Origin of the sequence: Mesorhizobium sp. B2-4-19 (assembly GCF_006441315.1) — a bacterium.
Taxonomy (GTDB): Bacteria; Pseudomonadota; Alphaproteobacteria; order Rhizobiales; family Rhizobiaceae; genus Mesorhizobium.
The window spans coordinates 1-56,235 of the sequence record NZ_VFUV01000019.1 but is presented as its reverse complement, the minus strand read 5'-3'; the positions used below and the strand labels follow the sequence as shown (position 1 = coordinate 56,235).

Here is a 56,235-nt window from a genome sequence, read left to right as displayed (position 1 = left end):
CTTCAAGGCGGCCTTCGGCGACGACGTGTTCGACCACGCGAGCGATGCCTTCGACGCCGCCGCCGAGGCGCTCGGCACGTTCGAGCAGGGCGCTGCCGACTTCTATCCCTATTCCAGCCGCTACGACGCCTTCCTCGCCGGCAAGGCGCAATTGACGGCTCAGGAACTGCGCGGCCGCGCGCTGTTCGAGGACGAGACCAAGGGCAATTGCGCCAGCTGCCACCTCAGCGAACCGGCCAATGACGGCGAGCCGCCGCAATTCACCGACTTCGGCCTGATCGCCATCGCCGTGCCGCGCAATGCGGCGCTTCCCGCCAATGCCGACCCCGCCTATGCCGATCTTGGCCTGTGCGGCCCGCTGCGCAACGACTTCAAGGCGCGGACCGAATATTGCGGCCTGTTCAGGACGCCGACGCTGCGCAACGTCGCGCTGCGCAAGAGTTTCTTCCACAATGGCGCCTTGCACACGCTGCGCGACGCGGTCGCCTTCTACGCCAGCCGTGACACCGATCCCGGCCATTGGTACCCTAGGAATGCCGACGGCACGATCAGAAAATATGACGATCTGCCAAAGGCTTACTGGCCAAACTTGAATCAGGATCCGCCCTTCGACGGCAAAAAGCCCGGCGACAGACCGGCGCTGACGGATGCCGAGATCGACGACATCGTCGCCTTCATGGGCACGCTCACCGACGCCGACCAGCAGGCGGCGCCAGCGAACTGAACCGCCTTGCCCGGTTTGGCCTGTTCGCCGGTGGATGGTGCCTCGATCTTGCCGGATTGGATGCGCCGCAACGCCTGGGACCGGTAAAGAAAGACATATCCCATTAGCGCTTCCTAAACTGCCTTGCGGTATTCCTCGTCACTCGATGGTGGGACGCAGATGAACGCATTCAGGCGAGCGGCCGGGTTTGTTGTGATCCTGTTGACCGGCGCGGCGACGCTGGCGGCGTTGCATATCGATGCCCAGCGAAACTTCGCGCTGGCCAAGGAGCGCTATGTCGAGAACTCCCAGGCAGCTTCCAGGGCGACGGCCAAGACCGTCGAAGACGCCTTGCGGGCCGTCTATGAGAATGTGCGGACCTTGACCTATCTGCCCAGCGTGCGGAACCTCGACCGGCACGGCACAAATCTGGGCGACGAAGGCCGCGCGACAATCCAGCAGATCTACAACAACCTCGCCAACAATGTCTCGATTTCCGAGGTCTACTTCCTGCCGCTGGATTTCAACCCGGACCGCTTCGATGCCGCGACCAGCAAGCTGGAGGAGCCGATCCTCCAGTTCGACCAGTTGATCGTGAATGCCAAGGCGAGATCGCAGGCCGCTGCCGACGCGAAGCGCGGAAAGTTGGACCAAAATGCCCTGATCCGCCCTCCGGAGGAGATCGAGACCTATGAATACCGCGAGCTGGGCAAACAGCTCGCCTGGCTGAAGGCGAACTATCCGAATTCGAGCGCCATTGACGGGCTCAACGTGCCGATCATCGGCACCAAGGAGCTCATCACCTGCGACAACACCGATTTCATCCAGACCGGCAATGATGCCGACCGCTCAGGCTTCATCCTTTCGGTCCCGGTCTTCGGCCAGGATGGCAGCCTGCGCGGCTCCGTCTCGGCGATCATGCTCACCTCGGCGCTGCGCAAACTGTTGCCGGGCAGTGACTATGTCATCGTCAATTCAGCCTACGGCTTTGAATCCGACCAGCACAAGATGTCGACGGCCCTGGCGGTGGATTCCCGTGCCTTCACGGCGGCCGACCCCAAGCTGATCTATTCCGAAGTCATTCCGCTCTCGCTCAACGATCCCAGAAGCGCATGGCGTCTGTGGGCCGGGTTCCCCAACAGCCGGTTCGACAACAACCTGGACGTCCAGTCCGTGCGTGAATTCGAGCTGGCCGGTTATGCGGCGGTCGCGATGGTCACGCTGCTGGCGCTGGCCTGCTGGTACGCGATCGGGCGCACGATGTCGATGCAGGTCGAGGCCGCCGAGACCCTTGAGCGTCGGGTCGAGCAACGCACCGCCCAGATTCAGCACCTCGCCACGCACGATATTCTCACCGGCCTGCCCAACCGAGGTCTCCTGGCCGACACGATGGACGAGGCATTGCGAAGCCTCAGGGACGACGAGAAGCTGGCCGTCCATTGCGTCGATCTCGACCGTTTCAAGCCGGTCAACGACACGCTCGGCCATCCGATCGGCGACGAGCTGCTCGGGGCGGTGGCGAAGCGGTTGAAACATCATGCCGGCGAAACCGCCATGGTGGCCAGAATTGGCGGAGACGAGTTCGTCATCCTTCAGCTCCTGCTCGACGGCAACGACGAGGCCGGCGTGCTGGCAACCCGCGTCATTCATGCCCTGTCCGACGAATTCTCCATCCAGGGCCACAAGATCAACATTGGCGGCAGCATCGGCATCGCCGTCTTCCCCGACGACGGGCAAAATTCGGAAACCCTTATCCGCAATGCCGACCTTGCCTTGTACAAAGCCAAGATGGAAGGCCGCGGCACCTGCAGGTCGTTCGAGCCGGGAATGGACGCAAGACTGCAGGAGCGGCGCCAACTCGAATCCGAACTGTCGCTCGGCGTGAAGAAGGAACAGTTCGTTCTGCATTATCAACCGCTGCACGACGCAAAGACCTCGCAGCTCACCGGCTTCGAAGCGCTGGTGCGATGGAACCATCCGCGCCTCGGCCTGCTGGCGCCGTCGGAGTTCATCCAATTGGCCGAGGAGACAAGCGCCATCGACGCGCTTGGCGAGTGGATCTTGCGGCGTGCCTGCGCCGACGCCGCGAAATGGCCCCAGCCCGTCAAGGTTGCGGTCAATCTTTCGCCGGCCCAGTTCAAACAGCAGGGGCTGTCGCTTCAGGTTGCCGCGGCGCTCGCGGCCTCAGGCCTGCTGCCGTCGCGACTCGAGCTGGAGATCACCGAGTCGGTGCTGCTGGCGAACAACGAAAATACGGTGAGAACGCTACACAGCCTCCGCGACCTTGGCATCTCCATAGCCATGGACGATTTCGGCACCGGCTATTCCTCACTGAGCTATCTCAGGTCGTTCCCGTTCAACCGCATCAAGATCGACCGCAGCTTCGTCAGCCTGATGTGCGAGAGCAGCGAAAGCCGGGCGATCGTCAAGGCCGTCGCCGAACTCGGCACCACGCTCGGCATGACGACGACCGCCGAAGGCGTCGAAACCGAGGACCAGTACAGGCTGGTCAAGGAGAATGGCTGCACGGATGTCCAGGGCTGGTATTTTGGCCGCCCTATGCCGGTCTCCGAGCTTCATGCGCTTTTCGACCAGCCGGAAGCCCTGACCGCGTAATCTGCCAGAGGGCACGATGGCGAAATCGGCAGCGGCGCTAGCGCCGCCAGGCCGCCAGCTCGGTCAGGATGCGCGCCTTCAGCACCGGGTCGGCATAGCTCGACTGCACCGATGTCGCGGCGAGCTGGCGGATGGTTTCGTCGTCCCAGGCGAAAGCCTCGGCGCAGGCCGCGTAGGAGGTTTCGAGCGTGGTGGCGAGCAGCGACGGGTCGTCGGTGTTGATAGAAACCGGAACACCGGCCTTGCGCAAGGCATCGATCGGATGTTGCGCAAGCGAAGGATAGACGCCGAGCGCCAGATTGGAGACCGGACAGATGCCCAGGGGAATCTGCCTCTGCGCCAGCAAGTCGACGAGCTCCGGGTCCTCGATCGCCCGCACCCCATGGTCGATGCGGTCGGCGCCCAGCAGGTCGATGGCGTCGCGAACACCTTCCGGGCCGCTCGACTCGCCGGCATGGACGGTGCGCCGCAAACCCGCCGCGCCGGCCCGGCGAAACGCCTCGGCAAAGCGCGGGCCGGTGCGGCCGGCAGCCGCTTCGTTGCCGTCGATCGACAGGGCGACGACGCGCCTGTGCCTGATCCCGCTCAGCAGATCCACCAGCTCGATCGCCTCCGCCGCCGACTGGGTGCGAAGCAGGCTGACGCAAAGCCCGACCGGCGGGTGCCCATCCTGTTCGGCGGCCGCAAAACCGGCGTCGAACGCGTCGACCATCCCCGCAATGTCCTTGTGCCAGTGCGGCCAGTGCGTCGGATTGACGATGACGTCGGCGTAGCGCACGCCGCTTCGGCCCATGCGCTGCGCGAACTTGTAAGCCGTGGTGGCGAGTTGCTCGCGCGTACGAAAGGTCCCGCACAACCAATCGAGCATCTCGAGGAAGTTCTTGAGGTCATGGGCTTCGAAAAGCCTGTCGCGCGGCGCGCGCAGCGGAATGCCGGCTCGCTGGCAGTTGCTGATCACATCGTCGGCCTCGAAACAGCCCTCGATGTGGATGTGCACTTCGGCTTTCGGCAGTCCGATGAAATCGGTCAATGACGCCCCCTTCTTGGCTGGAATCATCAAACCATGAAACGGCTGGTGCCGGCTTCAAGAAATGATTGAAAGAATTGCGTATCGGCCGCGAGAGTGGCAGCGCCTCCCCGGTTCCTCGCCCCCGCTTGCGGCTCGGCGAAGCCGAGACGGAGCGGGGGACTGGCGCGACCGTGGCCTGAGCTTTCTGAGCAGCGTCTTTGCCTTACGAAGGCCCCCTCTCCGGCCGCTGCGCGGCCCCCTTCCGTGGGGGCGAGGAACCCAAGCCCGGTCGACGCCTCACAGCGCCCGGATAACACCGCCATCGACGCGGATGTTCTGGCCGGTGATATAGCCCGCCCCCTCCGACGCCAGGAACGCAATCGTCGCGGCGACCTCCTCCATCGTGCCGTAGCGCTGCATCGGCACGTTGTCGCGGCGCTCTTCGACGGTCGGCAGGCTGTCGATCCAGCCGGGCAGCACATTGTTCATGCGCACATTGTCTGATGCATAAGTGTTGGCGAAGATCTTGGTGTAGGCGGTCACTCCGGCGCGGAACACGGCCGAAGTCGGGAACATCGCGTTCGGCTCGGCCACCCAGGCCGTCGAGATGTTGATGATGGCGCCGCCCTTCTGCTTGACCATTTGCGGCGCCACGATGCGCACCGGCCGGATGACGTTCATCAGATAGACGTCCATGCCGGTGCGCCACTGCTCGTCCGTGATCTCCAGGATCGGCGCGCGCGGCCCGTGGCCGCCGCTGTTGACCAGCACGTCGATGCGGCCAAAACGCTCCAGCGTCAGGTCGGCGAGGCGCTGCAGGTCTTCATTCGACTGGTTGGAGCCGGTGACGCCGAGCCCGCCCAACGCGTTGGCCAGCGCCTCGCCCTTGCCCGAGGAGGACAGGATCGCGACCTTGAACCCATCCGCCGCCAGGCGCTTGGCCGCCGCCGCCCCCATGCCGCTGCCACCGGCCACGACAACAGCCACTTTTTCTACACTCATCGGATTTTCCTCTCAGGGTTGGCGAGCACCGCAACCGGTGTTTTCGGGATTTGAACGGTGATATAGCTGGTTCTGCCGCCCGGTTCGAACCAGAATGCCTGAAATCAACCAGTAGAAAATCTCCTGCATGCCCGAAGCCTTCCTGAGCCTGCCGCCGCTGAATGCGTTGCGCGCCTTCGAGGCATCGGCGCGCCATCTCAACTTCCGCGTCGCCGCCGAGGAGCTGAACGTGACCCAGGGCGCGGTGGCCCAGCACATTCGCGGCCTGGAAACCCATCTCGGCACGAAACTGTTTGAGCGGCTGCCGCGCGGCCTGGCGCTGACCGATCAAGGCCGCGCCTATGTGCCCAACATCCGCCGCGCCTTCGACCTGATCTCGGAGGCAACCTTGCTGCTGCGTCCCGAGCCGGCACGCCTCACGATCAGCGTGACGCCGAGTTTCGCCACCAAATGGCTGATCCCAAGGCTGCAGGATTTCATGGCCGACAATCCGCTGGTCGACCTGCGCGTGCTGGCCAGCGAGAGCCTGTCGAGTTTCCAGGCCGACGGCGTCGACATCGCGGTGCGGCAAGGCCGCCCGCCCTTCGGCGCGGGCTTGATCGTCGACCTGTTGTTTCCCCAGCAGATCGTCGCAATCTGCAGCCCGGCCCTGCTGCCGGCCGGCGCAACCGAAATCGCCGCGAGCGAAATCCAGCATCACGTGCTGCTGCACGACGCGCACAATCTGTGGCCCGAATTCATGGAAAAGGCAGTCGGCCTGAAGATGACGGCCGAGCTCAAACGCATGCGCTTCAACCAGACCAGCCTCGCCATCGACGCGGCCATCGCCGGCCAGGGCATAGCGCTGGCCAGCCGCTTCCTCGTCGCCGCCGACCTCGCCGCCGGCCGCCTGGTCCAGCCGGTCAGCGGCGAAATGCGCGGCACGCAGGATTTTCATGTCGTGATGCCGAGAAAGCAGCGCCACCCCGAACCGACACAGGCCGTGCGGCAATGGCTGCTGGACGCCGGGGAAAGGCCGCCGGTCTAGGGCGCGTACTCACTAAGCGGCTTGCCGACCCTGTGTCCGCCCATCCCCAAGCCGCGGAAGAGCGGACGTTGCCCGAGGTCGCGGAGGGGTCAACAGCAGAGTTCCTTGCTACGTTTGATGGAGAGCCCGTTCGTGCTATTGGAATGCACCACCTCTTCGCTTCCATTCAGTCCGGGGCGGACCATCCATGACGCGCGTTGCACGAGTCGATTTGCCGCAACATTCCGCGCTTAGGCCGCTCTATGCCGAGGCAGGCTTCGCTGACGCATTCGCGATCGATCTGCCGAGCCATGCGACGGGCGACGCCGAACGCCTCGCCGCCCATATGCTTATGGGTCAGGCGCGGTGGGTTGGCTGGCTGATAGCTCTCAGCGACACCTTGGTTGCGGGTTTTGGTCTTAAGACATCGTCTGAGTTGCGCGATGACGCTGCGACCGACAGGATCGATTTCTTTCGGGTCTACGATCGGCGGCGTCATGAGATTATTCTTGGCGAGGACGATCGCCATCTCGACTTCCGTTTGTCCGTCTTGGTTGAAGAGTCCGCGTTGTGCCGCCGGCTTGTCGCCACAACGGTCGTGACCTTCAATCATTTGGGAGGGCGGGCCTATATCGCGGGAATTGCGCCTTTCCATCGCCTGGTCGTAAAATCGTCTTTGCGTCGAGCCGAGCGATCGGGCTGGCCAGCTGAGCTGTGAGGTCGCGCGCCGCAGGCCGGACCAGATTCGCTACGTCCGCTTTCGGGCGTATGGCGTCCAGGCTACGGCTCGGCGCTAATAAGTCCACGTCCTAGTCGATTGATTCCAACGTTTGGTGCCCACGCCTGACGGCGGCGATGATTTCGTCTGGATCGGCGCGCCAGACGAAGGGACCTTTCACGCCCGCAGAATGCGCCAACTACTTTATTTACTCGCGCGATACGGTTCAGCGATCCATGTCATCTTCTCTGGTTGAAGTTCGTTTCGTGGGTACTAGGAAATCTTTAAAGACTAGCTGATAGCTATACACTCTATTAGATCGTTACGGACCTAGACCTCGGCATATGCCGCCGCATTTGCAGTCCAGTCAGGTCTTGGAGAACTGCATGCGGCGCGCTCCCTTACCGATGCATTTCAAGGTCTTGCCGGACGTTTCAGCATTCGTTGCGTTGCTTGCAATCCCGGGCACGGTCACCACCTGGCGTCTGGTCCATCATTGGAAGGACTGCCCATGATGGACGAACCGGCCGGACCAGAAAGGCGACAATGGGCCAGGCGGAGCATCAGTCTCGCGGTCCGGATGGTCTTCCCGACACATGGGCTAAAGGAGGTGATGGAAGCGACTTTCGATTTGCGCGATGTTTCCGAGGGCGGGGCGTCCCTCCTTGTGGGCAGTATCGCCACGCCGGATTTTTTTTACCTTCAGTTGGGACGAGATGCGGCGGAACTAATCGGTTGTTACACCGTGCATCGTACAGCGGACACTGTCAGCTGTCGCTTCAATCGGCTTCTCGACGCGCGGGAAATCGAACGCTTGATCGAGGAGAGCCGCATGGTTCGTGAAACGCTTGATACACTGTTCGATACGCAGGCGTCGGACGAGCTCGATTCGCTGTTCGAGCAGTCGGGTGAACTCTTCTCGTGAGATCGCCGATCCGAACGCGGATGGGCAAGCTTGCGCACTGCATGCTGCTGGCGGTTCAGAAGAATCTGAGCTTCTCCGGGCCGTAGGTGACCGGCAGGTTCTTGGTCTGCTGATAGTGATCAAGCATCGTGTTTTGCGTAGCGCGACCGACGCACGACTGCTTGTAGCCGTCCTCGGAATGCCTAATCCTGGGACCCCGCCCAGGAGCTTGCCGTGAAATGGCGAGCAGCCACCATCGCTGACGCGCGCATGCGGTTTCCCAACGCGACGGTCGACACGTGGTTCTCGGCTACTATATAGGCCCGGATGCCTGCGGACCGGGCAAGCCGATCCATGGTGGCGATCTGATCAAGCTCCATGTGGGTTGCGTGGTCGAGTTCTGTTTTCAGCTATCGAAGAGGCGCAGCGGGGCTCGAGAGGCAATTCGGATCGGCGCGGAGTTTCCGTCAAATCCACTAGGCGGCAATGCGCTCCATGCAAAGCTCGGACTTCGACACATATCGCGTGGCTTATTTCGGTCACGGTTTTGGATCGGATTTGTTTGGTAGAAGAGTGGCCCTTCTTAGACAGCGGAGAAACCGAGGTATCGAACCCGGAATGGTTCTGGCGGCCGAAGTGCCTTGGTATGTTCGCGGCCTTGGCGCCGTGATTATTGAAACCCGGATAGGGTAACCTGCAATAGCGTTACCTCTTCGCGGACCTTGCTATCGTCTTGGGTGGAAGTTTTTCGAACTTTCCGGATCGCGCCCCAACCGCAACTGCGGTTTGCAATAACCGGGAAAAAGATTCTGACATTGGCTTCTACATGGATGCGTCCGTGGTCCCGACGGTGACTGGCTAACAACCAGTCATCCGAGAGCCTTCACCGACAATTAGTAGATCTCAACTAGGTTGTAATTTGTTTGACTCGTTCTCGGCCAATTTTACTTGCCCAATAGGCCGAACCGGAGGAACTCTGTTGGCCCCGAAATCATCCAAGCGCACTGCCGAGGCGGCGGACCAAGCCCTCACCGTGCTGTCGAAACTGGCGGTCGTCTCGTATGAGAATCTGGTGAGCGAGCTTCGCGCCGCCAATGCGGCACTAGAAGCGCAATCGTGGCGCTTCGAGACGGCGCTCGACAACATCTCGCAAGGCATCTGTTTCTTCGATGTCGACGAACGGCTGATCCTGTGCAATGGCCGCTACGCGGAAATCTATCGACTCCCGCCCGAGAAACTGCATGCGGGTGTGATGCTCAGCGAGATCGTCAAACTGAAGCTCGCCGCCGAGACTTTGTCAAGGACCGGCGAGGCCTATCTCGCTTTCGCGCGCTCGATCAATGCTGGCAGCGGTTCGACGACATGGACCGCCGAACTCAAGGACGGCCGCACGATTCAGGTGTGCCATCAGCCGATGCCCGACGGCGGCTGGGTGGCGACGCACGAGGATATCACCGAACTCGCCACCAGCCGCCTGGTCGCCAATGAACGCGTTTCACTGCAGGCGCTGATTGACTGGGTTCCTGACTATCTGTGGGTCAAGGATACCGAAAGCCGCTTCGTTGTGGTCAACCGGGCACTTGCCGCCGACAGCGGCCGGCGGACGGGCGAAATGATCGGCCTGACCGATTTCGACCTGCATGCGCCTGAACTCGCCCGGCAGTTTCGCGCCTGCGAGCAGGACCTTTTGCGTCGCGGTCAGCCGATGGTTGACGAGGAAGAATTCATTGTCGATGCCTCTGGCACCGGCAAGTGGCTGTCGTCGACCAAGGTGCCGTTGCGCAACGCCCTGAACGAGATTTTCGGCTTGGTCGGCATTGCCCGCGACATCACACAGCGCAAGCAAGCAGACGACCTGCGGAACGGTCAGGCGCAGATTCTGGAAATGATCGCTGCAAGTGCCCCGCTCGAGGACGTGCTCGATCGCCTCGTTCGCCTCATAGAGTCCCAGTTGAATGGGATATTCGGCTCCGTTCTGCTGCTCGACAAGGATGGCAGTCACTTGCGGCATGGCGCGGCACCCAGCCTGGCAAAGGACTACACGAGCGCCATCGACGGCGTCCAGATTGGTCCCAAGGCCGGGTCCTGCGGCACCGCCGCCTTCCGCCGCGAGCCGGTAATCGTGGCCGATTTGATGATAGATCCCCTCTGGGATGACTATCGCGGCATCGCCGAGCCGTATGGCTATCGCTCGTGCTGGTCGACGCCGATCCTGTCGCATACCGGCGCGGTGCTGGGCGTCTTTGCCATGTATTCGACGACGGTGCGCGAGCCGGTCGAGGCCGAGATCAGCCTCATCGACTTCACCACGCGTATCGCCGGCATTGCCATCGAGCGCAAGCTTGCCGAAGACCGCATTCATTTCATGGCCAACCACGATACGCTGACTGGGCTTCCCAATCGCGCCTTGCTTGCGGACCGGCTTTCGCAGGCGATCCTTTATGCGCAGCGCTATCACCGCTGGGTGAGCGTGGTGTTCATCGATGTCGACAACTTCAAGCTCGTCAATGACACGCTCGGGCATAATGCCGGAGACGTTCTGCTGAAGACCGTTGCCGGTCGGATGGTCGAATGCGTACGGGCGACCGACACCGTCGTGAGGCTCGGTGGCGATGAATTCGTCGTCGTGCTTTTCGATCAGGATCCGGATGCCGACCTTGTTGCCGCGACCGTGCAGAAAATCCGTGCGGCGATCGCGGAGCCGGTTCAACTGGGCGAACATCATCTCAGGACGACAGCCAGCATGGGCGTGGCGAACTACCCCACGGACGGAGCCAATGCCGACGCGCTGCTGGCCAATGCCGATGTGGCCATGTACCGGGCCAAGGAGCTTGGCCGCGACAATTTCCAATTCTACGCGCCCGAATTCAACGCCACCAGCCATGAAAAATTCCTGCTGCAGGAGGAATTGCGCAACGCGCTGTTGCGTGCTGAATTCACGCTTCTGTATCAGCCGCAAGTCGATCTTCGCTCCGGCCGTGTCTTCGCGGTCGAGGCTCTGATCCGCTGGCAGCATCCGACGCTGGGCCTGATCTCGCCGATGAAATTCATCCCGATGGCCGAGGAGACGGGCCTGATCGTTCCGATCGGCGACTGGGTGCTGCACGAGGCCTGCCGGCAGAACAAGGCCTGGCAGGACGCGGGCCTGCAGCCGATGGTAATCTGCGTCAATGTGTCGGCGCGACAATTCAAGGAAAGCAATCTGATCAATCGTGTCGTCGCGGCACTGGAGGATAGCGGACTAGAACCGAAATATCTCGAGCTAGAAGTGACCGAAAGCCTGATCATGCAGAATACCGAGATGGCAGTCGCGACGATGAACGCGCTGCAAAGCCTAGGTGTCCAGATATCGATCGACGATTTCGGAACGGGATATTCGAGCCTCAGCGCACTCAAGACCTTCCCCGTGGCGCGGTTGAAGATCGACAAGTCCTTCATCAACGATCTCGCCTCCGACGCGAACGATCAGGCCGTGACCAGCGCCGTGATCTCGCTCGGCCAGAAACTGAACCTCAGGGTCATTGCCGAGGGCGTCGAAACGGACGAACAGATCGCGTTCCTGCGCAACAACAACTGCGACGAAATGCAGGGATATCATTTCAGCAAGCCAGTCTCTGCAGCCGAGATTGTCCACCTGCTCAACGAAAACCATGCCAGCCACGAGCTTTGATCGCTTGCGTTGCTGAACGCTGAAGGTATGTTCCGCTGGCCTAATATCAATTTCCAGGACTCACTTGCTTGTGTTGCAAGCGCGTCCTCGGAGTCGAAGCGCGGCTACTCTGGAGATAGTGCACCAACTGAGCGCCCACCGACGCGCGAACGGCAAGATTTCAGAGTTAGATCTTCGCACCCGCCAAACGTGCTTTTGCGACGAACCGCGCCGCGACGAGCGCCTCAAGCCGGGCCCTATCCGATGCTGTGACGACGATGCTGATACCGGTACGCATCTCGCATCGTCGCACAGGCACGCAACATCGGGAATCCCCAATCGGACTCGTCTGTCCCGATCAATCCACTAGATCGGCAGCAATGCGTCCGGCTTCACATTGGCGATCGAGGCGTAGGTATGCGTCTCCCTGACGCCGGGCAGCGGCAGGATCACCCGCTGCAGGAAATCCTGGAACATCGCCATGTCGGCGATGCGCGCCTTGACCAGATAATCGAAGCCGCCGACCACCATGTGGCATTCGATGATCTCGGGCGCCCGCACAACCGCCTCGGCGAAGCGGTCGAAGACATGCGGCGCCGTATGATCGAGCCGCACCTCGATGAAGACGAGTTGCGCCTGCCCGATCCGGGCCGGGTCGAGAACGGCCCGCACCGCCCGGATGAAGCCTTCGGCGAACAGCCGCTTGATGCGTTGCGCCGCCCCGGTCGGCGACAGGCCGACGCGGCGGGCCAGATCGAGCGTCGTGCGACGGCCATCCTCCTGCAGCAAGCGCAACAACGAGCGGTCGATGCGGTCGAGATCGTCCATTTTGAATTCACACTTTCCGAACACAGATAGCGCGATTATCACGCAAAAATCGCGAAAACAGCATATTTCATCACGCTGTCGAGTGGCAATACCGTTGGCGGGCAACGCAACCCGACCAAGGCAAATCCCATGACATCGACCATACGGACCTCCCGCAATGCCCTTACCAAGGGCGACACGGCCGTGCTCATGCTGAGCGAAGCCGAGGTGAGAACATGCATCGACCTGCGCCAGCTTCTCGATGCGTTGGCGGAGGGCTTCAAGGCATTGTCCCGCGGCGAGATCGTCAATCCGGCACGGCCGCAGCTCGACATTCCGCGGGCCGGCTATTCGCTGGCGATGCCGGCCTGGATGGCGGGCATGCATCTGACGGTGAAGATCGTCAACGTCTTCGAAGGCAACATCGCCCGGGCGATCCCCAGCCATCTCGCCACGATCCATCTGTTCGACCCGGAAACTGGCATGCCGGTCTGTGTCATGGACGGCACCTATATTACCGCCGTGCGCACCTCCGGCTCGGCTGTGCTCTCGGTGCGGGAACTGGCCCGCCGCGACGCCAGGGTCGCGACGGTGGTCGGCGCCGGCGTGCAGGCCGGCCAGCACTTGCACCTTCTGCCGCTGGTGCGGGACTTCACTGAGATTCGCGTCGCCTCGAAGGAGTTCGCGGACGCGCGGGCGCTGGCAGCGCTGCATCCGGGCGTCGTCGCCGTCAGCGATCTCGAGGCCGCGGTGCGCTCGTCGGATGTCGTGTGCCTGGCAACGCATTCCTACCAGCCGGTGATCTCGGCCGAATGGCTGCGCCCCGGCACGCATGTCTCGTCGGTGGGCGTAGCACCCCCCGGCGGCGAGCTGCCGGTCGAGCTTGTCGGCCGGGCCAGCCTGTTCGTCGAGACCAGGGACGCCTTCGCGCCTACTCCGGTCGGCTCTTGCGAACTCGATGGCATCGATCCGCAGACCGGAACCGAGCTTGGCGAGATGCTGCTTGGGCTGCGGCCGGGAAGGATCAGCGCCGACCAGATCACCGTCTACAAGGCAATGGGTGTTGCCATGGAGGATCTGGTGGCGGCGGATCTCGCTTATCGCGAGGCGGTTCGGCGAGGACTGGGGCGGGCTGTGACCTTGTAGAGGAGGGCTGCCGATCGTCGGAGCCGGCGCTGCCCTCATTGCCCCGCCTGCGATTTCTCCCCGTAGAGCGGGCAGAAATGGCTGCGCGAACGACCGGGGGGAAGATCGCGTTTGACTGGATACGAAATCATTTTTACGACTGATGGATGCAGTCGAATCCTCCCGGAAAGATCGTCGTCATCGGTGGTGGCATTGCCGGCCTGTCGCTTGCGGCGGCCGTGCGGGATTGGGCCTCCGTCACTGTCCTCGAGCGCGAGCCGCATCTTGGCTACCACGCCAGCGGCCGCTCCGCCGCTTTGTTCACCGAGACCTACGGCAACCGGCTGGTGCGCGCGCTGACGCTGGCCAGCCGGCAGCAAATCGTCGAGGGCGGCTTCGTCGCCCATCGGCGCGGCGCGCTGCATGTCGGCTGGAAAGGCGACGGCGCCGCGATCGACAAGCTGGCCGATGAATTGCAGGCGCTGGTGCCCAGCGTGCGCCGGCTTTCGGCGGCCGAGCTCCACGCGCTGGTTCCCGCCATCGCCACTGAAGCCACTAGCGGCGGCGTCTATGAGCCGGACGCCGTGGATATCGACACCGGCAAGATGCTTGCGGCCTGCGCCTCGGCGCTGAAGGCCGGCGGCGGCACGATCCGCACCGGCGAGGAGGTGCGCGCCATTTCGCAAGACGGCGGCGGCCTGCGCGTGCAGACAAGCGCCGGCGTCTATCCAGCCGACATCGTCGTCAACGCCGCCGGCGCCTGGGTCGATGTCGTCGCTGGCTTGGCCGGGCTCTCCGGCCTCGGCTTCCAGCCCAAGCGACGGACCGCCTTCCTGTTCGATGCGCCCGCCGGCACCGACATCGCCAGCTGGCCGCTGGTGGTCGACCTGCACGAACAATTCTACTTCAAGCCCGATGCCGGCAGGCTGATCGGCTCGCTCGCCGACGAGACCGATTCCGAGCCTTGCGACGCCTGGCCGGAAGACATCGACGTCGCCATCGCCGTCGACCGCATCGAGCAGGCGACGTCGATGCGCATCGGCCGTCCGTCGACGCCATGGGCGGGCCTGCGCACCTTCGCGCCGGACCGCACGCCGGTCGCCGGTTTCGACCCCCGCCTGCCCGGCTTCTTCTGGCTCGGCGGCCAGGGCGGCTATGGTTTTCAGGTGTCGCTGACCTTGGCCAGGCTGGGCGCGGCGCTGATGCGCGGCGAGCCCCTGCCGGAGGACGTCACGGCACGCGGCGTCACCGCCGCGGCGCTGGCGCCCGACCGTTTCCTCTTCCCGGCGACGACGCCATGAAGCCTACGCTGCCGCTGCTGCTGAGCCTCAATGGCGGCTATGTCGACACAGCCGGCTTCCTGGCGTTGCAAGGCCTGTTCACCGCGCATGTGACCGGGAATTTCGTCACCCTCGGCGCCTCGCTGGTGCTCGGCATTTCGGGCGTGCTGGCAAAGCTGCTGGCGCTGCCGGTGTTCTGCATCGTCGTCATCTTGACCCGGCTGGCCGGCGAGCATTTGCGCCGGCGCGGACATCAGGCGCTCGGAGTGCTGCTGGCGACCAAACTGGCGCTGCTTGTCATCGGCGCGGCGCTAGCGATCCGCTTTGGCCCCTTCGCCAGCGGCGACAGCGCGGCCGCCATCGTCACCGGCATGGTGCTGGTCGCCGCCATGGCGATCCAGAACGCGGTGCACCGGGTCCATCTGGCGGCAGCCCCGCCTTCGACGCTGATGACCGGCACCACCACCCAGATCATGATCGACCTAGCCGATCTCATCGGCGGCACGGCCCCGGAAGCCCGCCCGGCGCTCATTGCCCGCCTGCGGCGCATGGCTGCGGCGGTCGCCGTCTTCGCCGCCGGCTGCGCGGCAGCCGCCCTCGGCTTTGCCTATGCCAATGTCTGGTGCTTCATCGTCCCGCCGGTGATCGCGCTGCTCGCCCTGTTGCTGCGGCTTTCCGCGCCGGACGGCGAAGCCAAATAGGCAGCCCTCAACCTTCGTCCGTCCAGATCAGGCGCAGCAGGCGCAGCAGCGTCGCCCGCTCCTTCTTCGTCAGCCTTTGCAGAAACCTGTCCTCGTGCCGGCGAACCTGTCGCCGCCAGCCTGGCATCGCCTGTCTGGCCGCCGGCGTCAGGGTCAGCATCCGCACGCGCCTGTCCTCGGCATGGTCGTCGCGCTCGACCAGCCCGCGCTCTTCCAGTTCCGCCAGCAGCGGCGCCATATTGGCGCTTTTCATGCCCAGGAGACGGCACAGTTCCGCGGCGCGGATGCCTGGCCGCTCATCGATCAGCGCCAGCATGCCATAGGTCACCGGGCGCAGGCCCGCATCGGTCAGTTCGACCGCGAAATCATTGAGCGCGAAAGCCGAGGCGCGCTTGAGATTGTAGCCGATCTGCGCATCGAGCGCGTCGTCGGACATCATTTCTGGCCCGGTGTGAGGCTGGGTTTCGTCCATGCCAACCGATCGCCGCGATGCCGGCTCTTGTCAAGCGAAAAAGACTATGCGACATAGCAATCAAGGTAGCTATGCCCCATAGCAATTTTCCATAGCAGTGGTGGAACGAGAGGAGACCGACCATGACCGATGAGACCGTTGCCTTCGACGTCGAGAACGGCATCGCCTGGGTGCGCTTCAACCGGCCGGACAAGCGCAATTGCATGAACCCGACGCTCAACCGGCGCATGATGGAGGTTCTCGACGAACTCGAATACCGCGCCGATGTCGGCGTGCTCGTGCTGTCGGGCGAAGGCAGCGCCTGGTCGGCGGGCATGGACCTCAAGGAGTATTTCCGCGAGACCGAAGCCAAGGGGCTTGGCGCCGTCCGCAAGGCGCAATCCGAAGCCTATGGCTGGTGGCGGCGCCTGCGCTGGTACGGCAAGCCGACCATCGCCATGGTTAATGGCTGGTGTTTCGGCGGCGGCTATGGCCCGCTCTTCGCCTGCGACCTCGCCTTTGCCGCCGATGAGGCGCAGTTCGCCCTGTCCGAGATCAACTGGGGCATCCTGCCCGGCGGCGGCGCCACCAAGGTGGTGGTCGACCTGCTGTCGATGCGTGACGCCATGTATCACGCACTAACCGGCGAACTGATCGACGGCAGGAAGGCCGCCGCCTGGAAGCTGATCAATGAAAGCCTGCCGCTGGCGGACCTGAAGACACGGGTCACCGAGGTCGCCAACATCCTTCTGAAGAAGAACCCGATCGCGCTGAAGGCGACCAAGGACGCCATCCGCCGCGTGAGCGACATGACCTACGACAATGCCGAGGACTATCTGGTCCGCGCCCAGGAGGCGGCAAATTCCCACGACAATGAAGGCCGCAAGGAAGGCATCCGCCAGTTCATCGACGAAAAGAGCTACAAGCCGGGCCTCGGCGCTTACGACAAGGCCAGATGACGCGATAAGCCAACGACGCAATCTGGGAGGAGATGCGCATGCCGGCCTTGACGATTTCTGACCCGGTGGCCCTGCATGCCGGCGCGCAGCCGGCCCGTGTTGCCTGCGTCGACCTGGCCTCCGGCCAGCGCTGGACCTATGCCGCGCTTGACGAGGCCATCCAGCGAGCCATCGGCGTTCTCGAAACCGGCTACGGCGTCAAGCCCGGGCAACGGATCGCCACGCTTGCCCGCAACAGCGCCGATCTCCTGATCCTGCAGCAGGCCGCAATGCGGCTCGGCGCCATCTTCGTGCCGGTCAACTGGCGGCTTGCCAGTGCCGAACAGCAGGCGATCCTTGCCGATTGCGATCCGGCGCTGCTGTTGCATGACGCCGTCCTGCAGGCGGCATTGCCCGGGCGCTGCATCCCCGTCGATGTCGCCGCCTTCGCGGCGGCGGTCGAGGCAGAGACGCCGGCGCCGCGCCGTCCCCTGCCCGCCGACGATGCGCCCTCGGTCATCCTCTACACATCGGGCACGTCGGGCCGGCCGAAGGGCGTCATCGTCACCGAGCGCAATGCTTTCGCCACGGCGGTCAATTTCGGCGTGCTGGGCCGCGTCGGCAATGCCAGCATCTTCCTCTGCGATGCGCCGATGTTCCATGTCATCGGCCTCATCACCAGCCTGCGTCCGACGCTGCTTCAGGGTGGCACCGTGCTTATCTCGCCCGGCTTCGATGCCGGCGCCACCAATCGCCGCCTCGCCGATCCGGCTCTTGGCGTCACCCATTATTTCTGCGTGCCGCAGATGGCCGGGATGCTGCGCGACCACCCCGACTTCACGCCGTCGCGCTGGACCGCGCTCACCGCAATCTTCACCGGCGGCGCGCCCAACCCGGCCACGGATATCAGATGGTGGCTGGCCCAGGGCGTGCGCATGGCCGACGGCTTCGGCATGACCGAGGCCGGCACGGTGCTTGGCATGCCCGTCGAGGCCGACCGCATCGCCGGCAAGGCAGGCTCGGCCGGCCTGCCGGCGCCGACGATCGGGCTGCGCCTCGTCGACGACGATGGCCGCGATGTCGCGGCAGGCGAGCCCGGCGAGATATGGCTGTCCGGCCCCTCCATCACGCCAGGTTACTGGAACCGGCCGGAAGAGACGGAGCGCGCCTTCACCGCCGATGGCTGGTTCCGCACCGGCGATATCGCGCGGCGCGACCAGGAAGGCTTCATCACTCTCGTCGACCGTCGCAAGGACATGTTCATTTCCGGCGGCGAGAACGTCTATCCCGTTGAAATCGAAACCGTGTTGCTCGACCATCCAGGCATCGCCGAAGCCGCCGTGATCGGCGTCCCCGACGCGCGCTGGGGCGAAGTCGGGCGCGCCTTCGTCGTGGTCAAAGCCGGATGCGTGGTTGATCCGGCCGATCTGGCCAGTCATTGCGGCGCCCGCATCGCCCGCTTCAAGGTGCCGAAAGAGTTCCTGCTCACCGATACGCTGCCGCGCACCGCATCCGGCAAGATCCAGAAACACATTTTGCGCGCGTGGACGGCACCGGTCCGCAAGCAGGGCTGAGGCAGACCGCAGGTCAGCCGGCGGACGCGGAGCGGAAAACCGCCACTGCGGCCGCGACGATTTCCGCATTGTCCTTCGCCACGGTTCCATCGGCCAGCGTCTTGCCGTCTTCCAGCCCGACCCGCGTCGACCACCGCTTTTGGCGCGCCAGCTCGACGAACGGCCAGACGGTGGCGTCGACGCCATGCAGCAGGATCGGCCGCCGCACTTCGGCGTGCTCGAGCACGGCGGCGATACCGTTTGCCTCGGCGAGTGCTAAGGCAAGGTCCGGTATGTCGATCTCGATCAGGATGCGCAGCACCCGGTCATGGTCGGCGAGCGCCACGAACCGCTCGGCGTCTTCTGTCGTGGCGAGCCCGGCCTCGATGCCGACGCCGCGCTGGCGCAGCAGCTCCATCACGGCGGGCGCGTCGGCCTCGGAGAGATTGACCGAGGCATAGTCGGGCAGCTCGCGCCAGCCGGCGATCGCCGCGCGGGTGCGCGCGACATCGTTCTCGATCCAGGCGCCGGTCGACACGCCGACCAGCGTGCCCGGGCAGGCCCGGCGCGCGGCCAGCACCGTCGCATCGACGGCGGCCAGGCTTTCGTGCCCGTCGGCGCCGCGCGGATGGATGTGCAGTTCGCCGGCACCGGCCGCGACGCAGGCCGCCGCATCGCCGGCCATGGCCTGCGCCGTAAGCGGCAGCTTCGGGTGAAAGTCGCGCGGACGCGCGCCGTTGATGCAGGCCTGGACGATCATCAATGTCACCTCGGACAAGGGAGGTGGCAGTCTAGTCGCCCGACAAGGCAGGGCCAAGCGTCGCGCGCTGCCTCTCCTGACAGCGCGGCCAAGATCCATCGGCATTTGAATAAAAACCGCCTGTGGATATTTACCCCACATTCCGCCGGGCCGGCCAAGATAAATCAGGGCGGGATCATGGAGGGAACCATTGAGCAGCGATTTTTCAGCCGCCCGCATCCATCTCGAACGCGCCTATCATTATCTGCGCGGCAATGACGAGACGAGCCGCTCGGCATGCGAGGCCCTCGACCTCCTGATCGAGACGGTGGCGGAAGCCCAGCACAGGCGACCCGAGACCGCTGTGCTGGAATTTCCGCAAGCGATGATGCGGCAACTCTGATTAGGACGCCTTGCGGGCCGGTGCCGCGCTTGCCGGCCCGATGGCGCGCGCGACGATCTGCTCCAGCGGCTCGGGCCGGTGCAGCAGGAAACCCTGGCCGAAATCGACGCCCATCGCCTGCAGGATGACGAGCGTCTCGGCTTGCTCGATCTTCTCGGCCACGACGGCGCAGCCGACGCTGCGGGCAATGCCTGATATGGCCGAGACGATCTCGCGGTCGAAGCGGCTCTCGGCCATGTGCTCGATGAAGGAGCCATCGATCTTGATGGCATCGACCGGAAAGCGCCTGAGATATTCGAACGAGCTCATGCCGGCGCCGAAATCGTCGAGGCTGACCTTGCAGCACCGCTCGCGCGCCTTGCGCACGAACGTCTCGGCGGCGTCGAAATTGGTGACGGCGGCGGTTTCGGTGATCTCGAAGCCGATGCCGGAATGCGGCGCCCCGGTCTCCTCGATGATGCTGTCGACGAAGTCCCACAGTCCGGGATCGCTCAGCGTCTGCGCCGACAGGTTGAAGCCGAGCGTGATCGCGCCGGACTTCATCGCCGCGCCATGCCGCGACAGCGCGGTGCGGATAATCCAGCGATCGAGCCTGGCGGCTATGCCGAAGCGCTCCGCCGCCGGGATGAATTCGCTGGGCGGAATCAGCTTGCCGCCGCGTCCGGCAAGCCGCGCCAGCACCTCGACATGGCGGTTTTCCTGCCAGGGCCGCCCCAGCCGGTGGATCTCCTGGCCGAACAGTTTCAGCCTTCCGTCCTCCATGGCGTCGACCGTGTCGGCGGCGAGCCGCGCCGCGTTGAGGCCGCCGGAATTGGCCTCGGCCGAAAACACCGCGAAGCGGTCGCGCCCGGCGGCCTTGGCCGCGTAGCAGGCGTCGTCGGCGCAGGCCAGCGCATCGGCGACCGTGGTCACCCGGTCGTTGACGATAGCGATGCCGATGCTTGCCGCGAGCCGCCGCGCGGCCGCGGCAAGGCCGAGATCGGCGCCGCGCACGGCCGCCAGTATGGCCCCGGCCAGCCGCTCGGCCTGCGCCGCGTCGCAATGGGGCACCAGCAAAGCGAACTCGTCGCCGCCGAGCCGCGCCGCATGCGCCGATGGCGGCAGGCAGCGGCCAATGCCCGCCGCCACGCTTTTCAGCGCCAGGTCGCCAGCGGCGTGGCCGGCGAAGTCGTTGAGCGCCTTGAAGTAATCGAGATCGACATAGAACACCGCCAGCGGCTCGCCCGTGGCAATGTGGTCGGCAAGCAGCCTGTCGAAGGCGGCGCGGTTCCAAAGGCCGGTCAGCGCGTCGTGGCGGGCGGCAAACGCAAGCTCCTGTTCGCGCAGCTTGTCCTCGGTGATGTCGCGCACGGTGCCGAGAATCTGGCCGTCAGCACCCGCGGCGGCGACGTAACGCACCAGCGATTCGATGTGGCGGATCTCGCCGTCGCGCTTGACGATGCGGTATTGCGAGGCGGTTACGCCGCTCGAGCCGGGTGGCGGCTGGTGGGCGCGCTCGGTGGCTTCCTTGTCGTCGGGATGCAGAAAACTGTGCCAGAGGTTGGCCGGCACCTCGTCGGCATCGGCGGCGACGCCGAACATCTCCCTGGTGCGGGCGTCCCAAAAGCTCTTGTGGGTGGCGATGTCGTAATGCCAGATGCCCGTGCCGCTGGCGGCGAGCGCCAGACGGAAGCGCATGGTGACCTGTTCGAGCGCGGCCTCGGCCGCCTTCTGCTTCGAAATGTCGGTCTGCACGCCCATCAGCCGCAGCGGCCGCCCGTCGGCGCCGCGTTCGACGATGCCGCCGCGGTCGAGCACCCACACCCAGTGGCCCAGCTTGTGCTTCAGCCGCATTTCCGTCTCGATGGCATCGGTCAGTCCGGCAATGTGGCGGTCGCCGCTGGCCAGCGCCCGCTCGCGGTCGTCGGGATGGGTGAGCTCCAGCCACAAATCGCTGGTGTTGGCGAGTTCATCTGGCTCGTAGCCCAGCATTCGCGCCCAGGTCGGCGAATAGAAGCAGTCGCCCGTGCGGAGATCCCAATCCCAGACGCCAAGATGGGCCCGCTCCAGGGCCTTGGCCCAGAACGCTCCGTTGCGACTTTTCTTGCCCTGACGCGCCATCGTCTGTTTTCGCCCTGCTCCACCCGCGGGCAATCTGCGACAAAACCAGAGAAGAAACAGTTACCGAGAAGCATGCCTTCCCGCCTGCAATATTCCTGGCGCCCCGTCTTTCGATTGGCCGGCAAGAACCGGAGTTTTGCGCTCCCCCGATGGGCCTAGGGAATGCCCAGGTCATCAGCGGCACCGCGGATGACCCCAGCCAAACACGAAAGGACGCTCCCAATGACCAAACAGGAAGACAACAAGGCCGTCGTCGTCAGATGGTTCACCGACTTCTGGGGTGAAACCTGCGACCTGTCCGTCGTCGACGACATCGCCGCGCCCGACATGCTGCTCAAATATTCGCTGCACGAGCCGCGCCGGGGCCGCGACGACATCAAGGCCTTCATGACCGATTTCCGCGCCGCCTTCCCGGATCTCAACTTCTGGGCTACGGCCGATCTCATCGCCGAGGGCGACTACGTCGTCGGCCAGTGGGAGGGCGGCGGCACGCATACCGGCCCGGCCTTCGGCGATTTCCTCGCCGGTTCGCTGCCTGCCGCCACCGGCCGCGCCATGCGCTTCACCGGCACCACGGTGCTGAAGGTGATCGACGGCAGGATCGTCGAGGAGATCGGCCTCGACGACGGCGTCGCGGCGCTGACGCAGCTCGGCCTGATCAGGGCCGCCTGATCCACAGGGCCATCGCCGGCCAGGCGGTGGCCCGCTTCGACCGCGGCCGAAGCCCGGCAACCTTTCGGGTTTGGAAACCGCGCCGGCGCAGTCGCTACTTCTGCATTCGACGATGGCATCTTCGTCAACGAATCCTTGACGGAAAGGGAAGAAATATAAGCATCCAATATTTGTATTTTTTATCCGTCCAAAAGTGTAATTGAATAGTAATACTTCATCGGAGAAATACCCCTGTTAATGCTTGGGCAGTTGGCGGGTTTTCCTCAATGAGTGCGCACACCGCGCAGCGGAACGGCGAGTGCCGGCCGCTTGGCGTTTTTGACCTGGACATCGCCGCGACCAGGAGCGGCTGGATGCTGACCGCCCTGTGCCTGACCTATGCCCTGGCCGCGTTTTGCCTGCAGCCGGGCCGCTATCTGCACCTGGCGCAATCCTACGCGGAGCCATTCGTCTTCTTCCTGCCTACGCTTCTTGCCGCCGGCCTCGGCGCGATGGCGCTGACATTTGCCAGGCATAGCCCGACGCGGTTCATGCTCGATATGCTCAGGCAGCGCTGGCTGGGCGCCGCATCGGTGATCCTGCTGTCCTTTCTCGGCATAACCGCCTTCACCACCTTCAAGATCCTCATCCCCGATATCGTGCCCTTCTACGCCGACCGCATGCTGGCGGAGCTCGATGTTGGGCTGCATGGCGCCGATCCCTGGACATGGGCGCATCGCGTCGTTCCCGAACGCATTTCGGCTGTCATCTTCATCGGCTACGGATATGGCTGGCACGTGCAATGGTTCGGCACCTTGCTGTTCGTCGCCTTCTGGAACAGCCCGGCAGCGCGTTTGCGTTATCTCTGGGCGCTCGCGCTGACCACGATCCTGTGCGGCACCGTTCTGGCCATGGCGCTGTCTTCCGCCGGCCCGATATTTCACGACCAGTTCTACGGCGGCGACCGGTTTGCCGGGTTGCAGACCGCCTTGGACCGGAACGGCTACGCCGCGCCGGTCCACATGTATGCCAGCTATCTGCTCACAGTCTACACAAGCGGCCGCCCCGAACTGGGCGGCGGTATCTCCGCCATGCCAAGCATGCATGTCGCCTTCGTCACGCTCAACGCGTTGTTCCTGAGCGGTTTCGGCCGCTGCTGGGCCGTCGCCGGCTGGTCCTTCGCGGCACTCATCCTGTTCGGCTCGGTCTATACCGGCTGGCACTATGCCGTGGACGGCTACCTTTCGATCCTCGTCGTATCCGTAATCTGGTACCTGACCGGGCGTTTCGTTCTGCCGCGGACGAGCCGCGATACCGTCGGGATGCGCCTGCCTCTGCCCGAACCGGCACCGCAATGACCGGGCCTGGCCGAGGCCAGGCGAACCACCCCGCCGCCTCTCGGAAGAGGCTAGCGGCATAGCGCCGCCTGACCTTGCCGGCTACTGGCTCGGCGCCATCGCGTGTTCGCAAGACACTTTCGGGTTCATGTCGGCGAAAGTGCCGGTCGGGTTGCCCTTCCAGGCCCAGACATGCAGCTCGTAGAATTCACCCAGGCCATAACGGTTGGGGGCGCTGTTGAAGTTGAACAGCTGTCCGTCCAGCGACGCCGGCCCCTTCGAGGTGATGTATTCGACCGCCACCAGCTTGAGCGTTCCGTCGGCCATCGGCTCGTACATCACGGCCTCGGGACGGGCGATGTCGATCTTGTCGTCCTTCAGGTATTGGCCGTTGACGTAGTGGATGCCCATGGCGCCACCGGTGATGCCGCTGGCGCAGGGAATGGGCGCATAGCCCTCGGCCGTCGCCGCCTTGACATCGAGGAACCGGCTGTTGGCCGCCTGTACCTTCTCGGCCAGCGGATTGGGACCGGACGCGGCTCCGGCCGCTTCCTGATGCGCCTGTGCGAAGGTGGCGCAGACGGCCAGCATGGCCCCCGTCATGACGAGCCTGTTGCGAAAGTTTGATTTCATATCCATTCCATTCTTCTTGAAAAAGCACAGCTGGCCGGCCGCCGAAAATATGGCGGCCCGGCAGGCAAGCGCTGTGACTGTTGCTGCTTGGAGATCCCGAAATCGATGTGACGACTGCCGGGAAGGATCATCCCTTGGGTAGATATGGGATCGTTCCGGCCAGATCGGTATCGTCGATCAGCTGGAAGCGGCTATCGCTGCCGCCCTGACGCGCCGAAACGAAAGGCGCATAGGCCGGATCGTTGGTGAAGGCGCGCGCCGCCGCTTCCGACGGGAACGCCATCAGGGCGATCAGCGTGGTCTCAAGCGGCTTGCCTTCAAGCGTCTTCACATTGCCGCTGCGCGACAGATATTTGCCGCCATGCTTGTGGACGATGTCGTGCACCGAGGCCGCGTAGCCCGGCACCCATTTCGGATCCTTCATCTTGATGTCCGCGATAACGTAAGCAGTCATGGTCGTCTCCTGGTTGCGGCGCACAGGGCTATCCCGTGCGACCGGCCAAAGGGCTCGCATGGCCGGCCCCTCGCCAACCAGTCCGCGATCTGTACTGGGGCGGTACAGTTTCCGTACTGGCCGCTTCATTCATGAAGGCCTAATGTTCGGCCAGCTTCGAGGGAGGAGCACCGATCATGGCCCAGCACGGATACAAGCAGTTCTGCCCGCTATCGATGGCCGCCGAGGTGCTGTGCACCCGCTGGACGATGGTGCTGATGCGCGAACTGGTGGCGGGTTCGACCCGCTTCAACGACCTGCGCCGCGGCGTCCCCAAAATGTCGCCGACCCTTCTGTCGCAACGGTTGAAGGAGCTCGAGCTGGCGGGGATCGTCGAGCGCAAGGAGGTGCCGGGCGAGAAGGGGATCTTCGACTACCGGCTGACCGAGGCCGGCCGCGATCTGCGCCCCGTCGTCGAGGCGATGGGTTTTTGGGGACAGAAATGGGTCGAGTCCCGGTTGTCGCTCAAGAACCTCGATCCGTCGCTGCTGATGTGGGACATGCGGCGCAATCTGAACCCCTCGCCGCTCCCCGAAGGACGCACGGTGATACAATTTCTGTATCTGGATCTGCCGGCGTCCAAACGCTCGTGGTGGCTGATCGTCGAAAAGCACGGCGAGGTCGATCTGTGCTGGTACGATCCGGGCTTCGATGTCGATCTCTACGTCTCCACCGACCTGCACACGATGACGGCAATCTGGATGGGGTTGCTGACCGTCGAGAAAGCCGGCGCGAAGGTTTCCCTGACGGGCGACCAGGCTATCGGCAAGAAGATACAGACCTGGCTCGGGCTCAGCCCGTTCGCCGTGGAACCCAAGAGGGCGGCATAGGAGAACCGGTTCATGCCAACGAAGCCAGTCGGCTTAGGCTCGCTTGCGCTCCCTATCATTTGCAAGGTGATAGGGTTGCACGAGGACTTCGGCAGGAATGTTCCATTCCTTGTTCAGCTTGAAGATCATATCCACGGTAAGAGCGCGCTTCCTGTTCAGCACCTCGGTTGCCCGAGGCGATGATCCGATCACCTCGGCCAGAGCCTTTCGCGATAGGCTGAACAGTTGCATGTGCGAATGAATGGCTTCGATGGGATCGGGGGCTTCAATCGGGTAGTGCTTGTCCTCATAAGCCTCAATCAGAGTTGCAAGAACGTCGAAGCGATCACCATCGAGTGAGCCGACCTCCGGTTCATTCTCGAAATATTTGGTGATTTCGGCGATCGCCCAATCGTAATCGGCTTCGGTCTTAATGGGTCGAATGTTTTCCATCGAAATCGACTGTCGCTCCAAACGCGGCCTTGATGTCTGCCGGAGTTTTCCAGTCAGCGTTGCTGACAGCCACATACCAAGCCGTCAAAGGAGCTTCGGCCTGATTGTGTTTGGCCCAAAAATCCTTCAGCGCTTTCCTGGCGATGACCTGCATGTCCCGATATAGCAACTTCCCAATTTGGGAACAAGAGGGAGTTTCCCAATCTGGGAAGAACCCGTGCGAGGCATCCTGGCGGTTGGCAGGAAACGGGTGGCGGAGCCGTCTTCCAGCGGCTTCAATGCGGCATGTTCATCACTCTCGCCAAAGACCTCAAATCGACGCCGCTGCCGGTCGCTGATGACCCGCGCTGGGCGCGCATCGTCGCGCGCGACAAATCGGCGGATGGGCAATTCTGGTATTCGGTGGCGACGACCGGCGTCTATTGCCGGCCCTCCTGCCCGTCGCGGCGCGCCAATCCCGTCAATGTCCAACTGCACGACACGCTGGCTCAGGCGAAGGCGACCGGCTTTCGCGCCTGCCGGCGCTGCAATCCGGACGGCCCTTCGCTCGAGGCCGGCAATGCCGCGATGGTCGCCGATGCATGCCGCAGGATCGAACAGAGCGAGGAAGAGCCATCGCTGGCCGAACTGGCTGATGCCGCCGGGCGCAGCGCCGGCTATTTCCACCGCGTCTTCAAGGCGATCACCGGGCTGACGCCGAAGGACTATGCCGCCGCGCATCGTGCCGCCCGGGTCCGCCAGGGTCTCGAGGACGGCGCCAGCGTCACGGTGGCGATCTACGATGCCGGCTTCAACTCGAGCGGGCGCTTCTACGAGAAATCCACCGGCATGCTCGGCATGACGCCGACGCGCTACCGTGCGGGCGGCGCCAATGAGGACATACGCTTCGCCGTCGGCGAGACCTCGCTCGGCGCCATACTGGTCGCGTCGAGCCGCAGGGGCGTCGCCTCGATCCTGCTCGGCGACGATCCGGACGCGCTGGTGCGCGACCTGCAGGACCGTTTCCCCAAGGCGCGGCTGATCGGCGGCGACCGCGACTACGAGGCGCTGGTCGCCCGCGTCGTCGGCTTCGTCGAGGCCCCACAACTCGGCCTCGACCTGCCGCTCGACGTGCGCGGCACCGCCTTCCAGCAGCGCGTCTGGCAAGCCTTGCAGGACATCCCGGTCGGCGGCACGGTTTCCTATGCCGAGATCGCCGCGCGCATCGGCGCGCCCAGGGCAACCCGCGCCGTCGCAGCCGCCTGCGCCGCCAACGCCCATGCGGTCGCGATTCCCTGCCACCGCGTGATCCGCAAGGACGGCGTCCTGTCCGGCTACGCCTGGGGCGCCGAGCGCAAGCGCGCGCTGCTCGACCACGAGGCCGGCGGATCGGCGAAGGCCGCCGGCAGGGCCTGCCGGTCTTCGCGGGCGTGACGACCGGCGATGCGCACGATGGCAAGGTCTTCCGCCGCCGGTGCGAACATCGAGATCGCCAACGGTGCCGCCATCGACGCGAAGTCACAGGTCTTGGCCGCCATCGGCAAGCTGGTCGATGCCGGTAAGGCCGAATGGGGCCGCACTGCGAGTGGCGAGATCGAGCTGCGGCTGTTGTCAGGCGAGGTTTTCCTGCTCGGTGAGGTGTCCGTCACGCGTGTCGCGTGACCTGTAGACGGTTCAAAAGTCAGCGCTCTACGGCGCCCCCCTCTGTCCTGCCGGACATCTCCCCCACAAGGAGGGAGATTGGCAGCTCTGGCGCCGGCTCATTTCTTGCAACGCTGGAGATTGGCGAAAGCAGTGGTGACGGCCAATCTCCCCACTCGTGGGGGAGATGTCCGGCAGGACAGAGGGGGGCGCCACAGAACGCGACGACGGTGGTCTTCACAGATGCGATTTGAATTTGAAAGCAAGCACCGGAGTGAGCGAGGAAAGCCGCCTCTGTAGGGTTCAGGCACAGACAAAGGAGTCAGGGCAATGAACCTCTTGCAAACCCAAATAACCACACCGGCGGCGATAGCCACCCTCGACACCATCGCCTACGCCGTCGGCCAATCCGCGATCGGCAAGATCCTCGCGGCGCGCAGCCCGATCGGCGTCTGCGCCATCCTGATCGGCTCCGACGCCGACGCGCTGGAGCAGGACCTCGCCGACCGCTTTCCCGGCAAGGTGCTGGTCAAAGACAAGGGCTCTCTCCACGATGATCTCGCGGCTATAGCCCGCTTCATCGAAACGCCCAGCGCCGGCCTCGACCTGCCGCTCGACATGCGCCATGGCACGCCGTTCCAGCAAAGGGTGTGGGAGGTGCTGCGCGCCATCCCTTGCGGCGCCACCATCACCTACACCGCGCTTGCCCGGCGCCTTGGCCGGCCGAACGGCGCTCGTGCCGTGGCGACCGCTTGTGCCGCCAACGCCATCGCGCTCGGCATTCCCTGCCACCGCGTTGTTGGCGCCGACGGCACGCTGTCGGGCTACCGTTGGGGCATCGAACGCAAGCGCGCTCTACTCGACAAGGAGGCCGCGATATGAACGCTCACGCCAAGGTTGCCACAGCGGCGGTGGAAGCCGCCGAAACACGCGTCGCCGCATACGACTGGCCGGCGCTGGCCGCCGAGCTCGACGGCTTCGGCTGCGCGGTGATGGAAAAGCTGCTCTCGCCCGAAGAGTGCCGGCAGATCGCCGGCCTCTACCCCCAGGAGCAGCATTTCCGCAGCCACATCCACATGGCCAGGCACGGTTTCGGCAGGGGCGAATACCGCTACTTCCGCTATCCCTTGCCGGACCTGCTCGGCGGCCTGCGCAGCGCGCTCTATCCCAGGCTGGCCGAGGTCGCCAACCGCTGGAACGAGCGCATGGCGATCCCCCTGCGCTACCCCGCCACGCATGCCGAATTTCTGGAACAATGCCATGCCGCCGGCCAGGTCAGGCCGACGCCGCTTCTGCTGCAATATGTCCCCGGCGACTTCAACTGCCTGCACCAGGACCTCTATGGCGATCTCGCCTTTCCCCTCCAGGTGGCGATCCTGCTCTCCGAACCGGGCGAGGATTTTACCGGCGGCGAATTCGCGCTGACCGAACAGCGGCCGCGCATGCAGAGCCGGGTCGAGGTTGTGCCCTTGCGCCAGGGCGACGCGGTGGCCTTCGCCGTCCACAACCGGCCGGTGCAGGGAACGAAAGGCAACTACCGCGTCAACCTGCGCCACGGCGTCAGCCGCCTGCGCTCAGGCATGCGCCACACGGTCGGCATCATCTTTCACGATGCGAAGTAAGGTGCCGGTTCACGCCTCCCAGTAGGGCGGATCGCCACTCCATCATCGGTCGGCAGCCACCATCTCCAGGATCCACGGGCAGGCATAATAGTCGGCGATGTGGTCAATGACACCGCCGTCGGCATGGATGCGCACGAAATAGGCTGGCCGCCAGAGCTCGCCATGGAGCCTGTCGACGAGCAGCAAGGCCTCCTCCTGGACCACGGCTGGCCGCATGCGCCAAGGCTCGCCGCGCTCATACTCGACGAAATAGGGCGAGTCGGAGAGCAGGCCATCGTAGCAGTCCGAAACCCGCAGCCGGGCGTCGGCGCTGGTCAGCGCCCGCACCCCGTCCCAGTCCCTGGCATTGAAGAGCTCGACATAGCGGCTCAGCAGCCGCTCCAGTTCGGGGTCGTGCGCGGGTGCCGCGACCGGTTGCGCCGGCAAGGCGGCGAGCTTGGCCCGGCCGCGATTGAGCGCCGACTTGACGCCGCCCGATGTCGAGCCGACCAGGCCGGCAATCTCCTCCAGCGAATGGTCGAAGACATCCTTGAGCAGCACGCAGGCGCGCTCCTTCGGCGGCAGGTGCACCACCAGCCTTTCGATGGCGCGGCCGGCGCCCGCACCGGCGGGTTCGACCGGCAGCACGATCTCATCGCTGGCATAGCCAGCTTCGGCCTTGAGCCGCGTGCGGCGGCTGCGGATGAAATCGATGCACCTGTTATGCGCGATGCGGAACAGCCACGGCCGCAAGGCCTGCGCATCGTCGAGCAGCCCGATCTTGCGATAGGCCTCGAACAGCGCCTCCTGCATGATGTCCTCGCCGTCGAGAGCCGAGCCGGTCATGCGCGCGCAATAGCGGTGCAGACGGACCCGCAAATGCGAGACCGTCTCCAGGAACGCCCGGTAGCGAAGGTCGAACAGGCCTTCGGGATCGAGGCGCGGCTCGATACCTTGCCCCATCTCACGGGATTTGCGGATCTGCTGGTTCATCGCGGCGCGTCGCTCAGCCTTGCCGCAGCATCGCGCAGGCGCCGCGCCTCCACAAGCACGAAGCGCAACCCGATCGGCCCGCCCATGCCTACGCCGCCTTGCCGCCGGCAACCTTGCCGTTGGCGGCATTGTCACCGGCAGCCGGCAACCCCAACTTCGGCCGCACCCAGGCGGCGAGGCGGCGGATCGCGTCGTCGGCTTCCGGCGCCCGGCCGGCCATCATCTGGAAGGAGTGCAGCATGTCGTCGAAGACGTCGAGCCGCGTCTCGACGCCAGCCTGCCGCGCGCGCTCGGCGAACATGCGGCTTTCGTCGACCAGCGTCTCATCGGCGCCGGCCTGCAGGAAGACGGGCGGAAAGCCGCTCAAATCGGCATAGAGCGGGCTGACCTCCGGATCCAGCCGGTCGCGGTCGCCGATGAAGTTGGTCACCAGCCAGTCGACGCCGCCCTTGGCGAAGAAAGGATCCTTTTCGCGGTTGGTTTCATAGCTGGCAGCGGTCAGCGCCATGTCGAACCAGCCGGAGATGATCAGAGTGGCGGCCGGCAGCGGCCGCCCTTGCGCGCGCAACCGCTGCAGGACGCCATAGGTCAGCACCGCGCCGCAGGAATCCGCGGCAAGCACGATCCGCCTGGTGTCGAAGCCCTGGTCGATGAGCCAGTTCCAGGCGACCATCGCCGCATCGAGCTGGGCCGGATACTTGGCCTGGCTGGCCAGCGGATAGCCATAGAGCAAGGCCCGGCAGCCGACGGCCTTGGCCAGATGGCCGACCAGCTTGCGATGGGTGTAGATCGAGCCGCCGACGAAGCCGCCGCCATGCGCATAAAACAGCACGCGCTGCTCGTCGGCGCCCTTCGGCACAGTCCACAACGCCGGCACGCCGCCGGCATCCGCCTCGATATAGTCGACGCCGCCGGGTTCTCCGGTCAGCGCCGTCCAACTGGCATCGTTGAACTCGACGAACGCCTGCGGACTCATTTTACCGGCATTGGCGGCGATCGCCGCGTAGTGGTTCCTGTTTGCCTCGCTCTCGATGCTCGCCATGATGCTCTCCTGGTTACGGATCGCGGACCGCGCGACCTTTCGGAAAGCAAAGACGAGTGGGCCGACAAAAAGGATACGTCGCCGTGGACGATTTTTCCGCCCCGGCTAGCCCGAAACATCGCGGCGTGGCGTTGGGCAAATTCGACGAACGGCGTCGGCCGCACGCCGAACATGTCGTGCGTCGCCAGGTGCACCCGCGATTTCGGCCGTCGCAACCGCTCGGCCAATTGTTCGTCCAGCGCATCGGCGAAGCCGGCCGGAACGCCGCTGGCCAGCAGATTGCGTCGCCGCTCTGCGGGGCTGACATCGACATAGCGAACCGGCTTGCCGATCGCCTGCGATATAAGCGCGGCGATATCGCTCATCGTCAGCGCCTGCGGTCCGGTCATATCGAGGCTCTCGCCTTCATGGCCGCCATCGCGCAGCAGCCGGAAGGCCACCTTGGCGATATCCTCGACATCGACCGGCGACAGTTCGGTCTCGCCGAGCGCGAGACAGAATGCGCCCTCGGCGGCAATGGTCGTCGCGCAGGTACACCTGCATGAACTGGCTGGGGCGCAGATGCGTCGATGCCAGAACTTCACCACACATGCGCGACACCGGCCTGGCTGCAGGAATCGATGAAGCGGCACTGCGTTTCCGTCATGTCGTCGGCAGCAGTCGAAATCATCAGCACGCGGTCGATGCCATCAAGTGCCGCGCCCAGCGCTTCCGCCCGGCGCATGTCGCCCGCGACCAGTTCCACGCCGGCAGTCCGCCGAGCCCTGCCGCCGACGCCCGGTCCGGATCGCGCACCAGCGCCCTCACCTCATGCCCCTGCCGCGCGAACTCGCGCATGATCGCCTTGCCGTTCAGCCCCGTGGCGCCCGTCACCAGGATCATCGTCATCGCCGTCTGGGATTGAGGCGGCCGCCACGCCGGCGACCGCAGCTTGAAGACGAAGAGACGAGGGCAAGGGATTCTGCCCAAACGGTTTTTTGACAGGAACCTTCGCCGTGCCCCACTCACTGCGCCGGGGCGTAGCGGTTGACCACCATGCCGCAGGCATAGGCTTTCGAGCCGAGCAGCCGGAGGTTACGAAAACCGCCCTCGTCGAAGATGCGGCGGCCGGCGCCCAGCACGGCCGGATTGATGAACAGCTGGAACTCGTCGACCAGCCCGGCGGCGATCAGCGACGAGGCGAAGCCGGCGCCGCCGAAGACGGCGATATCAGCACCCTCGCCCGCTTTCAGCGCGTTGACCTCACGCGGCAGGTCGCCGCTCACCACCGTCGTGCGCTCCCATCGCGAGGTTTTCAGCCTGTCGCTCGGCACCACCTTCAAGGCGTCCACGATGCGCTGGGCGAAGGCGTAGAACGGATCGCGCGGAAACCTCTTTGCCGCATTGCCCCAATGGCTGAGATAGCCCTCCTCGGCCATCTTGCGGCTGAGCAGGATGGTGTCGATGCCGGCGAAGACGGTGTTGAAATCGCGCTTCAGCTCTTCGTCCCAGCCAATGTCGTCGCCCCATTCCCAGAGCTGCCAGCGATGGTCCTCGTTCGCCCCGACAAAACCGTCGACCGACATCTGCATCTGCAAGATGAGCTTCTTCATCGTCGTCTCCTCGTTTGTTCGGTTCAAAGGAAATTGCTTTACTTTTGGAACCATTGACGCAAGGCAAAAACGATGTCAAGAGTAAAGTGATTTAAAAATGGAACCATAGACATGTCGACGCGCGAAAGGTCCGGCTGCCCGATCAGCCTGTCGCTGGAACTGCTTGGTGATCGCTGGACGCTGCTCATCGTCCGCGACCTGGTCTTCGCCGGGAAAAGGCATTTTCGCGAATTCCTGCAATCGGATGAAGGCATCTCCTCGCGCACGCTGGCCGAGCGGCTGCAGAGGCTGCAGGACGAAGGCATCCTCACCCGCAGCGACGATCCGAGCCACCGGCTGAAGGCGATCTACCGGCTGACGGAAGCCGGCATCGACCTGTTGCCGGTGCTGGCCACGCTCGGCGCCTGGGGCAGCAAGCACCGCAAGGCCGACGATCAGCTCGCCCGCATCGCCGACGAACTGGCGGCCGGCGGCGAGCCGGCGCTGGAACGGATGAAGGCGGCGCTGCGGGCCGAGCATCTGGCGAACACATGATCGCCGAAGCTCCTGATGGATGCCGCAAGGCCGAGGCGGGGCTTAACAGCGCGGCGATATCGGATCATCATCGACCATCATACTCGTCGTGAAGGCGGACCCAATCGCCCAGCGTATGCGATGGCCCGTTTTCGATGCGCAGCCAAGGCAGTGCGCGCCGCTCCGCCGCGAGTTGTTGACGCTGGCGGGTAAGCGCCTTCTCTTTTGCGAGATGCGATTTGTGCGCTTCAAACCAGTCCGAGTAAGGCGCGATGATGTGGTCGGTCATGTCGTGCTCCTTCCGCATTCAGGCATGCTGACAGCCTTGTTGCCCGTCTCTAGGACGTTGCTGAAAACCGCGATCCGACATTGGCTGTGCAATTTTCGCGGGAAGAGCACAGGCGATACAGCCGGGCGCGGACATGGCGCTTGACAGATGTACATGTTATGTTCTCTATTTGTTCCGGTCCATCAGCAACCGTGGATATGCAGCCGGATGGAAACGAGAGCCACCATCCTGCATGCCGATCTCGATGCTTTCTACGCCTCGGTGGAGCAGCTGCTCGACCCGTCGCTGCGCGGCAAGCCGATCGCGGTCGGCGGCGGCGTGGTGCTCGCCGCCTCCTATGAAGCGCGCGCCTTCGGCGTGCGCGGCGGCATGCCGGGGCGCAAGGCGCGCGAGCTTTGCCCGCAACTGATCTTCGTCGGCGGCAATTTCAGCCACTACCAGCGGCTGGGGGATGCGGCGATCAAGGTGCTCGACGATTTCACGCCGGTGGTCGAGCGCATCTCCATCGACGAGGCCTTCGCCGACGTCGCAGGCTGCACGCATCTGTTCGGGCAACCGCAGGAGATCGCCACGGCGATCCGCCGCCGCGTGCGGGCCGAACTCGGCCTGCCGATCTCGATCGGCGTCGCCCGCACCAAGCATCTGGCCAAGATCGCCTCGCAGGTCGCCAAGCCCGACGGGCTGGTGGTCGTCGATTCCGGCACCGAGCTGGCCTTCCTGCACGACCTGCCGGTCTCGCTGATGTGGGGCGTCGGTCCGGCGACCAAGGCAAGGCTGGCGGAAATCGGCGTCGAGACCATCGGCGAGCTGGCCAGAACGCATAGCGGCGCGCTGACGCGGCTGCTTGGTCCCGCCGCCGGCGAAAAGCTTGCCTCTCTTGCATGGAACCGCGACCCGAGGAAACTGGAGACCAGGCGCCGGGCGCATTCGGCCGGCGCGCAATCGGCCCTTGGCCAGAAACCCGCCGTGGCGCGGGTGATCGTGCCCACCTTGCTGCATCTGGCCGACCGCGTCGCCAGCCGGCTGCGCGCCAAGGGGCGGCCGGGCCGCACGGTGACGGTGCGCGTGCGCTTTGCCGATTTCAGCGCCGTCACGCGCTCGATCACGCTGGATCAGCCGATCTCGGCGACCACCATGCTGGCCGAGATTGCCGGCGACCTGGTGCGCGGCGTGCTCGCCGACCATCCACGCGAAAAGACCATCTCGCTGCTGGCGGTCTCGGTCTCGCACCTGGAGGAGAGCGCGGAGCTGCAGCTCGACCTGCCGCTCGGCCTCGCCGACGAGAAGCGCCGCCCCGGTAGCAAAAAAGGCCTCGCCCGCTTCGGCGCCGACCGCGCCATCGACAAGATCCGCGAACGCTTCGGCAAGCAGGCCGTCGGCTACGGCACGGTGGCGCTGGAAGCGGCACGCTCCGTGCCCGACGAGTTCAGGGAACTGGCGGAAAAGGAGCTGTGAGCTATCTGCCGGTCCGCGAATAGCGATGCACCCTGACGCCGCTGCCGCTTCCCCCATGCCAAGGTTCACAGGCGATACCGTCCCTGTCGGCATCATGCGTCGGCCAATAGCCCGGCTGTCCCTTGCGCGCGGGGGCAAGGCCGACGGCGCGGGCGGCCGCACAGTTGGGGAACGCGGCAAAGTGCCTTAAGGCGGCGAGCGGCGAGTCAATCTGGATGCCGACAAAGCCGTAGGCGATGTAGCCGGACAAGAGGATGAACGGCGCGAAAAGAGCCAGGTATTTCAGCCTGCCGTGGCGACGAGTTGCAGGCCAATGCAAGAATGGCAGAAGCATTCCCGGCACCCCCAGCTTCAGACCCGACACAAATCTATCTTCACCGGGCTGCCGCGACAACCGGCAGCGCTTGCCAAACCCCTCCGTGCCGCCCATACAGCGGCGTGGGCGGATCGCCCGTCCCGAGAGGTCCGCGCCTCTCCTATTTTTCCCGGGATTGTCCGATGTCAGCGACGCCATGCCCTTGGTCGAAGCCGTGACGGCCTCCTCCTCCGCCCCATCCCTATCGCTTGCCGGCCTTGGATGGTCGGAGTTCTTCGGCGACCAGCTTGAACCGGGCGATGCAAACCTCGTCCCGACCCGCATTGCCATGGTCCATCGAGACCGGCTGAGCGGCCAGTCGCAGAGGGGACAAACCGACCTGTCCCTGGCGCCGCAGGCCACCACCGGCGACTACGCCGTCGGCGACTGGGTGCTGGTCGAGCCGCATAGCCACCTCGTGCGGCGTCGCCTGACCCGCAAGACGGTTCTGGAGCGCCGCGTCCAGGGCGGCAGGGGGCCACAGCTGGCCGCGGCCAATGTCGACACGCTGTTCATCGTCACGTCCTGCAATGCCGACTTCAACATCGCCCGGCTCGAACGCTATCTGGCGCTGGCCAACGAGGCCGGAACGACCCCCGTGATCCTGCTGACCAAGGCCGATACGGCCGAGGACGCCGAGGCGTACCAAAGCCAAGCCGCCGCGCTGCAGCGCGGATTGGCCGTGGTGACGCTGAACCCGCGCATATCGGGCGCCGCGACCGCACTCGCTGCCTGGTGCGGCGCGGGGCAGACGGTGGCGCTGATCGGTTCCTCCGGCGTTGGCAAATCGACACTGGTCAATAGTTTGGCCGGATCGGCGCAGCAGACCGGAGCCATTCGCGAACACGATGCCAAGGGACGCCACACCACCACGGCGCGGTCGCTGCACGCCATTGCCGGTGGCGGCTGGGTGATCGACACGCCGGGCATGCGCACGCTGCAAGTCAGCGACGTCGCCTACGGCATCGACACGCTGTTTGCCGAAATCACCGAGTTGGCGCCGCTCTGCAAATTCCGCGACTGCACGCATGTGCACGAGCCGGGCTGCGCGGTGCAGGCTGCGTTGAAGGCCGGCACGCTCGATCCGGAGCGCCTGGCCCGCTGGCGCAAACTGTCCGACGAAAACCAGCACAACACGCCGGTGCTGACAGGATCTCGCGGCGCCAAGTCTCCCGCCGGCCGCGGCAAGCGGCGCTGAACGGCTGCCCCTACTGCCCTACTGCCCTACTGCCCTCAAAGCCGCGCCGTGCCGAAAATCCGGTCCCAGAACAGCGACGTCACGCCGAAATTGGCGTTGTCGTCGATATGGTGGTGCACCGCGTGGCGGCGCTTGAGCGTGTAGAGATAGCTCGGATGGGCGGGGTGCCAATGATGGATCATGTGGTGGACGCTGACGTACCAGAGATAGCCCAGCATCAGCCCGCAGCTCACCGCGCTGGCGGTCGCGAAATCCGAGAGCAGCCAGATGGGCAGCGCGATCAGCGCATGCACGCCCAGGCTGAGCCAGGTCGGCGTGCCCACCGGACTGCGCTCCTCGATATGATGACGGTCGTGCAGATCCCTGATGTAGGGGACGTGATGCAGGACGAAGCGGTGCAGGACGTATTCGATCAACGTCCACAGGCCGAGACAGATCAGCACCGTGCCGATCCAGTCCGGCGCGCTCTCTTCCCCTGCCTCGATCAGCCCGGCCACGCCCAACAGGGCGATCGCCAGCGGATAGACCACGAAATCGCTGTAGTAACCGATCAGACCGAGTTGCATTCCGGACGCCCCATCTGATTTCGACGCCGCCCCTGAAACGATGCTATCAGATTGCCGAACTCGCGAATGAGGTGCAATGCCGATGCATCTGACATAGCGTCGCAATTTCGCGGTGCAAGTTCAGCACGCATGATCGACCCGAGAATCGGCAAAACCTCGCACCGGCGCCGCAAACGGACATGCAAAAATGGCAAAACGCAGTGCGGGCCTGCTGATTTATCGTCGAATAGACGGGGATATCAGGGTGCTTCTGGTTCATCCCGGCGGCCCGTTCTGGGCAAGGAAGGATGAAGGCGCATGGTCGATCCCGAAAGGCCTCATCGACGAGGACGAGGACGAACTGGCGGCGGCGCAACGCGAGGCCGGGGAAGAGCTCGGCATCACGGTCGACGGCTCCTTCGCGCGCCTGGGTGACTACAAGCAGCCGGGCGGCAAGATCGTTATCGCCTGGTCCGTCGAGGCCGACCTCGATGCGACCGCCACCAGGAGCAACACCTTCATCATGGAATGGCCGCCGAAGTCCGGATCGATGAAGGAATTCCCGGAGGTCGACAGGACCGGCTGGTTCTCCTTGCCCGAGGCCGAGGTCAAGATGCTTGTCGGCCAGCGCCCGATGCTGGCGGATCTGGCAGCGCAATTGGAATCCGGTTGATTGCCGCAATATTCGTGACCCGTCACCTCAAGGGCCCGGCAAGGCGGACTCGCTGAACCGGGGAACCTCCTCCCGGCAGCTGTCTCGCCACCGAGCTGATGACAGCGATCGTCTCGATCTCGGGAATGGGCGCCGCGACGGGCGCCACTTCCGGGATTGACGCGCATGCCTGCTCACTGCAATGTCTATTAACCAGCTGTTAACCTTGCGACGGCTGAGATCGGGGGCATTTTGGAACCGTTTCTGGACGCGAACCTGCTGAATTGGGACGATCGGGCCGAAATACACGCGACCGACAGAACGGGCAGCTACCGCATTGAGAATGTGCTGGCCGGTGGATCCAATCTCTATGAGCTGGAAACGCGCGAGGTCGGAGACATTTTCGGCAAGGACATCGTCCATCTGCAATGTCACATCGGGCTCGACACGATCAGCCTGAAGAATCTCGGCGCGGGCAGCGTGACCGGCCTGGATTTTTCACCGAGGGCGATCGCCGCGGCGAGGGATTTCGCCTCCAAGGCAGGCAGTGACGTTCGCTTCGTGGAGGCGCCGCTATACGAGGCGGTCGAAGCACTCGACCAGACCTATGACGTAGTCTACGTCACCTGGGGGTCGGTGAACTGGCTTGACGATGTCTTTCGTTGGGCTCGGGTGGTCGCCGATCTTCTGCGGCCTGGCGGCCGGCTGTACATGGCCGAGGGCCATCCCTTGATGTTCCAGTGCAATCGCAAGGCTGCCGCCCTCGAATTGAAGGACGACTGGCGAACGCCGGTGGCGCGGCCGCTCGTCTGGAACGAGAAGCAGACCTATACCGGCGATGAACGAACCTTGGAGCATCCTCGATACTATGAGTGGATCCATCCGATCAGCGACGTGGTGAACGCGCTGATCGCGGCGGGGCTGACGCTCGATTTCCTCAATGAGCATGACACGGTTTCCTGGAAGCATTTTTCATTCGCGGTGAGGGCCGGCAAGGACATGTACGGTCTGCCCGAAAACGCTCCAAGGATTCCGATGGCCTATTCAATTGGAGCAACCAAGCGCGGCGTTGGGACGTATCGGATCGTCCAGAAAAAGGTCGACAGCCACTAACGCCGCTATGTGGCGAGTGCTGGTGCGATCGCCCGCATCAGCGCCCGCAAGCGCAAAAATTTTACAGACTGTGAAGGCTAAAATTAAGTTATTGCGTACTAATATTCCCTTGATGAGGCTCTCCCAGGGAGCCTGACAAGCACAGGGAACCTCGCCCTATTGGCTCATTTCGCCGAAATGCTCGGCCGCTTGAGGGGGGCCGTCTTCTCGCCGGCAAGGATCCCGGTGGGGATTGCGATTGTGGTTATTGCCGTTTGCGCGGCGTTCGCGGACCATCAGAACAAGATCGTTTCGGACCAGGCCGCCCGCGTGGATGTGCTGGCCAAGGTCAATGTAATTCGCGCCAAGCTCGAAGGAAACATCAACGGCAACCTTCAGCTGGTTCGAGGTCTGGTCGCCACGGTCACGACCGAACCATACATGGGAGAGCAACGCTTCACAGAACTTGCCAGCCGCCTGTTCAGCGAAGAGTCCCAACTTCGCAATATTGCCGGCGCGCCCGACCTGGTCATTTCCCTGATGTATCCGATGGCCGGCAACGAGAAGGCCATCGGTCTCGATTACCGCAAGAACGACCAGCAGCGCGCGGCTGCCCTGCGTGCGCGCGACGAGCGCAGGCTCATTCTCGCTGGCCCGGTCGATCTGGCGCAGGGAGGACAGGCTTTCATCGGTCGTTTCCCGGTATTCGTGAAAAGCGCGGGCAACACCGACCGGTTCTGGGGCATTGTTTCGGCGGTCGTCGACGTGCAGCGCCTTTACCAGGCGACGGGTCTCCTCGACAAGGATCTCGGGATTGACGTCGCACTCATCGGCGGCGATGCCCTTGGCGCGAAGGGAGTCCAGTTCTTCGGTGACCAACGAGTCGTCAAAAACAATCCGGTGACGGCCGACGTTCTGCTCCCGTCGGGCTCCTGGCAGATCGCCGCCATTCCCAAGAACGGTTGGCCCACCACTCCCGCCAACGCATGGCTGCTGAGGGCGATCATGGCTGCAGCGGCCGCACTGATCTTGATCCCCTCCCTGGCGGCAGGCCGCCTGATCAAGGAGAGGCAGCGAAACTACTGGGAACTGCATCGGCTGTCACGACGGCTGGAACTTGCTCTGGAGGCGTCGGCCATCGGAGTGTGGGAGCACGACCTCGAAACCAACCATCTGACGTGGGACGATCGCGTCAACGAGATCTACGGCAGAGAGCCCGATGGCGGACCGCGCGGATATTCGGACTGGGCCGGGGCCATTCATCCTGCCGATCTGCCTGGCGCGCTTGCGGATTTCGACAAGGCAGCAGCCGGGCGAAGCACATATTCATCGGAATACCGGGTTGTTCGGCCGAACGGCGAAATTCGTCACGTCCGGTCCAGGGCGATCTTCTACCAGATCGCAAACAATTCGCCTCGAATGGTCGGCGCGGAGTGGGACGTGACGGCAGACGTCTTGCTGACCACCGATCTGGTTCGCGCAAAGCGGTTGACCGAGTCGAAAAATACGGAACTCGAGTCTGCCAAGGCGCGGATAGAACACATCGCCTTGCACGATTCGCTGACGGAGTTGCCCAATCGGCGTTATCTGGACCGGATGCTGGAAGATTATGGGGCAAAGGCCAGACTCAACGGCGGCCGCGCGGCGCTGCTTCACATGGATCTGGACCGCTTCAAGCACATCAACGATACGCTTGGTCATGCGGCAGGCGACGCAATGCTGGTGCATGCGTCATCCGTTCTCAAGTCCAACGTCGGCGACCACGGTTTTGTCGCTCGGATTGGAGGAGACGAATTCATCGTGCTCTGCACGGTGCACGGCGATGTCAGCCAGGCCGCGGCGCTCGCTGACAACATCATCGAGCAGATGCGCAAACCTGTTTATTACCACGGCCATCAATGTCGGTTTGGCGTCAGCGTCGGGATTGCGATCGACAATGATAGAGACGCCGATACCAGACAGTTGCTGGTGAATGCCGATATTGCCCTCTACCGGGCAAAGAAGCGGGGCCGCAACCGCTATGAATTCTTCAGTGGAGACCTGCAGAGCGAGATCGTCAACACGAAGAGAATTGCCGACGAGATTCTAGCCGGTCTCGAGCGGGACGAATTCATCGTATTCTACCAGCCTCAATTTGATGCAAAGACGCTGGAGATCGTCGGCGTTGAAGCCCTGGTGCGGTGGAGGCATCCAGAGAAAGGGATTCTGACGCCTGAGGCTTTCCTGAAGACCGCTGAAGAACTGAACGTCGTGTCGGTAATAGATCGGAAAGTCCTCCAGCAATCGCTTCTGGATTTCGAAGCGTGGTCCGCCGACAAGATCGGTATTCCGCGCGTGTCGGTCAACGTATCGGCACGACGCCTTCAAGACGAGGAACTCCTGAAGAGCTTGCGTGACCTCAACATCAGAAAGGGGACTTTTTCCTTTGAGCTCGTCGAGTCGATCTTCCTCGACAACAACGATGATCTGGTCACATGGAACGTCGAGCAGATCAAGCAACTCGGCATCGACATCGAAATCGACGATTTCGGCACCGGTTATGCCTCTATTGTCAGCCTGCTCAAATTGCAGCCTCGCCGCCTCAAGATAGATCGCCAGTTGGTGGATCCTATCGTGAACTCACACCAGCGACGGCAGGTCGTCTCGTCGATCATCGAAATCGGCAAGTCCCTAGATATCGAGATCATAGCCGAAGGCGTCGAGACAATGAAGCACGCCCGTGTGCTCAAGGAGCTTGGCTGCGATATATTGCAAGGCTACGCATTCGGGCACGCAATGGATTCCGACCGGCTGAGAAGCTTTGCTCGATCTCGACGATTGCCAGTGGCAAGCTAGCCCTTGTTCGAAATCCCCGGCATGCGCTCCATAGCAGAAAGCTTCGCGCGCCTCAGCCAAACCTTGCCGCCGTCCACGCCCCGCCCGCCGCGTTCGACGCCACCGCCGCGGCGACAAACTTCACGCCGCGCGCGCCGTCGACCACGTCGGGCACCTGTGCCGCGCGTGCCAGATCGACCACGCCACCGGAGCGGTGCGCGCGGATGATGACGGCGGCGTCGCGGTAGAAATTGGCGAAGGCCTCGATATAGCCCTCCGGGTGCGCCGCCGGCATGCGCGACACGCGCCGGCTTTCTTCGGTCGAACCATGGCCGCCGCGCACCAGCGTTCGGGTTTCCTCGCCATAGCGCGAGAAGCGCAGTTCCTCCGGCCGCCCGCCCGACCATTCGAGCCCGGCTCTGTCGCCATAGATGCGCACGGACAGATCATTGTAGTGCCCGGGCGATGTCTGGCTGGCTAGGATCGTGCCACGCGCACCATCCGTCCAGCGCACCATGACATGCGCATTGTCGTCGAGCCGGCGTCCCGGCACCGCGGTGAACAGGTCCGCCGACACCGCCTCGGCCTCGCAGCCTGAGATATAGCTCGCCAGGTTGAAGGCATGCACGCCGATATCGGCGAGCACCGCCGATTGCCCCGCCCGCGCCGGATCGGTGCGCCACTCCGCCTGCTTCTGCCCTTCGGCGTCGATCGGCCTGGTCAGCCAGTCCTGGATGTAGGCGCCATGCACCGAGACGATGCGGCCGAGTTCGCCCGCCATCACCATTTCGCGCGCCTGGCGGACCATGGCGTAGCCGGTGTTGTTCAGCGTCACGACGAAGCGCCGGTTTTTGGCGCGCGCCAGCGTCACCAGCGCTTCGGCGTCGCCGAGCGTGGTCGACAGCGGCTTGTCGCAGATCACGTCGATGCCCGCATTGAGGAAGGCAGTGGCGATCGGCGCGTGCAGATGGTTGGGCGTGACGATAACGACCGCCTCGATGCCGTCAGGCCGCGCGGCTTCCGCCAGCGCCATGGCGTGGTAATCGGCATAGCTGCGCTCCGGCGCGATGCCTATCTCGGCGGCCGAGGCGGCGGCATTTTCAGGATCCGACGACAGCGCGCCGGCCACCAGCACGATCTGGTCGTCGAGGCGCATGGCCAGCCGATGCACGGCGCCGATGAAGGCATTGCGGCCGCCGCCGACCATGCCGACCCTCAGCCGCTTGCCCGCCGACCCATCCGATGTTGCGTAGACCATGTTTTCTCCTCCGGGCAGATCCCTGGCGACGCGCCAAGCCTCAAGCTCGGCTACCACTTTCGAACATAATTTCCAATTTCCGTATTGTAATACGATTGTGCCACGCTAGCCTGAGATCATGAGTGGGGCGGGCAAATCTTCGGGACGATCTCTTGCCGACGAGGCGGCGACGCGCAAGCGCGGGCGCTCGCTGGCGGCACTGGGCTATACCCAGCCGCAGACCTACGAGGAACTGCGCGCGGTGCTTTCCTCCGGCACGGTGCATTTTCCCAAGCGGCTGCGCCAGGTGGCGATCTTCATGTGGCAGCATCCGAGCGACGTCGCGCTCGGCACCATCGCGCAGGTGGCCGCGCAGGCGGGCGTGCAGCCCTCGACGCTGGTGCGCTTTGCCCAGATCTTCGGCTATTCCGGCTTTTCCGATTTCCAGGGCCTGTTCAAGGAGCACGTCAAGGGTTCGTGGCCGGAAGCGCGCGGCGAGCCGCGCACCGAGGCGGAGACCAATGCCGCCATGCATTTCCTGCACGGCATGGTCGGCGCCTCGCAGGCCTCGCTCGGCCGCATCGAGGCGGGCTTCGACGTCGAGAGATTCGAAAAGATGGTGGCGCTGCTGGCGGCCGCCGAGCTGATCTACGTCATCGGCTCCAAGCGCGCCTTCCCGGTCACCGCCTATCTGTCGCTGACCTTGTCACAGCAAGGCGTGCGCAACGTGCTGGTCGACAATGTCGGCTCCTCGGCACTCGACCAGGTCGGCTGCATTGGCAGGCGGGACGCGGTGCTGGCCGTTTCCTTCAGTCCCTACAATTCGATCACGCCCGACCTGGTCGCGGTGGCGCATGAGCGCAAGGCCCGCATCGTCACCATCACCGACAGCACCTTCAGCCCGCTGATCGCTTTGTCGGACAGCTGGCTGGAAGTGGTGGAATCCGACTTCGCCGGCTTCCGCTCGCTGGCGGCATCGCTGGCGGTCGGCATGGCGCTGGTCCAAGGCGTCGCGGCAAAACGCGGCGCATGAGGCGCAGCTGGCACAATTGACTATCGGGAATTGTCGTTCCATATTTTAAAAAATAGAAACTTTGTTCCGGGAGGAGGAATGAAGCTTCATCTCCAAGGCAAGGTCGTGCTGGTCACCGGCGCGACGCAAGGCATCGGCCGCGCCATCGCCGAGACGCTGGCGCGCGCCGGTGCCGGCGGGCTGCTTATCACGGGACGCGACGGCACACGCGGCGACGCCGTGGCGGCGGAACTGTCGGCCATCGGCACGCCGACCATCTTCGTCGCCGCCGACCTTGGAGACGCGCAGACCCCTGCCTTGCTGGCGCAGGCCTGCATTGACCGCTTCGGCCGCATCGATGGCCTCGTCAACGCGGCCGGGCTGACCGACCGCGCTTCCTTCCTCGATGCCAGCCTCGATGACTGGGTCTCGCTGTTCGCCGTCAATGCGCGGGCGCCGTTCTTCCTGATGCAGGCTGCCATCGCCGACATGAGGAATCGCGGGGAGCCCGGCGCCATCGTCAACATCCTGTCGATCAACGCCCATTGCGGCTCGCCGGAACTCGCCGTTTATTCCGCGACCAAGGCTGCGCTGGCGACGCTGACCAAGAACGCCGCCAACGCCCACCGTTTCGACCGCATCCGCGTCAACGGCATCAATGTCGGCTGGACCGACACGCCGGCCGAACGCGTCATGCAGGCCGAGACGCTGGGCCATGGCCCGGGCTGGCTCGACGCCGCCAACGCCGCGCAGCCTTTCGGCAGGCTGCTCAAGCCGGACGACATCGCCAACCTTGCCGTCTTCCTGCTGTCCGACGCGGCCGGGCCGATGACCGGCGCCGTGATCGACCAGGAGCAGTCGGTGATCGGGGCGAACCGGTGAACGCCGCTTCGACAGCGCCGGGAACGCTGGGGCCGGCTTTGCTGGACCAGCTCCCGGCCGCTGTCCGGACGCCTGGATATGACCGGACAACCCTTGCCCCCGGCATGGCGCATCTCGGCGTCGGCGCGTTCCACCGCTGCCACCAGGCCGAATACACCGATGACCTGCTGGCGCGTCAGTTCGACCGCTGGGGCATTGTCGGCATCAACATCCGTCCGCCCACCCTTGCCGACACGCTTGGCCGACAGAGCGGGCTCTATACAAGGCTGATCCGAGAAAACAGCCACATCGAGGCCCGCATCATCGGCAGCATCGTGAAGGTGGTGGACAGCCAGGCAAGCGCCGCACCGGCACTCACGGTGCTGTCTTCGCGCGATATCGACCTGGTGACGATGACGGTGACGGAGAAAGGCTATTGCCACATCCCGTCGAGCGGCGCGCTCGATCTCGATCATCCCGACATCGTCCATGATCTTGCCAACCCTCATGCGCCGCGCAGCGTGCCCGGCATCCTCGCGCGGGCGCTGGAACTGCGCCGGGCCACGCATGGCCGGCCCCTGACGCTGCTCTCCTGCGACAACATTCCGACCAACGGCGTCATCCTGGAAACCGTCGTGCGGGGCTTTGCCGAACGGCGGGGCGATGGCCTTGCCGACTGGATCGCCGCCAGCGCCGCCTTCCCCTCGGCCATGGTCGACCGCATCGCGCCGGCGGTGACGCAGGACGATCTCGACAGCGTCGAGCAATGGTTCGGCTACCGCGACGCCGCCGTCGCCGTCGGCGAGCCGTTCCGGCAATGGGTGATCGAGCAGAAATTCGCCGGCCGCGTGCCGCGCTGGGACCTTGTCGGCGCGACCTTCGTCGACGATGTCACGCCGTTCGAGCATCTCAAGATGCGGGTGCTGAACGGCGCCCAGACGACGCTCGCCACGCTCGGCGTGCTGGCCGGGCTGGAGCATACGTCGGACGCCATCGCCGACCCGCTGCTGTCCACCTTCGTCAGGCGCATGCTGGTCGAGGAAACGCTGCCGACGCTGATGCCGGTGCCCGGCATGGATCCATCGGCCTATGTCGAGCAGAGCCTCGGCCGGCTGAAGAACACGGCGATCCGTCACCGCAACCACCAGATCGCCACCGACGGATCGCAGAAGATCGTGCAGCGCCTGCTCAACCCCATCCGCGACCGCCTCGCCATGGGCCAGGCCATCGGCCTGCTGTCGGTGCCGGTCGCCGGCTGGATGGCCTATCTCATCCGGGCCTCGGACCGCTTCGGCAAATGCTGGCCGGTATCGGACCCCTATGCCGGCAAGGTCGCCGGGATCGCCGACGCCGCCGGGCGCGATGCGCCGGCTCTGGCCTCGGCCATACTCGCCATCGACACGATTTTCGATCCCGGCCTTGCCGCGAACGAGACGTTCCGTACGGCCGTCACCTCGGCGCTGGGCGAGCTGCTTTCGGACGATCCGATGGCGGCTGTCCGGCACAGTTTCGAACAAGATGAGGTCGCAAGGTTGAAACGATCCAAACAATAGGCATTATGAACATCGGCCGTGAAGACACGGCCAGGGGAGGCATGATGAAACTTGGACTGCTCACCGCACCCTTCGCGGAGACGCCGCTTGACGATGTCGCTGGCTGGGCCAGCTCCGCCGGCTTCGAGGCGCTGGAAATCGCCTGCTGGCCGAAAACCTCTGGTGCGACGCGGCGCTATGCCGGTACCAGCCACATCGATGCCGCCTCCACCTCGCCCGCGCAGGCGAAAGAAATCGCCGCCTCGCTGGCGGAAAGGCACCTGACCATCTCAGGCCTCGGCTACTATCCCAATCCGCTGCATCCAGACGCCGCGCACCGCGAGGCTGTCATTGGCCATCTGAAGAGGGTGATCGTGCTGGCCGCCAATATGGGCGTGCCCGTCGTCAACACTTTCTGCGGCGGCGATGCCGCCAAGACTGTCGACGTCAACTGGCAGGACGCGCTGAAAATCTGGCCCGAAATCGTCGCTTATGCGCGCGGCCATGGCGTCAAGCTCGCCTTCGAGAACTGCCCGATGATCTTCAGCTATGACGAATGGCCGGGCGGGCACAACATCGCCTATTCGCCACTGGTCTGGCGCCGCATCCTGGAAAGCTGGGGCGGCGATGTCGGCATGAATTTCGACCCTTCGCACCTGGTCTGGCAGATGATCGACCAGGCCCGCTTCATCAGGGAATTCGGCCCCTACATGCTGCATGTCCACGCCAAGGATTTGATGATTGATCATGATGGTTTGTATGAGCGCGGAATCCTCTCGGCCGGGATAGGCTGGCAGGTGCCGCGCATGCCGGGGCTGGGCGATGTCGACTGGAGCGGCTTCTTTTCCGGCCTCTACCGCGCCGGCTATGACGGGTCGGTCATCATCGAACACGAGGACAGGCGGTTTGAAGGCGGTGACGAGCAGGTGAAGCGCGGTTTTCTGCTCGCCCGCGACGTTCTGCGTCCCCTGGTCAAGTGAGGAAAAAGCATGTCGGCGACGACATGCGGAGGACAACGAGTTGAAGCGGGCCGCCTGAATCTCTTTCTGAGCGACTTGGTTCAACGACTTGGAACTGAAACTGAAAAACAATGTGGAGGAAGACTGAAATGAAGAAAATCCTGACCATGGTCCCGCTGCTTGCGGGCGCTGCTTTGCTGGCCTCCGTCGGCGTCTCGTCGGCCGCCGGCAAGTACACGATCGGCATTTCCAACACCGTGCAGGGCAATGGCTGGCGCGAGGAGATGGTGTGCGCCATGAAGGCGCAGGCGCTGGCCTCCGGCGAGGTGGCGAAGCTCAACATCGCCCACCGCAACACCGATGCCGCCGGCCAGTTGGAAGACATCCGCAACCTGATCAGCGCCAAGGTCGACGCCATCGTCGTCAACCCGGCCGATCCGGCCGGCATCAAGGCGGGTCTGGAAGAAGCCACCAAGGCCGGCATCGTCGTCGTCGCCGTCGACCAGGCGGTCACCGAGCCGTCGGCCTACATCATCTCCAACAACCAGGAAGAGTACGCCTATCTCGGCGCCAAATGGCTGTTCCAGCAGATGGGCGGCAAGGGCGCGGTGTTTTACATGCGCGGCGCCGCCGGCGCTTCGGCCGATAGCGATCGCGACAAGGGCTTCAAGAAGGCATTGGCCGAATTCCCCGGCGTGAAGGTGGCGCAGGAAGTCTTCACCGGCTGGCAGCAGGACCAGGCCAAGCAGCAGATCCTCTCCTTCCTGTCGACGGGAACGCCGATCAACGGCATCTGGACGTCCGGCATCGACAACGTCATCGTCGACGCGCTGGTGGAATCGCAGGCGCCGCTGGTGCCGATCGTCGGTGCCGACAATGCCGGCTTCGTCGGCCAGCTGAGCTCGGTCAAGGGCCTGGTGGGTGCTGCCGTCACCAACCCCGGCTCGATCGGCGGCGCGGGCGTCACGCTGGCGCTGCAGATCCTCGACGGCAAGAAGCCGGCACAGCAGACCGTGCTGGTGCAGCCGCAACTCTGGGAAAACGCCACCGAGGAAGGCAAGGCCAAGCTGAAAGCCGCCGCCGACCCCTCGCTCAGCCCCGAATGGCCGGTCTCGATCTCGATCCCGGACTGGACGACCTACACGAAGGACCAGATCGTGGCCTGTAAGGGGCCTGGGGAGTAAGGGCCGGACGCGCTTCTGCCTTCTCCCCTTGCGGGAGAAGGTGGCCTCGCGAAGCGAGGTCGGATGAGGGGTGTTCCAGGGAATGCCGACGTCTCACTCCGCTGGAACACCCTCATCCGTCTCGGCGCTGGCGCGCCGATCCACTTCCCCCCACAAGGGGGAAGTCGCCGACATCGTCCAACTTGCCGCACCGCTGCAGAGATCGAGAACAACACGTTTTGACAACAAACCCGTTGCCGCAAAGCCCCCTCCTCGACGCCTCCGGCGTCGCCAAGAATTACGGCGCGGTTGCCGCACTGCGCAACGCGTCGCTCTCCGTCCTGCCGGGCGAGGTGCACGCGCTGATGGGCGCCAATGGCGCCGGCAAGTCGACGCTGGTGAAGATCCTGACCGGGGCGATATCGGCCAATGCCGGGCGCATCCTGATCCGGGGCGAGGCGCGCGACATACGCTCGCCCGCCGCCGCCCGCCGCGCCGGGCTGCTGCCTGTCTACCAGGAGCCGTCGCTGATCCCCGATCTCGACGTTCTCTCCAACCTGCGGCTGACCGGCACGCCGGTCGAGCCGTTCCGCGCCTGGGTGCGCGAACTGGGTATTGCGGACCTCGACCTGCGCGACACCGCGCGCGACATTCCGCTGGCCGTGCTGCGCGTGCTCGACCTGGCCCGTGCGCTGGCCGTCGAGCCCGACGTGCTGCTGCTCGACGAGATGACGGCCGCGCTCCCCGCCAACCTCGCCGAAAAGGTGCTGGAAGTGGTGCGTCGCCAGGGCGATGCCGGCCGCGCCGTCATCTTCATCTCGCACCGCTTCGTCGAAATCTCGGCGCTGTGCGACCGCGCCACCGTGCTGCGCGACGGCGAGACCGTCGGCGTCGTCGACATCGTGCCGGGCGTCGAGGAAAAGATCGTCGAGCTGATGCTCGGCACCCGCATCGTCAAGACCCATGTCGCCGCCCACAGCGCCGCCGAGAAGGCGGTATCGGCCCCTGCCCGGCCGCGGCTTGCCGTGCGAAACCTGCGCGTCGGCACCAAGCTCAGCGACGTCTCCTTCGATCTCAGGGATGGCGAGGTCGCCGGCGTCGTGGCGCTCGAAGGCCAGGGCCAGGACGAATTGTTCGCCGCCCTTGCCGGCTCGATCCGCCCCTCGGGCGGCACGATCGAGGTCGACGGCTATCAGGCCAAATTTTCGCATCCAATCGACGCCATCAGAGCCAGGATCGCCTATGTGCCGGGCGACCGCTCCGAGGCGCTCGCCATGCAGCGCTCGGTGCGCGAGAACATCGCGCTGCCCTTCAGTGCCGCGCTGCGCAATTGGGGACCTATCCCCATGCGCCGCGAGCGCGCGAAGGTGCTCGGCGCCATCGGGCGGCTGCAGATCGACACGCGCGCCCAGGGCGAGGTGCAGCGCCTGTCCGGCGGCAACCAGCAGAAGGTGACCATCGCCCGCTGGATCGCGGCGGAGGCCCGAACCATCCTGTGCTTCGACCCCACGCGCGGCATCGATGTCGGCACAAAGCAGGAGATCTACAAGCTGCTGCGCGAGCTCGCCGGCCACGGCAAGTCGGTGCTGTTCTACACTTCGGAACTGGAAGAGGTGCAGCGCGTCTGCGACCGCGTCATCGTCATTTTCGGCGGCCGCCTGGTCGACATCTTCCCGGTCGAGGAGGCCGACGAGCCGGCGCTGATGCGCGCCGCCTACGGCCTGCCGCGCGGCGCCAAGGCCGATATCGGCATATTGGCCGACCCCACCTCCGATGCGCCCTCTTCCGACGCCTTGGGGACGAAGCCATGAGCCATTTCCTGCGCCGCCAGGGCTGGGTGTCAGGCCTGTTCGCCCTGCTCATCGTGCTGTTCATCGCCACCAGGATCATCCAGCCCGGCTATGGCAGCGGCGATTTCGGCTCGCTCGCGCGGGCAGTCTTGCCCTATGCCTTCGCTGTCGCCGCGCAGACGGTGGTGGTCATCGCCGGCGGCATCGACCTGTCGGTCGCCGCCATGATGGCGCTGACCAGCGTCACCGCCGCCTCGATGATGGCTGGCGCTTCCGAAGAATACGCGCTGTTCGTCGTGCCCTTCGTGCTGGCCATGGGTTTTGTCGTCGGCGCGCTCAACGGCCTGTTGATCGTCGTCACCCGCGTGCCCGACATCGTCGTGACGCTCGCCATGCTGTTCGTGCTGCAGGGGGCGGCCCTGCTGGTGCTCGACGCGCCGGGCGGCGCCGCCGCCGAATGGCTGAAGGCGGTGATCTCGGGCACGGTGCCGATCCCCGGCCTGCCCGACGCCATCGACGCCTGGCTGCCAAAGGCACTGCTGGTGCTCATCGTCTGCCTCTGCGTCATCTGGATACCGCTCAGGCGCTCGCGCCTTGGCCTGTCCATCTACGCCATCGGCTCGAGCGAACTGGCGGCGTTCCGCTCTGGCGTGCCGGTCAAACGCACCCGCATCATCGCCTATGCGCTGTCGGGCCTGTTCGCCGCCTTTGGCGGCCTGGCGCTGACCATGAGCACTGGCATCGGCGCGCCCATCCCCGGCCCCTATCTGCTCGCCAGCGTCGCCGCCGTGGTGCTGGGCGGCGTCGCGCTCGGCGGCGGCAAGGGCGGCTTGCTCGGCCCCATCGTCGCCGTCTTCGTGCTGCGCCTGGTGCGCACGGACCTCACCCTGCTCGCCATCGACCCCAACGTTACCGCCATCATCGAAGGCGCCATCATGGTGGCGGTCGTGATGTTCGGCGCGTTCATCACGATGCGGGGGCGGCAGTGATGGGTGGGTATAAAATAGCGCGTAGCGCTCTACGGCGCCCCCCTCTGTCCTGCCGGCCATCTCCCCCACAAGGGGGGAGATTGGCAACTTTGGCGCCCGGCCCTTTCCTGCAACGTCGAAGATTGGCGAAAACCGCGACAACAGCCAATCTCCCCACCCGTGGGGGAGATGGCCGGCAGGCCAGAGGGGGGCGCCGTAGGACGCTAGCCTCGCAGAACACCACCCCATCGCGAACCGGACCCACCCCATGAGCACGTCAGCGATCACCCCCGTCCCCTTCGGCCGCCGCCTAAAACGCTTCATGGCCGACCGGCCGCTCGTGCCGCTGATCATCCTGCTGGTCATCCTGGTGGCGATCCTGCAGATCCTGCGGCCCGGCATCGTCAACGAGCGCTGGATCGCCAACACGATAAAGTTCGCCATTCCGCTGGCGATCCTCGCCGGCTGCCAGACCATGACCATGCTGACCGGCGGCATAGACCTGTCGGTCGGCACGGTGGCGACGATGAGCGCCTTCATCATAGCCACGCAGATCGTCAACCAGGATCCGGCTATCGCTTTCCTGCTGGCGATGATGCCGGCGGTGCTGATCGGCCTTATCAACGGCATCGGCGTCGGCGTCTTCCGCGTCCACCCGCTGATCATGACGCTTGGCACCAGCCTGATCGGCACCGGCTGCCTGCAAGTCTACCAGCGCACGGTCATCGCGTCGGGCGCGAAAATCCCCGACTTCCTCGCCTGGCTCGGCACCGGCGTGACATGGGGCTTCCCCAACGCGCTGCTGCTGTTCGTGCCGCTGGCCGCGCTCATCGTCTTCACGCTGGCCCGCACCGGCTTCGGCCGCCTGCTCTACGCCGTCGGCGACAATGAGCGCGCGACACGCCTCTCCGGCGTGCAGTACTGGCAGGTCGTCACGGCGCTCTACGTCACCTCGAGCCTGCTCGCCGGCATCACCGGCCTGCTCTATATCGGCCTGATCAAGGCCCCATCGCTCTCGCTCGCCGAACCCCTGGTCCTGCCCTCGGTGGCGGCTGCCGTCATCGGCGGCACCTCCATCTTCGGCGGCCGCGGCGGCTACACCGGCACCATCATCGGCGCCCTCATCCTGACCGTGCTGACGACGCTGCTGACGATCCTGCAGATGCCGGAGGGGGCAAGGCGCATCCTGTTCGGGCTGATCGTGCTGTTCGTGACGGCGGCTTATTTGCGGATCGTGGAGGAGCGGTAGGGGTGCTGGCGGGCTTGCTCGTGATTCATCGCGATCACCATGCGACGGGCGGCGCATTTTCCATGCGTCTGCCGCTGGTAAGATCGCCATGCCCCGATGGAACAAGACCGCGCTGGCGTATCCAGTCGAGCGCTCGGTGGAGTCTCCTGTCCGAAAAGCGCGCCTTCTTCGGGTGCCAGCGCTCAAGAAAGTCGAGCACAATCTCATCGTCCGTTGGCTGTCGACCTCTGATCATAAGATCATTCCAGCAGGCATAGATGGTGGCGATGATTTCCGCCTGATCGGTTGTGAGTTCCCTGCAGGCTTCGACTACGCCCATTATTTCGCCTAGCTTTTCACCGAAATGTTTCTGAGCCAGCTTATCAACGTCCTCAATGTAAGGCAGGGGGTCGTAACGCACCATCTTGCCCTGCGGGGAAGGCTTAAATACGCGGTACTTCTGTGCCAGCGCCTCGATCCCAATGCGCTCGTTATAGAGCGCACGCTGATCGAGTGGACCTGCCGCCTCGCGAGCATAATTGGTCTCAAGCTGCAATTCACCTCGTTTGTCGGCGAGGTAGAAAACCTTGGCGAGCTTCGTCCGGCCGAAGTGCGGCTCACTGTGTAATTCTCTTACAATTAACCCAGCCAATGCCAAACGTCGCGAAAGCACTCTCTCGAAGGCCGTGTCTTCAGGAACATTCAGATGCTCAGGTTGCAAAATTGGCCCAAAATAATTTAAGCCAGATTTCACCGTTACAATCTCATACAACTCGCTCTTAGCAGCCTTGAGTCTCCTTTGTAGAGTTTTTATCAATGATAAAAGCTCTTCTACATGATTTTTGGTCGCATAATCTTTTATTTGCACCAATCCGACTGTGGATGCGAGGGGGCGACTATCTACAAAATACGGGACTTCGTAGTCAATGGGTAGTTCGCGCCGCCTCCCGAGGAACTTGCTCCACGTCGCAAAGACTTCGTCCACAGCCTCAATCAGCTCCCAAGCCGCAGGTGAGGCCGTGGTATCTAGATTTGGGCGAACAATCTCCGACCAAAAAGAACCTGGATCCAACGCTGTGAGCGGGTTGCGTACGAATAGCTCTTGCGCACCAGCAATCGGGTTGTTTGCGGGAAAGTATGTTTCGACACACTCATTTTCGGCGAAGACGATAGCTGCCGCGCAGGTGAAGATAGGGGTTTCCAAGTGAGGTGGGATAGAGGGTTGCCACAGGTCTTCTGCATCAGCCCACATCGGGTAAGGCATCTGAACAAAGGTGCGGGCGAGTGCGTACCAGAAAAAAAGTCTCTTGGCGTCTTCTAGATCTTCTGCGCAGTATCCCCAATGGCTCGGAGGCCCAGAGAAGCAGCGATTTTTCTTTACATCCATAAATTGGCTGTTGAGACGAAACCACGGCTTTCCTACGGAGGAGCGCTTGATCCGACAGGGTGTCAGGTCATCCATGAACCCGACGAATTTTCCACTGCTTTCGCCATAAGTTTTCTTATTCGCTCTGCGTGGATCGTTCAAAGGCAGACCGCCAACTATCTCTTGTCCTAGTTCAGGTCGGCGGCGATCTCGCTTGAAGTCGGTCATCGTCTGACCAGACCAAAGCCTTATGCTACGCCGGCTCTTACCGAGCTCTACGAGCTTTGATCGATCATCCTGAAGCAGAAGGCGACAAGCTTCATCCGCAACAGGCAAATTCTCCCACGCAATATTTATGAGATCGCTGCGCTTGAGCCATGTAAGGTCGGTTACCCCAATAGACCGATCGCCAGCCAATTTAGCGCCATGCCCCTTGTAGCGCCATACAGTGAAAGCGACCGGCCATTTTCCACGAACATCGAAAAACTCACTGCCGTCCACCAAGACACCAGCAACGTCCTCAAAAACCTCGGTCATCTCGCGTCGAATATGTTTGAATATAGCCCGATTGGTTAGCCAGGCAGATTTAGTAAAGAGCAACAAAAGCGACTCTCCGGGCAGGCCGCTTGATCGTGCGGATTCGCAGATTAACTTCATCTGCGCTAGGAAGCAGCAATACCGCTCACTTGAGGCATCCAAGCCCGTGACAGCCGCGATCGAAGAATGAACCGCATAGCTTACGGAGTCAGCTGCTTGATCATCGTCGCTGCGATAAGGTGGATTACAGAGAATTGCGAGCGGCTTGTCGGGCACGTGCCCCTTTTCAGCCAACGCCGTCCGCAGTTCTAAGAGGTATTCTTCAGCGCTGCGGTCAAGAAAATTGAGGCCTCGGTTTTCGGAAGTCCGCGGCACGACGGTGAAGCGCCCATTGTGCCATAGGTCTCCCTTCATACGCTGCTCTACGGCGAAAAGAAGTTCAGGCTCAATCTCGCTCACGACCTTGTGCCGAAGTTCCAGCGGCGAACGCCAATTCGTAACGAGGTTGCCGCTACCGCACGCCGGATCAATGACGAGATAGTCTTGTCCGAGGTTGGGAACGTACTGTTTGGCTATCCACATAGCCAGCTTAGAGAGGAATAGGTCGGTGAAGAATATTCCATGCTGACGTCGGAATTGCGGATCTACTGCGTCCAATGCTTCGTCGTATCGCGCAAAGTAATCGTCGTAGTCGGTTTGCGCGTCCAACGTTACGTAGCGTGCCTCGACGAAATCTTTGAAGGCCACCCTCTTCGCGGGGATGAGATTGGTGATCGCCTCGCCTCCGAGCGTTGCTTGGTCTGGAGCTTTGTTGCTGATCTGAAGAGTCGATGCAGCATCCCAAGCGTAGATCATGCTGTAAAATGCGCGAACCGCCTTCACCGCGTATCCAGGCTCGAAGTATGGAACCATCTCCTTGAGCACGGTCGAGAAATTTCGAAGCGTAATTCTCTGGCGGACTCTTTTGCCATTCCGCAGGGTGTCTTCGAAACTGCTAATCCTTTCGATGAGGAGTTGTGGCTCCCTCTGGAAAAGCGGTGTGAATAGGTCTGCGCCATTCCAATTTGCGAGGCGTAGTAGCTCATTCCTTCTGTCGACGTATCGATGCGCGAAGTCACGGCCAATAGTATTGGGCGCTCCTGTGGCAGCTGCTAAGTCGATGCGTATGGACTCGGGAATGTCATTGACCTGCCAGACCGCTAGGAAATTTTTGGCAGCGACTACAACCTGGGCGAAGTCCAATCCCTCGTTTTGATAGGCGAGCCCTTGAAACAGACCGCTAAGCCAATTCTTCGTTTGGCCCTTCAACTCTAGAACGAACACGCCTGCCAGATACCCGTCGGCTTTCTTGGCCTCTTTCTGTCGTTGAAATGCATCGCCATAAAGTGCTCTGAAGTAGCCGATTGCCAAATCTTCGTTGGCTCGTTCGTGAGGTTGGTTGAGGTAGCCCAGGAAGCCAATAATATGCCGTGGAATCGAAGACGCCATTCAGGTGGAACCCCCAGAATCTCTGAGTTCGCAAAGACCAACCACGTGGACAGGCTCCTCAACCGCTATCGTTCATCCGCATTAATAGAAATAGGAATTAAACGAAAATTCTTAACATCTCACCCAACCAACATATCAATAATAAATTACAGCCTTGCTGCTAGCTGCTTGTATCCGATCGCGCCCTACTGCCCAATTCGAATTACGGTGACAGTGCACTCTCTACGTCGCCTCCCATCCCCCTCACCCACCC

General features: G+C 63.7%; 53 protein-coding genes and 1 pseudogene (1 of these 54 only partly in view). 34 read left to right on the top strand and 20 right to left on the bottom strand.

The annotated features are described in order from the left end of the window. Together FJ546_RS25630 and FJ546_RS25625 are read left to right on the top strand one after the other, a co-directional pair. A protein-coding gene (locus FJ546_RS25630; protein WP_140891861.1) for a cytochrome-c peroxidase crosses the window boundary here: on the top strand, positions 1 to 724 show its 3' portion. Its footprint begins 557 nt before the window's first position; only the last 724 of its 1,281 coding nucleotides appear in the window; the start codon falls outside the window, past its left edge; it ends in the stop codon at positions 722 to 724. Between the two features lie 159 nt (positions 725 to 883). Further along, positions 884 to 3,319, top strand: coding sequence for an EAL domain-containing protein (locus FJ546_RS25625; RefSeq protein WP_246686960.1), 2,436 nt, complete (start codon positions 884 to 886; stop codon positions 3,317 to 3,319). Between the two features lie 37 nt (positions 3,320 to 3,356). Here the strand turns inward: FJ546_RS25625 and add are convergent, their stop codons facing one another. Together add and FJ546_RS25615 are read right to left on the bottom strand one after the other, a co-directional pair. Further along, complete coding sequence (gene add / locus FJ546_RS25620) at positions 3,357 to 4,349, bottom strand: adenosine deaminase (protein WP_140891860.1); 993 nt, start codon at positions 4,347 to 4,349, stop codon at positions 3,357 to 3,359. 276 nt (positions 4,350 to 4,625) lie between these two features. Continuing rightward, complete coding sequence (locus FJ546_RS25615) at positions 4,626 to 5,330, bottom strand: SDR family oxidoreductase (RefSeq protein WP_140891859.1); 705 nt, start codon at positions 5,328 to 5,330, stop codon at positions 4,626 to 4,628. Between the two features lie 127 nt (positions 5,331 to 5,457). On the opposite strand from FJ546_RS25615, the gene gcvA reads away from it, so the two are divergent. From gcvA to FJ546_RS25595, 4 genes are all read left to right on the top strand, one after another. Continuing rightward, positions 5,458 to 6,357, top strand: a complete 900-nt coding sequence (gene gcvA, locus FJ546_RS25610) for a transcriptional regulator GcvA (protein WP_140891858.1) — start codon at positions 5,458 to 5,460, stop codon at positions 6,355 to 6,357. Between the two features lie 187 nt (positions 6,358 to 6,544). Further along, positions 6,545 to 7,054, top strand: a complete 510-nt coding sequence (locus FJ546_RS25605) for a DUF2867 domain-containing protein (protein ID WP_140891857.1) — start codon at positions 6,545 to 6,547, stop codon at positions 7,052 to 7,054. A gap of 511 nt (positions 7,055 to 7,565) precedes the next feature. Next, positions 7,566 to 7,979 carry a hypothetical protein gene (locus FJ546_RS25600; protein WP_140891856.1) on the top strand — a complete coding sequence of 138 codons (414 nt, stop codon included), beginning with the start codon at positions 7,566 to 7,568 and terminating at the stop codon, positions 7,977 to 7,979. Positions 7,980 to 8,937: 958 nt separating this feature from the next. After that, a complete protein-coding gene (locus tag FJ546_RS25595) occupies positions 8,938 to 11,628 on the top strand; it encodes an EAL domain-containing protein (protein WP_140891855.1) in 2,691 nt (896 codons plus the stop codon). Between the two features lie 345 nt (positions 11,629 to 11,973). On the opposite strand, the gene FJ546_RS25590 is transcribed toward FJ546_RS25595, so the two are convergent. Beyond that, the gene (locus FJ546_RS25590) at positions 11,974 to 12,435 is read right to left on the bottom strand and encodes an Lrp/AsnC ligand binding domain-containing protein (protein ID WP_019859344.1); all 462 of its coding nucleotides are present in this window, start codon (positions 12,433 to 12,435) and stop codon (positions 11,974 to 11,976) included. A gap of 129 nt (positions 12,436 to 12,564) precedes the next feature. Between FJ546_RS25590 and FJ546_RS25585 the strand changes: the two genes are divergently transcribed. The 3 genes from FJ546_RS25585 (at position 12,565) to FJ546_RS25575 (ending at position 15,520) form a co-directional block, all read left to right on the top strand. Next, on the top strand, positions 12,565 to 13,560 hold the full coding sequence (locus FJ546_RS25585) for an ornithine cyclodeaminase family protein (protein ID WP_181168085.1): 996 nt from the start codon (positions 12,565 to 12,567) through the stop codon (positions 13,558 to 13,560). 146 nt (positions 13,561 to 13,706) lie between these two features. Beyond that, complete coding sequence (locus FJ546_RS25580) at positions 13,707 to 14,840, top strand: FAD-binding oxidoreductase (protein ID WP_140891854.1); 1,134 nt, start codon at positions 13,707 to 13,709, stop codon at positions 14,838 to 14,840. Further along, positions 14,837 to 15,520, top strand: a complete 684-nt coding sequence (locus FJ546_RS25575) for a YoaK family protein (protein WP_140891853.1) — start codon at positions 14,837 to 14,839, stop codon at positions 15,518 to 15,520. Before FJ546_RS25580 ends, FJ546_RS25575 begins: the two co-directional genes overlap by 4 nt. Before the next feature lie 7 nt (positions 15,521 to 15,527). Here FJ546_RS25575 and FJ546_RS25570 read toward each other — a convergent pair whose 3' ends face one another. Continuing rightward, entirely contained in the window at positions 15,528 to 15,956 is a 429-nt protein-coding gene (locus FJ546_RS25570) for a MarR family transcriptional regulator (RefSeq protein ID WP_246686959.1), read from the bottom strand. Positions 15,957 to 16,114: 158 nt separating this feature from the next. On the opposite strand from FJ546_RS25570, the gene FJ546_RS25565 reads away from it, so the two are divergent. Beyond that, positions 16,115 to 16,930: a p-hydroxycinnamoyl CoA hydratase/lyase gene (locus FJ546_RS25565; protein WP_140891851.1), complete on the top strand. Its 816-nt coding sequence runs from the start codon at positions 16,115 to 16,117 to the stop codon at positions 16,928 to 16,930. A 38-nt stretch (positions 16,931 to 16,968) separates the two neighbouring features. After that, entirely contained in the window at positions 16,969 to 18,483 is a 1,515-nt protein-coding gene (locus tag FJ546_RS25560; RefSeq protein WP_246686958.1) for an AMP-binding protein, read from the top strand. Positions 18,484 to 18,496: 13 nt separating this feature from the next. Here the strand turns inward: FJ546_RS25560 and FJ546_RS25555 are convergent, their stop codons facing one another. Then, entirely contained in the window at positions 18,497 to 19,222 is a 726-nt protein-coding gene (locus FJ546_RS25555; protein ID WP_140891849.1) for a 3-keto-5-aminohexanoate cleavage protein, read from the bottom strand. A 190-nt stretch (positions 19,223 to 19,412) separates the two neighbouring features. Between FJ546_RS25555 and FJ546_RS25550 the strand changes: the two genes are divergently transcribed. Further along, the gene (locus FJ546_RS25550; RefSeq protein WP_181168084.1) at positions 19,413 to 19,604 is read left to right on the top strand and encodes a hypothetical protein; all 192 of its coding nucleotides are present in this window, start codon (positions 19,413 to 19,415) and stop codon (positions 19,602 to 19,604) included. On the opposite strand, the gene FJ546_RS25545 is transcribed toward FJ546_RS25550, so the two are convergent. Further along, positions 19,605 to 21,704 carry an EAL domain-containing protein gene (locus FJ546_RS25545; protein WP_140891847.1) on the bottom strand — a complete coding sequence of 700 codons (2,100 nt, stop codon included), beginning with the start codon at positions 21,702 to 21,704 and terminating at the stop codon, positions 19,605 to 19,607. Between the two features lie 222 nt (positions 21,705 to 21,926). On the opposite strand from FJ546_RS25545, the gene FJ546_RS25540 reads away from it, so the two are divergent. Both FJ546_RS25540 and FJ546_RS25535 read left to right on the top strand, forming a co-directional pair. Then, complete coding sequence (locus FJ546_RS25540) at positions 21,927 to 22,376, top strand: ester cyclase (protein WP_140891846.1); 450 nt, start codon at positions 21,927 to 21,929, stop codon at positions 22,374 to 22,376. Between the two features lie 266 nt (positions 22,377 to 22,642). Next, positions 22,643 to 23,713 carry a phosphatase PAP2 family protein gene (locus FJ546_RS25535; protein WP_140891845.1) on the top strand — a complete coding sequence of 357 codons (1,071 nt, stop codon included), beginning with the start codon at positions 22,643 to 22,645 and terminating at the stop codon, positions 23,711 to 23,713. Between the two features lie 81 nt (positions 23,714 to 23,794). Here the strand turns inward: FJ546_RS25535 and FJ546_RS25530 are convergent, their stop codons facing one another. Further along, entirely contained in the window at positions 23,795 to 24,331 is a 537-nt protein-coding gene (locus FJ546_RS25530; RefSeq protein ID WP_181168083.1) for a hypothetical protein, read from the bottom strand. A gap of 121 nt (positions 24,332 to 24,452) precedes the next feature. After that, a complete protein-coding gene (locus FJ546_RS25525; RefSeq protein WP_140891844.1) occupies positions 24,453 to 24,779 on the bottom strand; it encodes a DUF1330 domain-containing protein in 327 nt (108 codons plus the stop codon). A gap of 176 nt (positions 24,780 to 24,955) precedes the next feature. On the opposite strand from FJ546_RS25525, the gene FJ546_RS25520 reads away from it, so the two are divergent. Then, the gene (locus FJ546_RS25520; RefSeq protein WP_140891843.1) at positions 24,956 to 25,648 is read left to right on the top strand and encodes a helix-turn-helix domain-containing protein; all 693 of its coding nucleotides are present in this window, start codon (positions 24,956 to 24,958) and stop codon (positions 25,646 to 25,648) included. A gap of 33 nt (positions 25,649 to 25,681) precedes the next feature. Here FJ546_RS25520 and FJ546_RS25515 read toward each other — a convergent pair whose 3' ends face one another. Both FJ546_RS25515 and FJ546_RS25510 read right to left on the bottom strand, forming a co-directional pair. Beyond that, the gene (locus FJ546_RS25515) at positions 25,682 to 26,080 is read right to left on the bottom strand and encodes a type II toxin-antitoxin system HigA family antitoxin (RefSeq protein WP_140891842.1); all 399 of its coding nucleotides are present in this window, start codon (positions 26,078 to 26,080) and stop codon (positions 25,682 to 25,684) included. Continuing rightward, a complete protein-coding gene (locus FJ546_RS25510) occupies positions 26,058 to 26,234 on the bottom strand; it encodes a type II toxin-antitoxin system HigB family toxin (protein WP_246686957.1) in 177 nt (58 codons plus the stop codon). The genes FJ546_RS25515 and FJ546_RS25510 overlap by 23 nt, the downstream gene beginning before the upstream one ends. 131 nt (positions 26,235 to 26,365) lie before the next feature. Between FJ546_RS25510 and ada the strand changes: the two genes are divergently transcribed. The 4 genes from ada to FJ546_RS25485 all read left to right on the top strand — a co-directional run bounded on the left by ada (position 26,366) and on the right by FJ546_RS25485 (position 29,322). Then, positions 26,366 to 27,493: a bifunctional DNA-binding transcriptional regulator/O6-methylguanine-DNA methyltransferase Ada gene (gene ada / locus FJ546_RS25505; protein ID WP_140891841.1), complete on the top strand. Its 1,128-nt coding sequence runs from the start codon at positions 26,366 to 26,368 to the stop codon at positions 27,491 to 27,493. An 18-nt stretch (positions 27,494 to 27,511) separates the two neighbouring features. Then, positions 27,512 to 27,721: a hypothetical protein gene (locus tag FJ546_RS25500; protein ID WP_246686956.1), complete on the top strand. Its 210-nt coding sequence runs from the start codon at positions 27,512 to 27,514 to the stop codon at positions 27,719 to 27,721. Positions 27,722 to 28,030: 309 nt separating this feature from the next. After that, positions 28,031 to 28,582, top strand: coding sequence for a methylated-DNA--[protein]-cysteine S-methyltransferase (locus tag FJ546_RS25490; protein ID WP_140891839.1), 552 nt, complete (start codon positions 28,031 to 28,033; stop codon positions 28,580 to 28,582). Further along, a complete protein-coding gene (locus FJ546_RS25485) occupies positions 28,579 to 29,322 on the top strand; it encodes a 2OG-Fe(II) oxygenase (protein WP_140891838.1) in 744 nt (247 codons plus the stop codon). The genes FJ546_RS25490 and FJ546_RS25485 overlap by 4 nt, the downstream gene beginning before the upstream one ends. A gap of 42 nt (positions 29,323 to 29,364) precedes the next feature. Here FJ546_RS25485 and FJ546_RS25480 read toward each other — a convergent pair whose 3' ends face one another. Continuing rightward, entirely contained in the window at positions 29,365 to 30,294 is a 930-nt protein-coding gene (locus tag FJ546_RS25480) for a sigma-70 family RNA polymerase sigma factor (protein WP_140891837.1), read from the bottom strand. Between the two features lie 88 nt (positions 30,295 to 30,382). Next, positions 30,383 to 31,336: an alpha/beta hydrolase gene (locus FJ546_RS25475; protein WP_140891836.1), complete on the bottom strand. Its 954-nt coding sequence runs from the start codon at positions 31,334 to 31,336 to the stop codon at positions 30,383 to 30,385. Between the two features lie 83 nt (positions 31,337 to 31,419). Here FJ546_RS25475 and FJ546_RS31745 point away from each other — a divergent pair, with 83 nt between their 5' ends. Then, positions 31,420 to 31,881: a hypothetical protein gene (locus FJ546_RS31745; protein WP_246686955.1), complete on the top strand. Its 462-nt coding sequence runs from the start codon at positions 31,420 to 31,422 to the stop codon at positions 31,879 to 31,881. A gap of 35 nt (positions 31,882 to 31,916) precedes the next feature. On the opposite strand, the gene FJ546_RS31945 is transcribed toward FJ546_RS31745, so the two are convergent. The 3 genes from FJ546_RS31945 to FJ546_RS25465 form a co-directional block, all read right to left on the bottom strand. After that, positions 31,917 to 32,060, bottom strand: a complete 144-nt coding sequence (locus FJ546_RS31945) for a hypothetical protein (protein ID WP_281405662.1) — start codon at positions 32,058 to 32,060, stop codon at positions 31,917 to 31,919. Continuing rightward, positions 32,006 to 32,173 (bottom strand): hypothetical protein, encoded by a 168-nt coding sequence (locus tag FJ546_RS31740; RefSeq protein WP_281405663.1) that lies wholly within the window; start codon positions 32,171 to 32,173, stop codon positions 32,006 to 32,008. The genes FJ546_RS31945 and FJ546_RS31740 overlap by 55 nt, the downstream gene beginning before the upstream one ends. Positions 32,174 to 32,340: 167 nt before the next feature. Then, entirely contained in the window at positions 32,341 to 32,928 is a 588-nt protein-coding gene (locus tag FJ546_RS25465; RefSeq protein ID WP_140891835.1) for a dihydrofolate reductase family protein, read from the bottom strand. Positions 32,929 to 33,039: 111 nt separating this feature from the next. Between FJ546_RS25465 and FJ546_RS25460 the strand changes: the two genes are divergently transcribed. Next, entirely contained in the window at positions 33,040 to 33,462 is a 423-nt protein-coding gene (locus FJ546_RS25460) for a helix-turn-helix domain-containing protein (RefSeq protein ID WP_140891834.1), read from the top strand. Between the two features lie 133 nt (positions 33,463 to 33,595). Here FJ546_RS25460 and FJ546_RS25455 read toward each other — a convergent pair. Beyond that, positions 33,596 to 33,730 (bottom strand): annotated as a pseudogene (locus FJ546_RS25455) (DUF899 family protein); the annotation flags it as partial. A 207-nt stretch (positions 33,731 to 33,937) separates the two neighbouring features. On the opposite strand from FJ546_RS25455, the gene dinB reads away from it, so the two are divergent. Further along, entirely contained in the window at positions 33,938 to 35,185 is a 1,248-nt protein-coding gene (gene dinB / locus FJ546_RS25450; RefSeq protein WP_140891833.1) for a DNA polymerase IV, read from the top strand. 1 nt (position 35,186) lies between these two features. On the opposite strand, the gene FJ546_RS31735 is transcribed toward dinB, so the two are convergent. After that, complete coding sequence (locus FJ546_RS31735) at positions 35,187 to 35,699, bottom strand: excalibur calcium-binding domain-containing protein (protein WP_246686954.1); 513 nt, start codon at positions 35,697 to 35,699, stop codon at positions 35,187 to 35,189. On the opposite strand from FJ546_RS31735, the gene rsgA reads away from it, so the two are divergent. After that, positions 35,698 to 36,738 (top strand): ribosome small subunit-dependent GTPase A, encoded by a 1,041-nt coding sequence (gene rsgA, locus FJ546_RS25440; protein ID WP_181168082.1) that lies wholly within the window; start codon positions 35,698 to 35,700, stop codon positions 36,736 to 36,738. The genes FJ546_RS31735 and rsgA overlap by 2 nt on opposite strands. A 35-nt stretch (positions 36,739 to 36,773) precedes the next feature. Here the strand turns inward: rsgA and FJ546_RS25435 are convergent, their stop codons facing one another. Then, the gene (locus FJ546_RS25435) at positions 36,774 to 37,304 is read right to left on the bottom strand and encodes a sterol desaturase family protein (protein ID WP_140891832.1); all 531 of its coding nucleotides are present in this window, start codon (positions 37,302 to 37,304) and stop codon (positions 36,774 to 36,776) included. 187 nt (positions 37,305 to 37,491) lie between these two features. Here FJ546_RS25435 and FJ546_RS25430 point away from each other — a divergent pair, with 187 nt between their 5' ends. The 3 genes from FJ546_RS25430 (at position 37,492) to FJ546_RS25420 (ending at position 41,862) form a co-directional block, all read left to right on the top strand. Beyond that, complete coding sequence (locus FJ546_RS25430) at positions 37,492 to 37,956, top strand: NUDIX domain-containing protein (protein ID WP_140891831.1); 465 nt, start codon at positions 37,492 to 37,494, stop codon at positions 37,954 to 37,956. Positions 37,957 to 38,187: 231 nt separating this feature from the next. After that, on the top strand, positions 38,188 to 39,048 hold the full coding sequence (locus tag FJ546_RS25425; RefSeq protein ID WP_140891830.1) for a class I SAM-dependent methyltransferase: 861 nt from the start codon (positions 38,188 to 38,190) through the stop codon (positions 39,046 to 39,048). Between the two features lie 177 nt (positions 39,049 to 39,225). After that, complete coding sequence (locus tag FJ546_RS25420; protein WP_181168093.1) at positions 39,226 to 41,862, top strand: EAL domain-containing protein; 2,637 nt, start codon at positions 39,226 to 39,228, stop codon at positions 41,860 to 41,862. Positions 41,863 to 41,914: 52 nt separating this feature from the next. Here FJ546_RS25420 and FJ546_RS25415 read toward each other — a convergent pair whose 3' ends face one another. Beyond that, positions 41,915 to 43,099 carry a Gfo/Idh/MocA family oxidoreductase gene (locus FJ546_RS25415; protein ID WP_140891829.1) on the bottom strand — a complete coding sequence of 395 codons (1,185 nt, stop codon included), beginning with the start codon at positions 43,097 to 43,099 and terminating at the stop codon, positions 41,915 to 41,917. 118 nt (positions 43,100 to 43,217) lie between these two features. On the opposite strand from FJ546_RS25415, the gene FJ546_RS25410 reads away from it, so the two are divergent. The 8 genes from FJ546_RS25410 to FJ546_RS25370 all read left to right on the top strand — a co-directional run bounded on the left by FJ546_RS25410 (position 43,218) and on the right by FJ546_RS25370 (position 52,612). Continuing rightward, positions 43,218 to 44,111, top strand: a complete 894-nt coding sequence (locus FJ546_RS25410) for a MurR/RpiR family transcriptional regulator (protein WP_140891828.1) — start codon at positions 43,218 to 43,220, stop codon at positions 44,109 to 44,111. A gap of 78 nt (positions 44,112 to 44,189) precedes the next feature. Next, entirely contained in the window at positions 44,190 to 44,972 is a 783-nt protein-coding gene (locus tag FJ546_RS25405) for an SDR family oxidoreductase (RefSeq protein ID WP_140891827.1), read from the top strand. Beyond that, complete coding sequence (locus FJ546_RS25400; RefSeq protein ID WP_140891826.1) at positions 44,969 to 46,504, top strand: mannitol dehydrogenase family protein; 1,536 nt, start codon at positions 44,969 to 44,971, stop codon at positions 46,502 to 46,504. The genes FJ546_RS25405 and FJ546_RS25400 overlap by 4 nt, the downstream gene beginning before the upstream one ends. A 44-nt stretch (positions 46,505 to 46,548) precedes the next feature. Next, entirely contained in the window at positions 46,549 to 47,463 is a 915-nt protein-coding gene (locus FJ546_RS25395) for a sugar phosphate isomerase/epimerase (RefSeq protein WP_140891825.1), read from the top strand. A 128-nt stretch (positions 47,464 to 47,591) separates the two neighbouring features. Next, a complete protein-coding gene (locus FJ546_RS25390; RefSeq protein WP_140891824.1) occupies positions 47,592 to 48,626 on the top strand; it encodes an ABC transporter substrate-binding protein in 1,035 nt (344 codons plus the stop codon). A 233-nt stretch (positions 48,627 to 48,859) separates the two neighbouring features. After that, on the top strand, positions 48,860 to 50,416 hold the full coding sequence (locus FJ546_RS25385) for a sugar ABC transporter ATP-binding protein (protein WP_140891940.1): 1,557 nt from the start codon (positions 48,860 to 48,862) through the stop codon (positions 50,414 to 50,416). Next, positions 50,413 to 51,384 (top strand): ABC transporter permease, encoded by a 972-nt coding sequence (locus FJ546_RS25380; protein WP_140891823.1) that lies wholly within the window; start codon positions 50,413 to 50,415, stop codon positions 51,382 to 51,384. Before FJ546_RS25385 ends, FJ546_RS25380 begins: the two co-directional genes overlap by 4 nt. Positions 51,385 to 51,631: 247 nt before the next feature. After that, complete coding sequence (locus FJ546_RS25370; RefSeq protein ID WP_140891822.1) at positions 51,632 to 52,612, top strand: ABC transporter permease; 981 nt, start codon at positions 51,632 to 51,634, stop codon at positions 52,610 to 52,612. A gap of 34 nt (positions 52,613 to 52,646) precedes the next feature. Here the strand turns inward: FJ546_RS25370 and FJ546_RS25365 are convergent, their stop codons facing one another. Next, positions 52,647 to 55,982, bottom strand: a complete 3,336-nt coding sequence (locus FJ546_RS25365; RefSeq protein WP_140891821.1) for a hypothetical protein — start codon at positions 55,980 to 55,982, stop codon at positions 52,647 to 52,649. Positions 55,983 to 56,235 lie beyond the last annotated feature (253 nt).

Excerpts from the sequence above, each read along its gene's own strand:
- FJ546_RS25625 (WP_246686960.1), top strand. The coding sequence starts at position 884 with ATGAACGCATTCAGGCGAGCGGCCGGGTTTGTTGTGATCCTGTTGACC.
- FJ546_RS25615 (WP_140891859.1), bottom strand. The coding sequence starts at position 5,330 with ATGAGTGTAGAAAAAGTGGCTGTTGTCGTGGCCGGTGGCAGCGGCATG.
- gcvA (WP_140891858.1), top strand. The coding sequence starts at position 5,458 with ATGCCCGAAGCCTTCCTGAGCCTGCCGCCGCTGAATGCGTTGCGCGCC.
- FJ546_RS25605 (WP_140891857.1), top strand. The coding sequence starts at position 6,545 with ATGACGCGCGTTGCACGAGTCGATTTGCCGCAACATTCCGCGCTTAGG.
- FJ546_RS25600 (WP_140891856.1), top strand. The coding sequence starts at position 7,566 with ATGATGGACGAACCGGCCGGACCAGAAAGGCGACAATGGGCCAGGCGG.
- FJ546_RS25590 (WP_019859344.1), bottom strand. The coding sequence starts at position 12,435 with ATGGACGATCTCGACCGCATCGACCGCTCGTTGTTGCGCTTGCTGCAG.
- FJ546_RS25585 (WP_181168085.1), top strand. The coding sequence starts at position 12,565 with ATGACATCGACCATACGGACCTCCCGCAATGCCCTTACCAAGGGCGAC.
- FJ546_RS25580 (WP_140891854.1), top strand. The coding sequence starts at position 13,707 with ATGCAGTCGAATCCTCCCGGAAAGATCGTCGTCATCGGTGGTGGCATT.
- FJ546_RS25575 (WP_140891853.1), top strand. The coding sequence starts at position 14,837 with ATGAAGCCTACGCTGCCGCTGCTGCTGAGCCTCAATGGCGGCTATGTC.
- FJ546_RS25570 (WP_246686959.1), bottom strand. The coding sequence starts at position 15,956 with ATGTCCGACGACGCGCTCGATGCGCAGATCGGCTACAATCTCAAGCGC.
- FJ546_RS25565 (WP_140891851.1), top strand. The coding sequence starts at position 16,115 with ATGACCGATGAGACCGTTGCCTTCGACGTCGAGAACGGCATCGCCTGG.
- FJ546_RS25560 (WP_246686958.1), top strand. The coding sequence starts at position 16,969 with ATGCCGGCCTTGACGATTTCTGACCCGGTGGCCCTGCATGCCGGCGCG.
- FJ546_RS25555 (WP_140891849.1), bottom strand. The coding sequence starts at position 19,222 with ATGATCGTCCAGGCCTGCATCAACGGCGCGCGTCCGCGCGACTTTCAC.
- FJ546_RS25545 (WP_140891847.1), bottom strand. The coding sequence starts at position 21,704 with ATGGCGCGTCAGGGCAAGAAAAGTCGCAACGGAGCGTTCTGGGCCAAG.
- FJ546_RS25540 (WP_140891846.1), top strand. The coding sequence starts at position 21,927 with ATGACCAAACAGGAAGACAACAAGGCCGTCGTCGTCAGATGGTTCACC.
- FJ546_RS25535 (WP_140891845.1), top strand. The coding sequence starts at position 22,643 with ATGAGTGCGCACACCGCGCAGCGGAACGGCGAGTGCCGGCCGCTTGGC.
- FJ546_RS25530 (WP_181168083.1), bottom strand. The coding sequence starts at position 24,331 with ATGGATATGAAATCAAACTTTCGCAACAGGCTCGTCATGACGGGGGCC.
- FJ546_RS25525 (WP_140891844.1), bottom strand. The coding sequence starts at position 24,779 with ATGACTGCTTACGTTATCGCGGACATCAAGATGAAGGATCCGAAATGG.
- FJ546_RS25520 (WP_140891843.1), top strand. The coding sequence starts at position 24,956 with ATGGCCCAGCACGGATACAAGCAGTTCTGCCCGCTATCGATGGCCGCC.
- FJ546_RS25515 (WP_140891842.1), bottom strand. The coding sequence starts at position 26,080 with ATGGAAAACATTCGACCCATTAAGACCGAAGCCGATTACGATTGGGCG.
- FJ546_RS25510 (WP_246686957.1), bottom strand. The coding sequence starts at position 26,234 with ATGCAGGTCATCGCCAGGAAAGCGCTGAAGGATTTTTGGGCCAAACAC.
- ada (WP_140891841.1), top strand. The coding sequence starts at position 26,366 with ATGTTCATCACTCTCGCCAAAGACCTCAAATCGACGCCGCTGCCGGTC.
- FJ546_RS25500 (WP_246686956.1), top strand. The coding sequence starts at position 27,512 with ATGGCAAGGTCTTCCGCCGCCGGTGCGAACATCGAGATCGCCAACGGT.
- FJ546_RS25490 (WP_140891839.1), top strand. The coding sequence starts at position 28,031 with ATGAACCTCTTGCAAACCCAAATAACCACACCGGCGGCGATAGCCACC.
- FJ546_RS25485 (WP_140891838.1), top strand. The coding sequence starts at position 28,579 with ATGAACGCTCACGCCAAGGTTGCCACAGCGGCGGTGGAAGCCGCCGAA.
- FJ546_RS25480 (WP_140891837.1), bottom strand. The coding sequence starts at position 30,294 with ATGAACCAGCAGATCCGCAAATCCCGTGAGATGGGGCAAGGTATCGAG.
- FJ546_RS25475 (WP_140891836.1), bottom strand. The coding sequence starts at position 31,336 with ATGGCGAGCATCGAGAGCGAGGCAAACAGGAACCACTACGCGGCGATC.
- FJ546_RS31945 (WP_281405662.1), bottom strand. The coding sequence starts at position 32,060 with ATGCGCCGGGCGGAAGCGCTGGGCGCGGCACTTGATGGCATCGACCGC.
- FJ546_RS31740 (WP_281405663.1), bottom strand. The coding sequence starts at position 32,173 with ATGCGCGAGTTCGCGCGGCAGGGGCATGAGGTGAGGGCGCTGGTGCGC.
- FJ546_RS25465 (WP_140891835.1), bottom strand. The coding sequence starts at position 32,928 with ATGAAGAAGCTCATCTTGCAGATGCAGATGTCGGTCGACGGTTTTGTC.
- FJ546_RS25460 (WP_140891834.1), top strand. The coding sequence starts at position 33,040 with ATGTCGACGCGCGAAAGGTCCGGCTGCCCGATCAGCCTGTCGCTGGAA.
- dinB (WP_140891833.1), top strand. The coding sequence starts at position 33,938 with ATGGAAACGAGAGCCACCATCCTGCATGCCGATCTCGATGCTTTCTAC.
- rsgA (WP_181168082.1), top strand. The coding sequence starts at position 35,698 with ATGCCCTTGGTCGAAGCCGTGACGGCCTCCTCCTCCGCCCCATCCCTA.
- FJ546_RS31735 (WP_246686954.1), bottom strand. The coding sequence starts at position 35,699 with ATGGCGTCGCTGACATCGGACAATCCCGGGAAAAATAGGAGAGGCGCG.
- FJ546_RS25435 (WP_140891832.1), bottom strand. The coding sequence starts at position 37,304 with ATGCAACTCGGTCTGATCGGTTACTACAGCGATTTCGTGGTCTATCCG.
- FJ546_RS25430 (WP_140891831.1), top strand. The coding sequence starts at position 37,492 with ATGGCAAAACGCAGTGCGGGCCTGCTGATTTATCGTCGAATAGACGGG.
- FJ546_RS25420 (WP_181168093.1), top strand. The coding sequence starts at position 39,226 with ATGCTCGGCCGCTTGAGGGGGGCCGTCTTCTCGCCGGCAAGGATCCCG.
- FJ546_RS25415 (WP_140891829.1), bottom strand. The coding sequence starts at position 43,099 with ATGGTCTACGCAACATCGGATGGGTCGGCGGGCAAGCGGCTGAGGGTC.
- FJ546_RS25410 (WP_140891828.1), top strand. The coding sequence starts at position 43,218 with ATGAGTGGGGCGGGCAAATCTTCGGGACGATCTCTTGCCGACGAGGCG.
- FJ546_RS25405 (WP_140891827.1), top strand. The coding sequence starts at position 44,190 with ATGAAGCTTCATCTCCAAGGCAAGGTCGTGCTGGTCACCGGCGCGACG.
- FJ546_RS25395 (WP_140891825.1), top strand. The coding sequence starts at position 46,549 with ATGAAACTTGGACTGCTCACCGCACCCTTCGCGGAGACGCCGCTTGAC.
- FJ546_RS25390 (WP_140891824.1), top strand. The coding sequence starts at position 47,592 with ATGAAGAAAATCCTGACCATGGTCCCGCTGCTTGCGGGCGCTGCTTTG.
- FJ546_RS25380 (WP_140891823.1), top strand. The coding sequence starts at position 50,413 with ATGAGCCATTTCCTGCGCCGCCAGGGCTGGGTGTCAGGCCTGTTCGCC.
- FJ546_RS25370 (WP_140891822.1), top strand. The coding sequence starts at position 51,632 with ATGAGCACGTCAGCGATCACCCCCGTCCCCTTCGGCCGCCGCCTAAAA.
- FJ546_RS25365 (WP_140891821.1), bottom strand. The coding sequence starts at position 55,982 with ATGGCGTCTTCGATTCCACGGCATATTATTGGCTTCCTGGGCTACCTC.